Annotated in this window: 38 protein-coding genes and 1 tRNA gene (2 of these 39 running past the window's edge); 19 read left to right on the top strand and 20 right to left on the bottom strand. The window is 40.9% G+C overall.

Features of this window, described 5'->3' with window-relative positions; translation table 11 throughout:
• Positions 1–3 carry the 5' end (the start) of a catalase gene (locus BM130_RS05180; protein WP_010527356.1) on the bottom strand. 1,473 nt of this gene lie to the left of the window's left edge, so 3 of the gene's 1,476 nt are visible here — the first part of the coding sequence; the start codon lies at positions 1–3; its stop codon lies off the left edge, out of view.
• A gap of 352 nt (positions 4–355) precedes the next feature.
• Here BM130_RS05180 and BM130_RS05175 point away from each other — a divergent pair, with 352 nt between their 5' ends.
• Both BM130_RS05175 and BM130_RS05170 read left to right on the top strand, forming a co-directional pair.
• The gene (locus BM130_RS05175; protein ID WP_010527357.1) at positions 356–703 is read left to right on the top strand and encodes an encapsulin-associated ferritin-like protein; all 348 of its coding nucleotides are present in this window, start codon (positions 356–358) and stop codon (positions 701–703) included.
• 11 nt (positions 704–714) lie between these two features.
• Positions 715–1,506, top strand: coding sequence for a family 1 encapsulin nanocompartment shell protein (locus tag BM130_RS05170; RefSeq protein ID WP_010527358.1), 792 nt, complete (start codon positions 715–717; stop codon positions 1,504–1,506).
• 104 nt (positions 1,507–1,610) lie between these two features.
• On the opposite strand, the gene BM130_RS05165 is transcribed toward BM130_RS05170, so the two are convergent.
• Together BM130_RS05165 and BM130_RS05160 are read right to left on the bottom strand one after the other, a co-directional pair.
• Entirely contained in the window at positions 1,611–2,336 is a 726-nt protein-coding gene (locus BM130_RS05165) for a SagB/ThcOx family dehydrogenase (protein WP_010527359.1), read from the bottom strand.
• A gap of 145 nt (positions 2,337–2,481) precedes the next feature.
• Positions 2,482–3,156, bottom strand: coding sequence for a peroxiredoxin (locus BM130_RS05160; RefSeq protein ID WP_010527360.1), 675 nt, complete (start codon positions 3,154–3,156; stop codon positions 2,482–2,484).
• 383 nt (positions 3,157–3,539) lie between these two features.
• Between BM130_RS05160 and zupT the strand changes: the two genes are divergently transcribed.
• From zupT to BM130_RS05145, 3 genes are all read left to right on the top strand, one after another.
• Complete coding sequence (gene zupT, locus BM130_RS05155; protein WP_010527361.1) at positions 3,540–4,355, top strand: zinc transporter ZupT; 816 nt, start codon at positions 3,540–3,542, stop codon at positions 4,353–4,355.
• A gap of 5 nt (positions 4,356–4,360) precedes the next feature.
• A complete protein-coding gene (nth, locus tag BM130_RS05150) occupies positions 4,361–5,005 on the top strand; it encodes an endonuclease III (RefSeq protein WP_010527362.1) in 645 nt (214 codons plus the stop codon).
• Between the two features lie 524 nt (positions 5,006–5,529).
• A tRNA-Thr gene (locus tag BM130_RS05145) sits at positions 5,530–5,603 on the top strand.
• 278 nt (positions 5,604–5,881) lie between these two features.
• On the opposite strand, the gene BM130_RS05140 is transcribed toward BM130_RS05145, so the two are convergent.
• From BM130_RS05140 to miaA, 12 genes are all read right to left on the bottom strand, one after another.
• On the bottom strand, positions 5,882–6,208 hold the full coding sequence (locus tag BM130_RS05140) for a YegP family protein (protein WP_010527363.1): 327 nt from the start codon (positions 6,206–6,208) through the stop codon (positions 5,882–5,884).
• 472 nt (positions 6,209–6,680) lie between these two features.
• Positions 6,681–7,583 carry a nucleotidyltransferase family protein gene (locus BM130_RS05135; protein ID WP_010527364.1) on the bottom strand — a complete coding sequence of 301 codons (903 nt, stop codon included), beginning with the start codon at positions 7,581–7,583 and terminating at the stop codon, positions 6,681–6,683.
• 360 nt (positions 7,584–7,943) lie between these two features.
• Positions 7,944–8,384 (bottom strand): threonyl-tRNA synthetase editing domain-containing protein, encoded by a 441-nt coding sequence (locus tag BM130_RS05130; protein ID WP_010527365.1) that lies wholly within the window; start codon positions 8,382–8,384, stop codon positions 7,944–7,946.
• Between the two features lie 180 nt (positions 8,385–8,564).
• The gene (locus BM130_RS05125; RefSeq protein ID WP_010527366.1) at positions 8,565–9,827 is read right to left on the bottom strand and encodes an adenylosuccinate synthase; all 1,263 of its coding nucleotides are present in this window, start codon (positions 9,825–9,827) and stop codon (positions 8,565–8,567) included.
• A gap of 769 nt (positions 9,828–10,596) precedes the next feature.
• Positions 10,597–11,070 (bottom strand): Fur family transcriptional regulator, encoded by a 474-nt coding sequence (locus BM130_RS05120; protein WP_010527367.1) that lies wholly within the window; start codon positions 11,068–11,070, stop codon positions 10,597–10,599.
• A 147-nt stretch (positions 11,071–11,217) separates the two neighbouring features.
• Positions 11,218–13,452, bottom strand: a complete 2,235-nt coding sequence (locus tag BM130_RS05115; RefSeq protein WP_010527368.1) for a RelA/SpoT family protein — start codon at positions 13,450–13,452, stop codon at positions 11,218–11,220.
• Positions 13,453–13,758: 306 nt separating this feature from the next.
• Positions 13,759–15,036: a M16 family metallopeptidase gene (locus BM130_RS05105; protein ID WP_010527370.1), complete on the bottom strand. Its 1,278-nt coding sequence runs from the start codon at positions 15,034–15,036 to the stop codon at positions 13,759–13,761.
• Between the two features lie 44 nt (positions 15,037–15,080).
• On the bottom strand, positions 15,081–16,316 hold the full coding sequence (locus tag BM130_RS05100; protein ID WP_010527371.1) for a M16 family metallopeptidase: 1,236 nt from the start codon (positions 16,314–16,316) through the stop codon (positions 15,081–15,083).
• Between the two features lie 191 nt (positions 16,317–16,507).
• The gene (locus BM130_RS05095) at positions 16,508–17,470 is read right to left on the bottom strand and encodes an NAD(P)H-dependent flavin oxidoreductase (RefSeq protein WP_044138619.1); all 963 of its coding nucleotides are present in this window, start codon (positions 17,468–17,470) and stop codon (positions 16,508–16,510) included.
• Positions 17,471–17,823: 353 nt separating this feature from the next.
• Positions 17,824–19,458: a dipeptidyl-peptidase 3 family protein gene (locus BM130_RS05090; RefSeq protein ID WP_029626567.1), complete on the bottom strand. Its 1,635-nt coding sequence runs from the start codon at positions 19,456–19,458 to the stop codon at positions 17,824–17,826.
• A gap of 44 nt (positions 19,459–19,502) precedes the next feature.
• Positions 19,503–20,927: an adenylate/guanylate cyclase domain-containing protein gene (locus tag BM130_RS05085; RefSeq protein WP_010527374.1), complete on the bottom strand. Its 1,425-nt coding sequence runs from the start codon at positions 20,925–20,927 to the stop codon at positions 19,503–19,505.
• A 90-nt stretch (positions 20,928–21,017) separates the two neighbouring features.
• A complete protein-coding gene (gene miaA, locus BM130_RS05080) occupies positions 21,018–21,944 on the bottom strand; it encodes a tRNA (adenosine(37)-N6)-dimethylallyltransferase MiaA (RefSeq protein WP_010527375.1) in 927 nt (308 codons plus the stop codon).
• Positions 21,945–22,975: 1,031 nt separating this feature from the next.
• On the opposite strand from miaA, the gene BM130_RS05075 reads away from it, so the two are divergent.
• From BM130_RS05075 to BM130_RS05060, 4 genes are all read left to right on the top strand, one after another.
• Positions 22,976–23,596: a YIP1 family protein gene (locus tag BM130_RS05075; protein WP_237706119.1), complete on the top strand. Its 621-nt coding sequence runs from the start codon at positions 22,976–22,978 to the stop codon at positions 23,594–23,596.
• Position 23,597: 1 nt separating this feature from the next.
• Positions 23,598–24,053 (top strand): SsrA-binding protein SmpB, encoded by a 456-nt coding sequence (smpB, locus tag BM130_RS05070; RefSeq protein ID WP_010527377.1) that lies wholly within the window; start codon positions 23,598–23,600, stop codon positions 24,051–24,053.
• Between the two features lie 299 nt (positions 24,054–24,352).
• Entirely contained in the window at positions 24,353–24,916 is a 564-nt protein-coding gene (locus BM130_RS05065) for an RNA polymerase sigma factor (RefSeq protein ID WP_010527378.1), read from the top strand.
• A 2-nt stretch (positions 24,917–24,918) separates the two neighbouring features.
• Complete coding sequence (locus BM130_RS05060; RefSeq protein ID WP_052298952.1) at positions 24,919–26,310, top strand: outer membrane beta-barrel protein; 1,392 nt, start codon at positions 24,919–24,921, stop codon at positions 26,308–26,310.
• Between the two features lie 142 nt (positions 26,311–26,452).
• Here the strand turns inward: BM130_RS05060 and BM130_RS05055 are convergent, their stop codons facing one another.
• Positions 26,453–28,183, bottom strand: a complete 1,731-nt coding sequence (locus BM130_RS05055; RefSeq protein WP_237706120.1) for an ABC transporter ATP-binding protein — start codon at positions 28,181–28,183, stop codon at positions 26,453–26,455.
• A 214-nt stretch (positions 28,184–28,397) separates the two neighbouring features.
• Positions 28,398–28,865 carry a S24 family peptidase gene (locus BM130_RS05050; RefSeq protein WP_237706121.1) on the bottom strand — a complete coding sequence of 156 codons (468 nt, stop codon included), beginning with the start codon at positions 28,863–28,865 and terminating at the stop codon, positions 28,398–28,400.
• A 233-nt stretch (positions 28,866–29,098) separates the two neighbouring features.
• On the opposite strand from BM130_RS05050, the gene BM130_RS05045 reads away from it, so the two are divergent.
• The 3 genes from BM130_RS05045 to BM130_RS05030 all read left to right on the top strand — a co-directional run bounded on the left by BM130_RS05045 (position 29,099) and on the right by BM130_RS05030 (position 42,342).
• Positions 29,099–31,408: a T9SS type A sorting domain-containing protein gene (locus BM130_RS05045; protein ID WP_010527382.1), complete on the top strand. Its 2,310-nt coding sequence runs from the start codon at positions 29,099–29,101 to the stop codon at positions 31,406–31,408.
• Between the two features lie 607 nt (positions 31,409–32,015).
• Positions 32,016–40,265, top strand: a complete 8,250-nt coding sequence (locus tag BM130_RS05040; protein WP_074964291.1) for a T9SS type A sorting domain-containing protein — start codon at positions 32,016–32,018, stop codon at positions 40,263–40,265.
• Between the two features lie 1,336 nt (positions 40,266–41,601).
• On the top strand, positions 41,602–42,342 hold the full coding sequence (locus BM130_RS05030) for a DUF6261 family protein (RefSeq protein WP_010528528.1): 741 nt from the start codon (positions 41,602–41,604) through the stop codon (positions 42,340–42,342).
• 138 nt (positions 42,343–42,480) lie between these two features.
• Here the strand turns inward: BM130_RS05030 and BM130_RS05025 are convergent, their stop codons facing one another.
• Positions 42,481–42,720 (bottom strand): hypothetical protein, encoded by a 240-nt coding sequence (locus BM130_RS05025; RefSeq protein WP_010528527.1) that lies wholly within the window; start codon positions 42,718–42,720, stop codon positions 42,481–42,483.
• A 524-nt stretch (positions 42,721–43,244) separates the two neighbouring features.
• Between BM130_RS05025 and BM130_RS05015 the strand changes: the two genes are divergently transcribed.
• Positions 43,245–44,438 (top strand): ATP-binding protein, encoded by a 1,194-nt coding sequence (locus tag BM130_RS05015; RefSeq protein ID WP_010528525.1) that lies wholly within the window; start codon positions 43,245–43,247, stop codon positions 44,436–44,438.
• Between the two features lie 4 nt (positions 44,439–44,442).
• Here BM130_RS05015 and BM130_RS05010 read toward each other — a convergent pair whose 3' ends face one another.
• Positions 44,443–46,500 carry an acetate--CoA ligase family protein gene (locus tag BM130_RS05010; RefSeq protein WP_010528524.1) on the bottom strand — a complete coding sequence of 686 codons (2,058 nt, stop codon included), beginning with the start codon at positions 46,498–46,500 and terminating at the stop codon, positions 44,443–44,445.
• A gap of 363 nt (positions 46,501–46,863) precedes the next feature.
• On the opposite strand from BM130_RS05010, the gene hydE reads away from it, so the two are divergent.
• From hydE to pgl, 3 genes are all read left to right on the top strand, one after another.
• Positions 46,864–47,949 (top strand): [FeFe] hydrogenase H-cluster radical SAM maturase HydE, encoded by a 1,086-nt coding sequence (gene hydE / locus BM130_RS05005; RefSeq protein WP_010528523.1) that lies wholly within the window; start codon positions 46,864–46,866, stop codon positions 47,947–47,949.
• A gap of 79 nt (positions 47,950–48,028) precedes the next feature.
• On the top strand, positions 48,029–49,543 hold the full coding sequence (gene zwf / locus BM130_RS05000; protein WP_010528522.1) for a glucose-6-phosphate dehydrogenase: 1,515 nt from the start codon (positions 48,029–48,031) through the stop codon (positions 49,541–49,543).
• Between the two features lie 80 nt (positions 49,544–49,623).
• A complete protein-coding gene (gene pgl, locus BM130_RS04995) occupies positions 49,624–50,334 on the top strand; it encodes a 6-phosphogluconolactonase (RefSeq protein ID WP_029626709.1) in 711 nt (236 codons plus the stop codon).
• Between the two features lie 135 nt (positions 50,335–50,469).
• On the opposite strand, the gene BM130_RS04990 is transcribed toward pgl, so the two are convergent.
• The gene (locus BM130_RS04990; protein ID WP_010528520.1) at positions 50,470–54,936 is read right to left on the bottom strand and encodes a translocation/assembly module TamB domain-containing protein; all 4,467 of its coding nucleotides are present in this window, start codon (positions 54,934–54,936) and stop codon (positions 50,470–50,472) included.
• A 586-nt stretch (positions 54,937–55,522) separates the two neighbouring features.
• Here BM130_RS04990 and BM130_RS04985 point away from each other — a divergent pair.
• From BM130_RS04985 to BM130_RS04975, 3 genes are all read left to right on the top strand, one after another.
• Positions 55,523–55,951 carry a phenylacetate--CoA ligase family protein gene (locus BM130_RS04985; RefSeq protein ID WP_237706166.1) on the top strand — a complete coding sequence of 143 codons (429 nt, stop codon included), beginning with the start codon at positions 55,523–55,525 and terminating at the stop codon, positions 55,949–55,951.
• Between the two features lie 75 nt (positions 55,952–56,026).
• Positions 56,027–57,349: an aminotransferase class I/II-fold pyridoxal phosphate-dependent enzyme gene (locus tag BM130_RS04980; RefSeq protein WP_010528518.1), complete on the top strand. Its 1,323-nt coding sequence runs from the start codon at positions 56,027–56,029 to the stop codon at positions 57,347–57,349.
• A gap of 306 nt (positions 57,350–57,655) precedes the next feature.
• Positions 57,656–57,671, top strand: the start of a protein-coding gene (locus tag BM130_RS04975) for a 4Fe-4S dicluster domain-containing protein (RefSeq protein ID WP_010528517.1). It continues 218 nt past the right edge of the window; only the first 16 of its 234 coding nucleotides appear in the window; it begins with the start codon at positions 57,656–57,658; its stop codon lies off the right edge, out of view.

Here is a 57,671-nt window from a genome sequence, read left to right as displayed (position 1 = left end):
CATAATTTATTATGTTTTGAAAATTGCAATTTGAAAGTTATGGCCTTTTCTATTTAAAATCAATGTAAATAAATGGGTGTTATTTCAATAAAAAGAAAGAGAATATTGGTCAATTTAGAAGTTTTGGATGTTTTGTTGAGACTCGTACTAACTTCTTTTTCAGTAGTATAAAATTTATCTTATTAATTAGTCTGATGGAACTCGCATAACCGTAAGTTTATACATTCTCTTTTGTTACAATCTTACATTGTCATGCTCGTTTCGTCCTTTAATAATTCTTATTTATAGTCAATTTGTTTATATTTGGAAGTCTTATGAGTAAAAATCAAACTTTAACATAATAAAAGTATTAGCTATGTCAAACTATCATGAACCAGCAGAGGAATTGTCACAGGAAGCACGTAATTTTTCCAGGGCTTTAAATAGCCTTAAAGAAGAGATCGAAGCTGTTGACTGGTATCATCAACGGGTAGATCTTACCGAAGATGAATCGCTCAGGAAAATTATGGCTCACAATCGTGACGAAGAGATTGAACATGCCTGTATGACCATTGAATGGCTTCGTCGTAATATGCCGGGTTGGGATGAGGAATTGCGTAATTATCTTTTTACCGAGGGGGATATTACTGAACTGGAAGAAGGAGAGAATAACTCAACCGATTCTTCGGCACATTCACTGGGAATTGGAAAAATTAAAAAATAGGAGAAAATATTATGGATATTTTAAGGAAATCGATGGCTCCCATCTGCGATAAGGCTTGGGAGGAAATCAACAACACGGCAGTAGATCTCTTTTCTTCAGTGTTGTCTGCCCGTAAGTTTGTTGACGTTAATGGCCCCAAAGGGCTGGATTTTGCTGCACTCCCGCTGGGACGTATTAAGGTGCCGGAAGGACAGAACGGAGAGGTACATTACGGCATTCAGCAGGTTCTTCCTCTTATCGAAACAAGGGTTCCTTTTGAGTTAAATATCTGGGAACTCGATAATGTAGCACGTGGTGCGAAACATATTGATCTCGAAAATTTGGAGCAGGCTGCCCGTAAGTTGGCACGTTTTGAAGAAAATGCCATCTACAAAGGCTTTAAAGAAGCCGGTATTCAAGGACTGTTGGATGCTTCGGATTACGACCCTATGACTTTGCCCGAGGCAGATGAAGAATTTCTTCAAACCATTTCGGAGGCGGTGGCCAAATTTAAGAATGCTTCCGTTCAGGGGCCTTATTCGTTGGTGATGAATATGGATTTGTGGCAACGTTTTAGTGCCTCAGGTAAAAGTTATCCATTGTACAAGAGAGTAGAAAACCTGTTGGGGGGAGCCGTTATAGCAGCACCCTTTATTGAAGGAGCATTTTTAGTCTCAGAAAGAGGTGGTGATTTTGAACTGGCCATTGGGGAAGATATCTCCATAGGTTATGAATCGCACAACAACAAAACAGTACAGCTCTATTTTACCGAATCATTTACTTTTCGTGTGATAGACCCCGCGGCCGTGATACCTTTTAAGTAGAAAAAAGAGAATAAAGGCAAACCTTTTTCTTTCTGGAAATAAGAAATTAAACCGGAAATATGATTCCTCGAAGGGAAAATATTTCCGGTTTTTTGTTCTTGGTGTTATTTCTCGTATCCAATAGTATGTCCCAATATCACCTTGTGCAAGGGAGAAAGTTCCAGTGCTTTTTCCAGTGCCGTTTTGTCGATGGAACCCCGTACAACACAGACCAGCCCTTCCGAAACAGAGGCAAGATAAGTGTTTTGTGCAATGAAACCGGTGTTGGCATACGAGGTCATCAATATTTCTGGTGTGATGTCTTCGGGCTTATTAACACCTGCTTTTTTCATGTTGGCCACATAGATAAAGTTGACCGGAGCCTTGGCTACAAAGGCCTGCCTGCCACAATAGGAGCGCAAATCTCCTTTTTTGATTAAATCTAAACGATGTTCCCTGGCATTATAATAGTATGCCCCATCTTTCAACACTACATATAGCTCTATTTCTTGTTTGTTCATGGAGGAGGGAGCAGTACGCTTTCCGTCTTCCGGACGGTTAAAGCCCCATGCGGCCCAGCACAGGTTGGAAAGTTGCTGAAGGGTTACCTCCTTAGAACTAAAGTTGCGACTGCTATGTCGTTGGTTGAGGGCCTGCATCAATGGCATACCTCCCTTTTTGTCGGGAGCAGGCAGTTCGATGGAAGTCTGGGCTTTTGCTCCAAAGAAGGTGGAGACAAATATCAACATAAAGGTTGCGAACATCCCGGAGAATCGGTCATGAACATCTTTACTTTTTTGAGAATGGTTGTTGAAAAAGAGACTCTTAAGATTTAAGTTTCTACGTTTCATGGCGTTCTTTTTTGGGGTTTTTGTGTCTTTTTATCTATCCAAAGATAAAAAGTATGACGGAGAAACCGATAAAAAGAAACCGGGACCTTTAAAAAGCCCCGGTTTTTTTCAAATGGATATTAATATGGTGTCATGATTTATCGACTCAAACTTTAAGCTCTTTCTTTGATAAGTAAAAGTCGATGCGTTCAATGCCTGTTTCTTTGTTTCTGGCATCCATTTCCTCCAGTGTTTTGGGCGGAGGAACAATCACTTTCTCGCCCGGTTTCCAGTCGAGAGGCAGTGCTACTTTATATTTATCGGATACTTGTAATGCTTTAAGAGCTCTCAGTATTTCATCCATGTTACGGCCTACATTTAGTGGGTAATACATGATGAGTCGTATTTTCTTCGCCGGGTCGATGAAAAATACCGCTCTCACGGCTGCTGTTTCCGATTCGTTGGGCTGAAGCATGCCGTAAAGTTTGGCTACCTTCATGTCCAAATCGGCAATGATGGGGAAGTCAAAGTAAACACCGGTCTTTTCTTTAACATTTGCTACCCATCCCAAATGGGCATGGATGCTGTCGATACTCAGACCCAGAAGTTCTGCATTCAACGCTTCAAATTCTTTTTTGCGTAAAGCAAAGCCACTCATCTCAGTGGTACATACCGGAGTGAAATCGGCAGGGTGGGAAAACATAACCACCCATTTGTCTTTGGCAAATTCAGAAAATTTTATCGGGCCTTTTGTAGTTGAAGCAGTGAAATCAGGGGCCTGATCACCAATGCGGGGCATTGGGTAAACTTCTTGTTGTTGTAATTGTTCTTGATTGTTCATGATATATTAGTTTTTATGGTTTTTTGAATAATTATAAAACAAATTTAAATGGTTGAGGTGTTAAAGTCAAATCGATAATTTTAATAACTAATAGATGATGTTTATAAATAGATTTTTGTCCCAGACAGAGCGCAATGTTTAACGTGGTCTTTTGTCACACTGGGGAATATCATAGAGGAGGTTATTGCTTAATTTTTGTAGTTTTGTTCAACCTGTATGGTCGCAGGTGTTTTTTATGGCGAGTAGTGCCTTGTGCAGCAATATTAAATCACTTTTATAAAGATTATAGAGAGAAGGTGCACGGGATGGATGGCTGGTGCACCCGAAGGCATACTTCCGTCGATGATAAGAAACAAAAACTATTATATTTTAGAGTGTAAATTATGGAAGAAAACAACATTCTTTTGGCCTTTGGACTGACATTATTTGCGGGTTTGTCCACCGGGATAGGGAGTGGAATGGCCTTTTTTGCCAAAAGGACCAATACTCGTTTTTTGTCGGTGAGCCTTGGTTTTTCTGCAGGGGTGATGATTTATGTTTCGTTTGTTGAAATTTTTGCCAAAGCACAGGAATCCTTAACAGGTTTTATGGGTATAGAAAAAGGTACCTGGGTGACGGTGCTTTCTTTTTTTGGTGGAATTGTCCTTATTGCCCTAATCGACCGTTTCATTCCTAAGGCTGAAAACCCGCACGAGGTGGAGTTGGTGGAACACATGACCGAGCTGGAAAGAAAGCGTCATACCGATAAGCGGCTCATGCGCATGGGGGGCTTTACTGCCTTAGCCATAGCCATTCACAATTTTCCTGAAGGGTTGGCCACTTTTACAGCTGCCATGAATGATCCCAATTTGGGGATTGCCATTGCCGTTGCCATAGCTATTCACAATATTCCGGAAGGAATAGCCGTGTCGGTACCTGTTTTTTATGCCACCGGGAATAAACGAAAAGCTTTTGTCTTAAGCTTCTTGTCCGGTTTGGCCGAACCAATAGGTGCGTTGCTCGGTTATCTGATTTTAATGCCTATCATGAGTCCGTTGATTTTTGGGATATTGTTTGCCGGGGTGGCCGGAATCATGGTGTTTATCAGCATTGATGAATTGCTTCCTGCAGCCAGGGAATATGGCGAACATCACTTGTCGGTCTATGGCCTCATTGCGGGAATGGCGGTCATGGCCGTTAGTCTGTTAATGTTTATTTAATTTTTATGACTCGTAAAGAAAGATTTAAAAACATTATAGCATGGTTTCAGGAAAATATGCCTGTAGCCGAAACCGAACTTCACTATTCCAATCCTTTCGAGCTTTTAGTGGCTGTTATTTTATCGGCTCAGTGTACCGATAAGAGGGTAAACATGATTACGCCCAAGGTTTTTGAAAGATGGCCTACGCAGAATGAGTTGGCCGAAGCAGCACCGGAGGAAGTTTTTGAAGTTATCAAAAGTTGCAGCTATCCCAATAATAAGAGTAAACATTTGGTGGGAATGGCTAAAATGCTCAGAGATGAGTTTAACGGCGTGGTACCGGATGACGTGAAGGAGCTGCAAAAGCTTCCCGGCGTAGGGCGTAAAACGGCCAATGTTATTGCTTCAGTGGTTTACCAAAAGCCGGCTCTTGCCGTGGATACTCATGTTTTTCGGGTGTCTGCCCGCCTCGGGTTGACGGTCAATGCCAAAACACCGCTTGAAACCGAAAAACAGCTTGTGAAATATCTTCCTCAGGATTTGATTCCCATAGCTCATCATTGGCTGATTTTGCACGGACGATACGTTTGCCTGGCACGCAAACCCAAATGTCGACAATGCGGACTTAAAGAATGGTGTAAATATTATGGAAAAATGGAAAAAGAGTAAATCTGTCTAAATATAATTCCGAAATAAAATGGCTTTTTTGTGCCCAAGGAGGTTACTAACTTAAATAAACCGTACGAATAAATCGGTCAGGGGTTGTTAATCAAGCGAGAAAGCATCACATCGGAGCATGCGATTGAGTCGCATCGGAGCATGTGATTGAATCACATCGAAGCATGTGATTGAATCACATCGAAGCATGTGATTGCGTCGCATCGGAGCATGTGATTGAGTCGCATCGGAGCATGTGATTGAGTCGCATCGGAGCATGTGATTGAGTCACATCGAAGCATGTGATTGAATCACATCGAAGCATGAGGTTTTCTTGTAGTTAATTTGACGGATTTATCAGTCAGGAATGAGACCCAAAAGAAGTTATCCTTTCTGATTTGAGCGTCTCTTATTCTTATGAAAATAAATAAATTATTAACCGGGTACACCTTGTGAAATCTTAATTCAAATTTTATCTTCAAAAATATCGAGAAAAAGATTAAATTTGCACCGCATTTTTACAAGAGAGTAAAATTGCCGATGTAGCTCAGTTGGTTAGAGCGGTTGTTTCGTAAACAACAGGTCGGCGGTTCAACTCCGCCCATCGGCTCCCGCTGAAAACCAGTAAAATCAAAGGCTCTGAAGGATTTCAGGGCCTTTTTTGTTTTTCTGTAAAACCGATTCTTTAATTTTTCTTCACTCAAGGTAGCTTTATTTTGTTGACACAGGCATAGAATGAAAAATGTCTTTTCAGGGGGTATTGAAGGCTTGGAGTTTAAAAAATAAATGGAGTTTGATTATAAGGAAGAAATTGGTAGTAATAATAAAATCACGAATAAAGAATATCCGTGATTTTTGATTTAAAAGGCAATGATTTCAATGTTTAAATTAAAATCCTATGACCATTGCTTCAGGTCCGTTTTTTTTGACCGACCGAATTCCGTTTTCCATAGCACTGTTGGATGAATAAAATTCACTTTTACCAATGATTTGGCCATTAGTTGCTTTAAGAACAAAATAAGGCTTTTGATTATTGGTTACTTTCCTTTCATACCTTGCGTCGATATTGGAATTCTCTTTTACTGAGTTTATTCCATTCTGACAGCCTGCTTTAGAAGTGTAAGTTTCACTTGTTAGAATAATCTCACCATTGTCCGCTTTTAAGTTGAACATTAATTGTCCGTTTTTGGCTGTTGATACTACATATTTACCCATAACATTATAAGTTTTGTTTATAAACGAAACAATTTAAGGGTAAAAAGCTGGAATGTCAATGTTTTAGCAGGTTATTTGTGCCTTTCATTTTTTATGTGGAAAACGTATTAGTTGGTTTTAGCAGGGAATCATCCATATATGTGGAAGAAATATTTTCTTGGATAGTTCAGAACATATGTTTCAATTGCACCTATACATCTTTGCTATGGCCTTTAGTGGGAATTGAATGGGGTATGCAAGGATTTAATAATCTGTAATAAATAGGGAAATATGAAGGTGTCTAAAACCAAAACACACTTTGTATATATGGGAAAGTAATTTCCGGTAATATTTTTGATTTCAAAGTGTTTTTATGTTTTTGATGTTTCTCGCTGATAGAATGGATAATTTAGACACCTTCATGAAACCGAATATTATAACACATGTTTTTTATACTGCCTGCGGGTCAGAGTGAAGAGCCGGTAGCAGCATTTTAAATATCCCAAAGGTTTTGTGGATATACTTTTTGATATATCAATTGTTGAAGGCTGTTTTGAACCTTGGGTTTATCTTCTTTATAAGTAATTCCAAACCATTGGGCATTGGTGTTGATTACTTTTGTGGTTGCTTGTCCGGATTTAATTACTTCGTCGGCACAAGTGTTGAAGTAATATTCTGATTTTAATTCATGGCCTTTTTGTGCCATAAACTTCTCAAAACCGTTTTGCAAGTGCTCGAAAAATGAAGGCTTGAAAATCCAAAAATTCATGGATACGGGTTCATCACCGGAAAGCTGTGTTTTTTGGTCGCCTTCATAATAGTATATGTTTCCGTTTTCTTTTCCGATTTTTGTGCGTTCTGTAATGTTTGTCAGATACCCGTTGTTGTCGGTGTCGCAAACGCCTCTGGATACGGTTCCGAAGTCAGAAAGCGTATTTTTCAACGCATAACCAAGCATGGCATATTGGTTTTCGCCGGGATTATTTTTTATGAAATCAACGGCAGAGGTGTAAGCTTCACGGCCATAAAAATCATCTGCGTTGATGATGGCAAACGGTTCATGAATGACATCTTTTGCCATCAACATGGCATGACCGGTACCCCAGGGTTTTTCACGTCCTTCAGGAACGCTAAACCCTTCCGGAAGATTGCCTAATTCTTGAAATACATATTCGGTTTTAATTTTTCCTTTGAGCCGACTTTCAAATCGTTCTTTAAAAGGTTTTTCGAAAGAGGATCGGATAACAAAAACTACTTTTCCGAATCCGGCACGTATGGCGTCATAAACCGAGTAATCGATAATAGACTCTCCGCCGGGGCCCAGTTCGTCCATTTGTTTTAGTCCTCCATATCGGCTTCCCATTCCTGCGGCTAAAATTAATAGTGTTGGTTTCATAAGTAATAATCTTAGTCTTTTGTTATTTGATATTGCTGGATTTGTGATTTTGGGATAGAGGTGTGACCCTCTTTTTTTATGCAGTAAATTTATTTTATATTTAACAGATATTCAATAGTTTAATTTATCAATTCCTCAGGTTAAAATTAGATGTATGAAACGAGCATGGCGGCTTTTTACCACAAAAGGACATGTATAAATTTGACTAAGCCATGCGAGTTCCATCCGGCCAATAACTTAGATAAATTTTATACGGATGAAACGAGCATGGCGGCTGTTGCCACAAAAGGACTTGTATAATTATTAAGCCATGTGAGTTCCATTCGGCCAATGAGTTAAATAAATTATATACGAATGAAATTATAAATCACCCCATACTCTTGCCATTGAAAATCCGGGCGCTTCCATGTTAATATCCAGGAAAAAACCAAATGGGGTTATCGAAGCTTCATAATCGCCGTTTTGAAGTCTGGTACAGGCAGCTTTCAATAAATCGGCAGTAAATTTTAAAGAGGCTTTTGATGAGGATAAATGAGCAAACGAATGAAGAAGAATAGAGTGGGTATTGTTTTTCCTTGCTACCCATTTTAAATGGTTGGCAAGCTTTTTTTCCCGACTTTTTACCCCTTTTTCTTCGTCTTCTTTCTCGACCTGAATAAAGGCTGTTATACAATTGCTATATTCACCTTGATGATTTATCTCTTTTATGTCAGGATAAAATATGTTCAGTTCTTCGTTACTCAGGTTTTGTTCTGCCGTTTTATAAGCAAACTTTTTGGTATAGAAAACGAGAACCTTCATTAGTATTAAGTTTATCTAAATTATTTATCAGACAGAACTTGAAATTTGTTTTTAGTGATTAGTCAAAAGTCATTAAAGTAACCAATACTAACGACTGATCACTAATCACTAAAAACTTATCCTGCCTTCGCCTTTGTATACATGTTCTTTTTGTGACAAACTTTTCCGGTCAGGCTAGATTTAATCAATATGGATGGTTTGTTCTCTATCCGGACCAACAGAAACTATAGAAACAGGCACTTCTAAATGGTCTTCAATAAAGCTAATGTAATTTTTAAGCTCTGATGGGAAATCTTTTTGCGACTTAATGGCAGTTAGATCGCAATTCCACCCGGGTAATTCTTCGTAAACGGGTTCTAAATTTTCAGGTAATTCAAAAGGAAAGGTATTAGTAATCTTTTCCCCAATTTTGTATGCGGTAGCGACTTTGATGGTTTTAAAGCAGCTAAGCACATCGCTTTTCATCATGATAAGGCGGGTGACTCCATTAATCATTACACTATATTTGAGGGCCACCAAGTCCAGCCATCCACAGCGACGCGGTCTTCCGGTTGTGCTGCCAAATTCATGGCCGTTCTGCCGCATCAATTCTCCGTCCCGGTCAAAAAGTTCAGTGGGGAAGGGGCCGGCTCCCACCCGCGTACAATAGGCTTTAAAAATACCATAAACTTCACCGATGGAACGAGGAGGAACCCCAAGGCCAATGCAGGCACCTGCGCATATTGTGTTTGAAGAAGTAACAAACGGATAAGACCCAAAGTCTATATCCAGAAGGGTTCCCTGCGCACCCTCAGCCAATATTGACTTTCCGTTTTTGATATAATTGTTTATTTCATATTCGCTGTCTATTAAAGTAAATTGTTTCAGGGTTTCGATACCCTCTTTTAAACCCCTCTCATATTCCTCAAGGTTATACTCGAAGCCATACATATGAATCATTTTAATATGCTTTTCTTTGAGGGATTCATATTTTCGGTCGAAGTCAGATAAAATATCGCCAACACGGATGCCGTTTCGTCCGGTCTTGTCCATATAAGTAGGGCCAATGCCTTTGAGTGTTGAGCCAATTTTGGTTTTTCCTTTAGATGCTTCTGACGCAGCATCCAGAATTCGGTGGGTTGGTAATATCAAATGTGCTTTTTTGGAAATGAAAAGTTTTTGGGTTAAATCAATTCCTTGCTCTTTTAAGGCATCGATTTCTTTTTTGAAAATGATGGGATCCAAAACAACTCCATTTCCGATGATATTGACCTTGTTTCCCTGAAATATCCCGGAAGGAATGTTATGAAGAATAAATTTTTTGCCATCAAATTCAAGCGTATGACCGGCATTGGGTCCACCTTGAAAGCGAGTAATAACGTCATATTTGGGAGTCAGTACATCTACCACTTTGCCTTTCCCTTCATCTCCCCATTGTAATCCTAAAAGTACATCAACTTTCATCCGTATAAATTTTATTTAAATTATTGGCTGGATGGAACTCGCATGGCTTAACAAATATTATACATGCTCTTTTGCGGCAGCAAGCCGCCATGCTCGTTTCATTCGTATAAAATTTACTTATATAATTAGTTTAAAGTCTATTATGGCCAACCCACACCCCTTAATCCCCTAAAGGGGAAATTTCCCAACCCGCTATCATAAAATCGATAAATTTCACTTCTGCCTTCTGCCTGTGCACTTCTGCCTTAAAGTTTTATACATGTTCTTATTGCGACAAGCTTTCCTGGTCATGCTCGTTTCATCCGTATAAATTTTACTTACTTTATTGATATATTGTTTCTTAAAAGTGGTCATTTGTGTTTAGTCATTAGTCACTAGTCCATTAGCACAAATGACTGTTGACTTATGATTATAAACTCCTTCTGCCTTTGTATTAAAGTTGCCTGAAAGCCGTAACATTCGGGCAATAAAAATCGGAAGGTCAACGGTTGCGGTTGACTTTCCGATGCGTAAAAATAATTAAATTAAACGGTAAAACCTGAATTAATTTAAACTAATTGATTAGACATCGAAATTAAAGAAATATTGCAAATTCGTAGCTATAGCCAAAACTTGAACCTGCAAATAGCATTAAACGAGATAATAATTTATTTGGAATACTTTCTAAAGCAGACAATCCCAAAATACATATTGGATGCTGTTTTTTGAAAACTTTCCGAAGTAATATGTGTCCTCAAAAATATTATAGCAAAAAATATTGGATATAAAGTTACTGTTTGTCCTGATCTTTATTTAATTTTTTCTGACAATCATTGCACAGACCATAGATATAAAGTGAATGTTGAGAAACGGAAAATGAAAGATTTTTGGAAGCATTATTGAGAACAATTTGAATGCTTGGATCGCAAAATTCCATCACCTTTCCGCAATTAGTACAAATCAAATGGTCATGCTGCTTTGATTCAAAAGCTTTTTCAAATTGAGCTATGTTTTTGCCAAATTGATGCTTAATAACCAGCTTACAATTTAACAATAAGTCAATTGTATTATATAATGTTGCCCTACTTACCCGGTAGTTTTTATTTTTCATGGATATGTAAAGCGACTCTATATCGAAATGGCCGTCGTGGGAATAAATCTCATCCAATATTGCATATCTTTCGGGGGTTTTTCGGTGCCCATTTTGACGCAAATATTCGGTAAAAATTTGCCGGACCGTTTCTTTATTTGAAGGTTTATTCATAACCTAAGCCTATAAATATATTACAAAATGAACCATTTATACGCAAAGATAAAAATTTTATTTAGAATAAAACCAAATTAATAAGGCTATCTCCCTGAGAAAATATTACGAAATGAGGGCGGTAAAGCAGTCGGCCAACATGTGAAATCACCAATTGGTATGAATTCTTTCCTGACGGGTAACATTATACACTCCTTTTATTTTCATTAGATTATAAATCAGGTTGTTTAAGTCTTCTGTGTTGTAAATGTATAAATAAATTGTTCCTTCAAAGATGCCATCATGACTTTCAACATGGATGGATCTCATATTAACTGTTTGATCTTCGGAAATGACTTTGGTGATTTTGCTTACTATTCCAATTTGATCGATGCCAGATAAATTAATTATGGCAAGGAACGAAAGAATTTTATGAGATTCCCACTGTGCAGAGACAATACGATTACCCTGGCTGGACATGAGACGAATGGCTACAGGACATTTTCGGCTGTGAAGAATAAGTTTATCATTTTCGTCGAGGTACCCTACCACATCATCGCCGGGGATAGGATTGCAACAGGGGGCTATGGTATATTCTTCTTTTTCCATATCATCAGATACTACCATTTGTGTTTTTTTGCCGTCTTTCCCGACTATTTTTTTCCTTGTTAAGTTTTTATCCTTGTTTTTGCCAAAAGAAAGTCGCCAGTAGCGTACCCATTTGTTAGCTGTTTTGTCACTTAATATTTTGTGCAGATTATCGAGTTTTATAGTTCCTTTGCCAATCCTAAAGTAGAGTTCTTCCTTCCCTGCCAAATTGTAGTAATTTAAAAGCTTTTTTAGAATTTTGGCGTTAATGGTCAATTTTTTTTCATTAAGTGCTTCTTCAAGTTTTTTCTCCCCTTTTTGGATAATTACTTTTCGTTCTTTTTTAAAAGCGTCTTTGATTCTTGTTTTGGCTTTGGCTGTTGTTACAAAGTTTATCCATTCATATTTGGGGGTTTGCTTTTCGGATGTAAGAATTTCAACCTGGTCTCCGCTTTTCAGTTCATAGCTAAGGGGTACTAGTTTGTAATTTACTTTTGCGCCTATGCATTTGTACCCAAGGTCAGTATGTATTTCAAAAGCTAGATCGAGGGCAGTTGCTCCTTTGGGCATGACCTTGACTTCCCCTTTGGGGGTGAAAATCATGATTTCCTGACTAAAGAGGTTTAATTTGAAGTCGTCAAGAAATTCCAACGAGTCCGATTCCGGGTTGTTTAATACTTCCCTGATTCTCTGCAGCCAATTGTCCAGTTCCGACTCTTTATCGTTTGTCCCCTTGTATTTCCAGTGAGCAGCAAAGCCTTTTTCGGCAATTTCGTCCATGCGCTCGGTCCTGATTTGTATTTCAATCCATTTCCCTTCTGGTCCCATAACGGTGGCATGGAGAGCTTCATAACCATTAGCTTTAGGTGTACTTACCCAGTCGCGTAGTCTGTCGGGTTTTGGTTTATAAATGTCGGTTATCAAAGAATAGATAGTCCAGCATTGCGCTTTTTCAGGTATTTCGGGTTTGGGTTTAAAAACGATCCGTATAGCCAATAAATCGTAAACTTCTTCAAAGGGAATTTGTTTTTTTTGCATTTTCTGCCAAATCGAGTATATCGATTTGGGTCGCCCTTTTATGTCGAATTCGTAACCCTCATTTGAAAGTCTTTCAATAATAGGAAGAGAAAATTGAGTTATCAGACTTTTGGTTCGGACTTGGTAATCTTCAAGTTTTGCAGATATTTCCTGGAAAATTTTGGGGTGTTCATATTTGAAGGCAAGATCTTCCAGTTCTGATTTAATAGAATATAATCCTAATCGATGTGCCAGAGGTGCATAGAGGTAAAGGGTTTCACCCGCAATTTTTAATCTTTTGTGCTCCGGCATTGAGTCGAGCGTCCGCATATTGTGGAGTCGATCGGCCAATTTAATCAGTATCACCCGAATGTCCTCCACCATTGTCAGCAATAGTTTTCGGAAGTTTTCAGCCTGTTTCGACCGGGTTTGGTCTACAACACCTTCCAGTTTGGTCAGTCCGTCAACTATTCCGGCTACTTTCTCGCCAAATATACTTTCAATGTCATCAATGGTGTACTCGCTATCTTCAACCACATCATGAAGAAGTGCTGCCGCAACTCCTTTTGATCCAAGTCCAATTTCTTCGGCTACAATACGTGCTACCGATAATGGATGAAAAATATAGAGTTCGCCCGATTTTCTCCTTACACCTTTGTGTGCTTCGTTTGCCAGATCAAATGCTTTTTGAACGAGCTTAAGCCCTTCAGCTGTCCTACAACGCGGACAAACTTTTAATAGCTCCTCGAATTGCTTTTTTATCTGCTGTTCTTCTGATATGTGAACCGTTTCATTCATAGTTTGACTATCTCCCCGATGGACTAAATTAGTTAATAAAATGGGAATTGAATCATTTTTGAATCGAGTTTTTTTAGATCGGGCTAAAGCCAGGGTGTTGTATTACAACAAAATCCTATATATTAGGTTCTTTTTATTGTTTGAAATTTGCTTAACCGGTTGGCAATGTATAATTTATATGCATAAAAAATTTGCATTATTAAAGCTGAAACAAATCTTCTTGCTCATGATTGTTTCATTCTTCTTAATGCATATTCATTTTATTATTTTTATTGTTGCCCGCAAAGCATTGTAACAGTTTGTTTTTTATACTCCAGCAACTATAACCCAGAATTCTTCAGGATTAAGATATTTTTGTGCAAGCTCTCGTATATGGAAAGCTGTTACATCACGCAAGTAATTAACCATATGGCGGTAAAAACTGAAATCCAAATTATATTCTTTTAAATTTCGATAGATATCTGCAGTAGAGAAGGGCCCGTCAAAATTTCGCAGTAATTCTCCCATCATATAATTTTTTACCATAGTCAATTCTTTTTCAGAAATTAATTCATTCTGAAGTTTTCTGAATTCGTCAAATACCGTTTCTATGGCTTCTTCACGTTTTGACCCTGTTACTTCACTACTAATTATCCATGCTCCGCTGTATTTTAAGGGCATGATAAAAGAGCTGATGCCGTAGGTGAGTCCCTTTTCTTCTCTTAATGAGGTCATTAAACGGGACCCAAAGTGTCCTCCCAATATGGTATTCAGTACCTGCAGTGGGATAAAATCACTATGATGATTATTGAAAAGAGGTCTGCCAATTCGAATGGCTGACTGCATCGCATTTTCCTTTTTTATTATTCTTTCTTTTTCGGGTGAAGGCGACGGAGCGGGTATTGAAGGGTAATTCATTTTTGGGACATCTGTTTTTTCACCCCAAAAACGGTTAAGCAAATCAATTATGTTATCGCCGGGTTGACCAGCTACATAAATTTTGGCTAACTCAGGTTTATAATACTTTTCGTGAAATGTTTTTATTCGATTGAGGTCGATTTGATCGAAATGTTCATGGCGCAATTGGCGACCATATGGATGGTCAGCGCCAAATATGGTTTCGCTGAAAAGACGACTTGCTATGGTTTTGACTTTCTCACCCTCTATTGCAAATTCTTCATATCTCTTACGCAGATAAATGTCAAATTCATGTTGGGGAAAGGTGGGAAGAGTTATTATTTCATGGACAAGCTCCAACATTTGAGGAAGATGGCTTGTTAGACACAAAAGTGATACAACGGTATTGTGATGTGCCGTTTGAGTATGGATATATGCTCCATGAAAATCAATTATTTCGGATATTTGTTGCGAAGTTTTTTGGGCGGTTCCTTCTTGTAATAGATTTGCAGTGGTGGATGCAATTAAAGGGAAAGGTGCATGGACAGCTCCAGCAGGATATTCTATGTCAATTTTGGTAACATCCTGACTTCCGGCCCTGATGACGGATACCGGTACGCCATTTTCCAGTTGGGAAAATTCTACCGGTAAAACATCTATTTTTTCAATGGTTTTATATTCGGGCCTTATTTTAAAGTTGATTGGCATAAAACGATTTATTAATGATTAATTTTTTGCGTAAAATTTTTGATTTACAACGGAAGATAATATAAGGTAGAACAATTTTCCGGCCTGAAAATTTTAGTGGCAGTTTCTTTAATGTCCCGGGGCGAAACCGCCTGGTAATTATCCGGTTCTCTATTGAGTTCATCAATAGCACCCATCAACTCATATAGTGCTAAATTAATGGCTTTGTTGAGAAAACTAATCTCATCAAAAACTAAATTGGATATTACTTTGTTTTTGACTTTTTGTAGTTCATAGTCGGAAGGCACTGTTTGGGTAAGCTTGTTTAACTCTGTTCGGATGCTTTGTTCTGCTTTTTTTATTTCTACTCCCGGCATGAGTCGACCCGTGACGGTAAAAAGCCCCGGATCACGATCCCCACTAATATAGGCGTTTACTTCCGAAAAGATTCGCTGGTCCTTGACAAGTGATTGGAATAATCTTGAAGATGGGCCATTGGATAAAATGTCAGATAAAAGGTCATTGGCATAAAAATCGGGATCGGTTCGCCGGCCATTGTGAAAAACCATATGAATTAATGGTGCCGGTACATTTCGTTTTACTTCCAGATATCGAGGTTCTGTTTGAGGCGGTTCCTGTGGTAAATTTCTGGGGGCAATAGCTCTTGATGGAATGTCACCAAACCATTTTTCAGCCAGGCGGAACACTTCATCAGGTTCTATATTGCCTGCTACAGAAAGTACTGCATTGTTGGGAGCATAATGTTTGAAGAAAAATGATTTAACCTCATCCAGAGTGGCTTGTTCGATGTGCGATATTTCTTTCCCTATAGTGGGCCATCTGTATGGATGCACTTTGTAAGCCAGGTCACGAATTAAGATTGGGATATCGCCATAGGGTTGGTTCAGATAGCGTTGTTTAAATTCTTCGATAACGACTTTGCGTTGAACTTCCAAACTTTTTTCCGAAAAATCGAGTTCATACATCCTGTCGGCTTCAAGCCAAAAAGCTGTTTCAATATTTACCGATGGTACGGTTACGTAATAATTGGTATAATCGTTGCTGGTCCAGGCATTATTTTCACCGCCGACGTGTTGAACAGGTTCATCGTACGATGGTATGTTTTTAGTACCGCCAAACATTAAATGTTCAAACAAATGAGCAAAGCCTGTTCGGTTCGGATCTTCGTCTCGTGCCCCTACATCATATAACACATTTACCGCTACCATTGGGGTGGTTCGGTCTTGGTGGACAATTATTCGAAGGCCGTTTTTAAGGGTGTGTTTTTCAAAATTTATCATTTATTACTTTTTCTCAATTTTTGTTACTAAGGTTAACAACCAGTATTTCCCTTCGGTTGGGGCAGGTCTCTCTTAAAGTTTATCCTTGGTCTGATTTTTTTATATGACCATAAGTTTATGCCTGTCCTTATGTGTTGACAGCCCCAAATTGGTAATGCTCTTTTCAGCCGTTTATTTTAGATATTATACGGTTATTTGATTAATAGCCGTTCTTTGGCTAATTGGTATTCATCCAGTAATTGTTTCATTATTTCTTCTACAGGTTTAATTTTATCTATTAATGCAGCAATTTGACCAATTTCCAATTCTCCTTCCTCCAAATCACCTTCAAAAATTCCTTTTTTTGCTCGTCCACGTCCCAAAAGTTCTTTAAGTTCTTCGACTGAGGCACCACGTCGTTGAGCTTCCTCAACTTTTTGATAAAAAGAGTTTTTCAGCAATCTAACAGGTGCCAGTTGTTTTAAAGTAAGCATTGTGTCGCCTTCTTTTGCTTTTACAGCGTATTCTTTAAAGGCAGGATGAGCTGATGATTCTTCTGCTAAGGCAAATAATGAACCGATTTGCACACCATCGGCGCCTAAAGCCTGGGCGGCAAGGATTTGTTGTCCGCTGCCGATACCTCCTGCTGCCAATAAAGGTAATTTGGTGGCTTTTCTCACTAAAGGAATTAACGTAAATGTGGTTGTTTCTTCCCGTCCTTCGTGCCCTCCTGCTTCAAAACCTTCGGCCACAATAGCATCCACGCCGGCATCTTCGCACTTTTTTGCTAATCGAGAGTTAGCAATCACATGTGCAACAATTATTCCATGATTTTTAAGAAACGGCGTCCATTTGGCCGGGCTGCCGGCCGAAGTAAAAACTATTTTTACACCCTCTTCAACGATGACATTCATCAACTTATCGATATCGGGATACAAAAGAGGAACATTTACCCCCCAGGGTTTATTGGTGGCTTGTTTCATTTTACGAATGTGCTCACGAAGTATTTCCGGGTACATACTTCCGGCACCCAACAAGCCTAATCCGCCATTGTTGCTAACGGCCGAAGCCAGTTTCCATCCACTGCACCATACCATTCCGCCCTGGATAATCGGGTAGTCAATGTCGAAGAGTTGGGTGATGGGATTGTGGGTAAATAGCTTTTTAATATCCATAAATTTTGCGTTATATTTTTTATAAAGTTCCAAATTATTATTGGTTGAAACGGGCATGACCAACAAAGGTGGTCACAACAAGAGCATGTTTAAAAAGTGCTCAGGCAGATGGATAAAGAAGTTTTTAATGATTAGTGGACAGTCATTAGTGTTGGTTTCACCAGGGACTATTGAATAACCACTAAAAACTAATTTTAAGTTCCATCCAACCAATAGCTTGTATTAAATTTATATTGCAATCTGTTTCTGCAATGAAAATAGCCTTGAAATATTTTGTAGGGTTTATAAAAAACCTGTTGACTTTGTTGAAGCAAAGATCAACAGGTTGGGAATGCGTTTGGTCGTTTTATCTTTTACAAGCCAATTACCTTGGGGCCTTGTTCAAAAACAATGTCCACCGGTATGTTGGCGTCATTGATACGGTCCAAATCTTTTTTCAACTGAGGGGTTATTACACCTAATTCATCGAGCATGCGTTTAGCTTTTTCATAATCTCCTTCGCCCTGTAAAACAAGAATTTCTTTAGAAAGTTGTTGCATGGCTTCTTTCATCTTTTCAAAATCAACCTTGTACGTACCATCCTGAGGATTTCTTGTAAAAGCCTTTTTTTCCAGGAAATAGTTGAAGCGAATCATATTGGCTTTCCCATGAGCACTGGCCGCACCAAAGCGAACCGAACGAAATATGCTGGCCATAAAAGTAACATAATTGGTTCTTAGATCTTTATTGTCCAGCTCACCCATCTCGGTAAGATGTGTAATAATATAAAGTCCAAGAATGTCGGCTTTGCCTTCTTCAATGGCCGAAGCGGTTTCTTTAAGTGCTTCACGTACGGTTCCTTTCCCGTTGATGGTTGTCTTGATTCCCAGTCCGTGTGCTACTTCATGGAACATGGTGTTTTCGAAAAAAGCATTAAAATCAATATATTGACGTTGATCGGGATCAATAAGTAACTGGCTGATGGGGACAAGTATTTGGTCAAATTTGGCACGCATGCTGTTTTTTAGCTGGAGTTTGCGGCTGCCTTTTTTTATTTGCACATCGGGGTCGTTGGGAAGGTTGATGGCAATAGTTTTGCTTCCCGCATTACAATCGCCGGCATAATATATCACATCATAAGCATTAAGGTCGGAGTCACTCCCCGGCATTTCGGTTTTGTATTTATCATCTACGGGTAGATCTTTTTGTAGTTGTGGTAAAAATTGGGCAAAGTGATTGAGACGGGCCGACCAAACGGTATCCTTAATTAATAAGTAGGCTTCGAAGGCTGCTTTGGCCCCCATTAATCCATCTTCATAAGTCTCAATAGGCCCTACTACAAAATCAATCAAATTATCTTTCATTTCCATCCATGCCAGGTCACTTTTATAATAATCATTGGTAAGAAGTGCTTTGGCTCTTTCTTTTAAGTAGCGTTTAAAACCTTCGCTTTCGGCCAGTTCCGAAGCTTCTAAAAGTAATTCTGAGGCTTTGGTTAATTCCTTTTTCCATTTTTGACTATAAGGAATCACCACTAATTTCCCTTGGTCGTTTCGTTCAATAACAGTGTATAGGCTGCCCTTATTATGGTTGGACAGTTGTTGAAATTCCTTTTTAGTCATGTCCTCTGGATAGAATCGTGCTCCTGCGGGTTTGGGACCAATACCTTTTATGAATGGTTCATTATTATTCAATCGGTCCCATGGTCCGTAATTGATTTTTACGTAGCGTTTTAAATCATTGTCTTTTATGTTGTTCAATAAAATATTTTTATCTCCCCATGCCTGTTGCCAGAACAATTCATCCATGATGTTGGCTACCTCGAATAATAGTGACAGCATTTCTTTTTGAGCTGAGGATAGTCCGGATATATCGGTTTTTAACTGTACCGTCTGGTAAGCATCAACTCTTTGTTTAAGATTCGGAATAGCGGGTTCAAGCCTATTCTGGCGCGATTGACAGCCAAGCATTGTTACTATAACAATAAAAAGCGCGCTGAGATTTTTCATGGTCATGTGCTTTTAATATTTTGGGCTGTCAAAAGTAGCAAAAATTAATAATTAGTTTTAACCACCTCGTTTTTCAACAATAACCTGAGGCGTTCAATTTGTTGTTGTTTATTTACTTCTCTTAATTTTTTTGCCGTTTGTGTATAATATTGATGTTGCATTATGAAATCGAGTTGCATTTGCAACCATTCATTCCAGGAGCCTATCATCTGTCTTTCTTTAAGCTCTTTGTATAGATTGTTGGAAACCGGAATGAAGTCGGCTCGGCCTAAATAATCAAGGTCTGAGTCACAGATTACCTCTTCCAGTTTATCTTTAGGCGTTGGAGGAAATTTTGTAGCCAGAATTAAGCGTTCAACAACATCTAATTGACTTTTAGAAAAATTGTACCGAGGCAATATTTGACGAGCCAAAAGTACACTTTGATATTCGTGGGTTCGGTAATCAACGATATGTCCTGCATCATGAAATAAAGCGGCGGTCTTAAGAATCAGAATTTCTTCTTCTTTAAGGCCTTCAGCCCATCCAATCAACTCCACTTCGGTAATCACATCTATGGTGTGTTTGATATTGTGATAATATAAATTGTTTGGTAGGTTTTTTTCCAGTAGATTCAGAACTTCTTCCTGAATATCCATAAATTGTATTTGCCGGTAACGAAGGTCAAACATTTTGTTGCTGGCAAATATATTATCTTTCTGGTGAAGCTTCTCTTGCAACCCGTTGACCTGATAAATTTTCATGGGGCCTTTAAATTTTACGGGAATGGTTCCGGCAGGAGTGAGGTTAAAAAATTCTTTTACCAGCTCATAGGTCATCTCCGATATGTTGATTTTACCGGCGGGACAACTTTCACCTAACCGACAGACAATATTGATGTTTTCTCCCGAAATAGAATACGGGGAATAGGCACGTTTTTCATCAAAAGCCAAAATCGGACCGGTATGTATACCCATTTTTACTTTCCATATCGGTTTGTGGGCTTGCCGTTCATATAGCTTTTGAATTTCTGCTTTCATGTGACAAGCAGCTAAAGTAATATCGATAGGATTAGTACGGTTTTCGCGGTTTAACCCTGCTGCATATATGATATTATCACCAAAACTTTTGATTTTGGTTAAACTAAATTTATCGGCTACCTCTTTAATTAAAACATTGATTTCATCCAAAATGTCGATGAGTTCGGATTGGTTCGACATTTGGGGAAGTTCTTCAAAACCTCTGATAGAAATGTATAATAAAGAGACCGTATTTAACCGTTCAACTCTCTTTCCCCTTTTTTTGAAGGACTTTTCCTGAGCTTTGAGCAAACCGGGTTCGGAGTAACGGTCAAGAAGCTGATTATATTTTTTGTTTTGTTCCTTTATTATAGAATATTGCCCCATCAGATCAGTTAAGCGATTATTTAACTCCTGATTCCGTTTGGCAAGTTCTTGTATCCTTTGTATGTAATGACTAATGGTCGGCATGATGTTATTCTATACGAATAACATGAAAAATTGTGCTATTTGTTTGACTAAAATATTGATTTTTGGGATTTATGGCTTTGGAATTGTCGATTAGGAATAAATTAATTTGCATATCAGTGCAGCATTTGAATCGGCATCATTGGTGCCATCTAACCAATGTATTTTATGGCCTTTACGTTCCATCCCCCTGAACCAGGTCATTTGTCTTTTGGCAAACTGATGGATGGCGATATTCAAACGTTCAAACATTTCATCGTAGCTCATTTGGCCCGTGACATATAGGGTTACGTATTTGTATTCCAAACCGTAATATATCAGGTCTTCCGAAGATAGGCCCGCATCTAATAGCCCTTTTACTTCTTCTATCAGCCCTTGATTTAATCTTGCTTTCAATCGTTGGGTGATTTTTTGACGTCTTAATTCACGGTCGATGGCAATACCCACAATCAATGGCTTTACTTCGGGAAGCTTTACTTCTATTTCGGGATGATTCTGGTAATAAGTCTCTATTTCTATACTTCGAATGGCTCTTTTTTTGGTGTCGGTGTCGGTCGTATTATGAAGTTTTTTAAACTGTTTCAGAATATTCGAAAGTTCTTCCAGTGATTTATCTTTTAAGGCTTCTCTTAATTGCGGATTAGGTGGAACATGAACCATTTTGTATTGGTCCAGTACGGCCTGGATATATAATCCTGTACCTCCACACATTATCGGAAATTTGCCACGCGAACAAACGTCTTCAAAAACCTTGAAAAAATCGGTTTGATATTCATATACGTTGTATTTATATCCCGGTTTTCGGATATCTATAAGATGAAAAGGTATCTTTTCCCCGTTTACAATATAGTCGTCATAATCTTTCCCTGTGCCGAGGTCCATTTTTTCATAAACTTGTCGACTATCGGCACTAATGATTTCTCCGTTGATACGATATGCCAAATGTGCGGCCAATTGCGTTTTACCACTTGCCGTGGGACCGGTAATAACTATTAAATTGTAGGGTGATTGTTTTTGCATTTTCTTTTTTTGGTTTCATTTATTTGGGTTACAACTAATTTTGTTTAATTTGTCCTTCTAATTTCCCTGAAAGAAAATAACCTCTGTCCGAAATTGTGAAATTAAAGAAAGTGTCTTCTGACTTATCTCTTTTGTGGTCTGTCCCTGTTTTTTTATAGAAAAGCCCTTTTGCCCACCTCAATTATAGCAAAAGTATACATATCTTGTGATATACATGTTACTTTCGCACTGATTGTAAATTTTAATTTACCTAACAGACCGAGTATGACTATCTTTACCTCGAAAGATGAATGAAGTAATTCGGATGAATCGAATATGACCAAGGAAATTTGGGGCAGAAGTGTACAGGCAGAAGCGAAAAATTTATCAAATTCGTGATTGCCGGAGAATTTTCCTGTAGCGGATTAAGGAGTGAGTGTTGGCCTTAATGAGCTTTTAACTAATGATATTGGTTGATTTTACATGAAACCCAAAGATTGTCAACAAGCACTCATGTTAGCTATGGGAGCTTCCCATTTCAATATTTAGGCTTGAAAGCTTGATAATATTTTATAATTTTGCTTTTAAATACTGTGTGTTTTTGGTTTGTATTTTATTGTATTATAGTGTTTTGTTGTTTTGCGTGTGGTTGGACAATGAGCATGGCGGATTTTGCCACAAAAGAACATGTATAAAAGACAAAGGCAGAAGTGCACAGGCAGAAGGCAGAAGAAGTGATTAGTCATTAGTCAACAAGTGGTTAGTGTTAAATAACCAGTGACTAACGGCTAACTACTAATGACTACTTTTAAGAACCAATATATCAATGAGGTAAGTAAAATTTATACGGATGAAACGAGCATGGCGACTTTTTCCACAAAAGGACATGTATAAATTTAGTTAAGCCATGCGAGTTCCATCCAATCAATAACCTAGATAATTTTTATGCGGATGAAACGAGCATGGCGACTTTTTCCACAAAAGGACATGTATAAATTTAGTTAAGCCATGCGAGTTCCATCCAACCAATAACTTAGATAATTTTTATGCGGATGAAAAGTGCAGATTCTATTCAAGGGAGTATTATGGAGGCAAAAGAACCAATAACCACTGCCCGGATGTATCGGCAGTTGGGACTAAGAATTCGCAATCTAATCGTCCATCCGGCCCGAGAATGGCAGAACATCCATAACCAGCAAGCTTCTTTTAATGATATGATGAGCACTTTTGCTCTGCCGCTTATTGGCATGGTTGCCTTAGCAACGTTTATTTCTCATCTTATCAATCAGCAAGCGTTTATTATAGAATTGGCATTGAAGCGGGTAGGGGTTGAGTTTGCTGCTCTTTTTGGGGGCCTCTTCGTTGCCTGGTTTTTTATTTTCAGGGTAATGAAATATTTTCATTTTGTGTCGTCGCGCGATGTCGCCGCCAGGTTAGCCATTTATAGTTCTTCCGCTTTGTATTTGGTTTTATTGATTACGGCTTTAATTCCTGAGGTTTTTTTTCTTCAGATTTTTATGTTTTACGCTTTTTTTCTAATATGGACCGGCGTTGGAAATCTTGAAGGGCCTACTCCCATTCAAAAGAACTGGTTTACTTTGGTGGCCGGGCTGGCTGTTTTGGGATTCCCTTTTTTAATCAGAACTATTTTATTGAATTTGATAACCATTTGATATGGCCACAAATAAAGTGAATATACGCAATAAGAGGGCTTTCTTCGATTATGAAATTATCGATAAGTTTGTTGCCGGAATACAGTTAACCGGTACAGAAATTAAGTCGATTAGAAACGGTCGTGCCGGTTTGGTAGATTCTTTCTGTTACTTTAAAAAGGGTGAATTGTGGGTTAAGGGAATGAATATTGCCGAATATTTTTATGGTACTTTTAATAACCATGCGCCTGATAGGGAACGCAAACTTCTTTTGACGAAAAAAGAACTTCTTAAACTTGAACGAAAAACCAAAGAGTCGGGTCTCACTATTGTTCCGCTGAGAATGTTTCTCAATGAGCGTGGCTATGCTAAACTTGAAATTGCGCTGGCTCAAGGGAAGAAGAAGCATGATAAGCGCGAAACCATCAAAGAAAGGGACACTAAACGGGAACTGGAACGTATCCGCAAAAATTTTTGATTTTCTTCACGCAACCTTCTTCATTTTTCTCGTCTGTTATTACATCAATGTGTTGTTAGATTTTTTTGTATTTAATTCGATTAGTAAAGTTTTAGAATTGAATCATTAGGTTAATGTTGGGTTGAAGTTCGAAGTTAATATTAGGAATATCTAAAAATCTAACAACCTGTATTATATCTAAATATCTCAAATCTAAACAACTAAAATCTATATTTTATCCCTACCCTTACCCCAATGTATTGTGAATTAATTTTTTGAGGTGTATCTTGTGATAGTGATATTAACAGGAACGGTATTCAGTGTCGGCATTCGAAAATATAAATCATATAATTACCAGATGTCAAAAAGGGGATAGGAGTGCTCAAAAGGCGCTTTATGAGCTTTATGCGCCCAAAATGTTTGGTGTTTGTTTGCGTTATTCAGGCAACAGGCAGGCAGCTGAAGATTTCTTACAGGATGGTTTCATTCGTGTATTCGAAAAAATTGGAGATTTCCGCTTCGAAGGCTCTTTCGAGGGGTGGATGCGGCGTATTATGGTGAATCTGATTATTGAATCATTTCGAAAAAAAAAGATTAGCACCGAGATTACCAATGAATTTCCGGACATTGAAGACCAGGAGAAATCTTTTTCGGAAGAAGGTAAGGGTTATTCGCTTGATGAACTCCTGGCGCTTATTCAACAATTGCCTGAAAGGTACCGGCTTGTATTCAATATGTATGTGATTGATGAGATGACCCATGAAGAGATTGCTCAAAAGCTTAATATTTCAATAGGTACGAGTAAATCCAACCTTGCCCGTGCACGAAAATGGCTGCAAAAAAAAATTCGTGAGGACCGAAAATTGGAGACAATAATATTATGATGATGTCGGTTAAAGATAACGATTCGTTGTTCAGAGAACTGAAAGATTTGGAAGTTAAGCCTTCTCCTTTAATATGGGAGAAGATTGAGCATCGGCTTGATGAAAAAAAGAAAAGGAGATTAATACCTATATTTTTGAGAGTCGGTGTGGCTGCTTCTCTTGCGCTTATGTTTGGCTTATGGTGGATTGGAAGTCACGATATTATGCGTTTAAATAAGAATAATATTGGCACTGCTTCCACTAATGATTCCACGAATTCTGTTGACAACGTTTTTATTTCAGATGGCGCAAACAGGCAAAGCTCCAAAACAGAATCGGACAGTTCGTCTCTTTTGTTTCATCCCACCGATGAAAAAATATTGCTTGTAAAAGACTACCCAACCCAAAATAATAGTGAAACTTCCGATCAGATGCCTTCTGTTTTGACTTCTTCAACGGAAGTGTTCTCAAAGGCAGGTGACGAATCAACCCGGCATTTGTTACCTGCCAATTTTAAAATGGCCTCTCTTTCTATTCGGAATATTAATGATATTAGCCCTGTAGCTGTTCCTCATAAATTATATGTCTACTCACCACTGGAAACGGCGAGCCATGACCAGCCAATTAGTAGTATTGAAAAGAAAAATACACATGTTATGATTGGTGGTGAGTTTTCGCCCACTTATTCTTTCAGAACCGTTTCCGGATTGCCTTCAGGTAATAGAGAAAACGGTCTCAATACGGCCAGTGGAGGGCTTTCTTTGGCATTGGCCGTAGGTAATCGTTGGCAAATCGAAACAGGGGTCAGATATGCTTCCATGGGCCAGGAGGTTATTGCTAAAGCGACATCCGAACCGGTTTATACACTCGCTGAAACATCGCTTTTTTCAGAGAATAGTACTACTAGTATTACCCAAATTAACCTTGATAATTCTTTAGGAAAGGTTAGTTATAGTTTATCGCCTGTTGAAACTAGTGGCTTGTCAGGATTTAAAAAAGCAGAAAATGAGTTTATTGATTTAACATCCACTACTGCTGAACGGACCGAAAATGTTATTTTAGAACAGAATTTGGGATACATGCAGATTCCGGTAACGGTTCGTTATCAGTTGTTCCCTGATAAAAAAGTTGGTGTTTCCGTTGCCGGGGGAGTTAGTACAAACTTGTTGGTAAACAATAGGGCTTTCTTGCAACGTTTGGGTGAGAAACAAAGAATTGGTGAAACCGAAGGGTTAAATGATATGGGATTTAGCACTCATGTTGGAGTGGCTTTTTCCGTTCCTTTAATTAAAGGTTTGCGATTTCGGTTGGAGCCCCGTATGGATTATTTTATTTCCGATATCAGGAAAGATGCCCCCGGGTCTTACAGACCATATTCCATGGGTGTTTTTTCAGGCTTGTTCTATACCTGGTAATTTTAAAGATGCAAGTAAATACAGTGAAAACTTATTTATTGTGCTTAATGAAATGCACCCGGTATAACTATTTATTTAAACGCTATTGTTGAGGAAAAGACTGCAATGGCTTTTTTGTTTTTCTGTAAAAGTCCCAAACGGATTACAAATCATCTCTGCTGAGTGATTGCACCATTGAGTAAAAAACGCCTTGTTTTTTCATTAAGGCATGATAAGTACCTTCCTCTGCTACTTGTTGTCCATCAAGAACAACTATTCGGTTCGCCATTTTAATGGTGGATAGCCGGTGGCTAATGATAAGAGCCGTGCGGTTTTCGGTAATGCCTTTGATGTATTGAAGTAACCTCGCTTCGGAGAATGCATCCAATGAACTGGTAGGCTCATCCAGGATTACGATTTGCGCTGATGTGTTAAAAAAAGAGCGGGCCAGTGCCAGACGTTGCCATTGACCGGGACTCAGCTGTTCACTCCCCTCAAACAGAGTGCCTAATGTCGTCTCATAACCCCGGTCAAAACCTTCTATAATTTTATGAATGCCTGCTTCCTGTGCCGCTTCTTTTATCTTCTGGTCGTCAGGATTACGCCGTATATTGCCAAACCATATATTTTCACGGGCAGTGACGTTATATAACATAAAATCCTGATAGATTACACTTATATTGTCAGTGCGCCCTCTCCGGCTGATTTTCTCCAAGGGAATTCCGTCAATATGAATCGACCCTTCTGTTGGCCGGTAAAGCCCGCAAAGTAGTTTTACCAGAGTTGTTTTTCCCGCACCGTTGACACCTACCAGTGCCACCGTCTCGCCTGCCCGAATTTCAAAAGATACATTTCGCAATATCCATCTGTTATTTGAAGGATAATGAAATCCTACATTTTCCAGTTTTATCCCCTCTTTCATTCTGGCGGGGAATGGTAAATTTGCTCCTTGACGTTTCTCTTGTTCTGTTTCGGGCAAATGAAGGAATTCAAATAAATTGTTCAGGAATAATGAATCTTCATACAACCCTGTGATTCGACCCAAAAATTCCTGTAAATAGGCATAACCTCGCTGCAAAGCCATAAAATAAAGAACCACATCTCCGATGGATATTTGTCCCATAAAAGCACGATACGCTATAAGCCCGTATAATGAAAAGACTGCGAGAGCCGACAATATTTGAACCACTATTTCTTGAAAAGTTTTTTTTCGCAGCATGCTGTACTGGCTCTGCCGCCAGTCGTTTTTCAGCTCATGATATCGTTTGCGGAAAAGAGTTGACAGATCAAAGGTTCTCAGCTCTTTGGCAAACTCACGTGACGTCAGCAACCGGTTGTAGTAATTAACTCTTCTTTCTTTGTCGGTGTTATTGCGCCGAAACCGGAACAATTCTTTAGCATATCGTATGCGGATGATTGCTGTTGGAAGGGTAACTAACAGTAAGACAATAGATACAGACCAATGTACCATTAGAAGTATGCCACCCATTAACATCAAGGTTATCAGGTTTTGTAAAAATCCTATTAAACCGTAAAAAATGCGGGACGGACGGAACGATGCCTCATGCAACGCCCTAAAAAATACATTTTGATATTTGGGGTGCTCAAAAAATCCGTATTCTATTCGGGTGGTTTTGTTGTGAATTAAACGGTCGAAGTAGTCGGATATGACAAACGACTGACGCTCACGTACCAGAGCTCCTAGCGAGGCCGTCAAGGCATTGGTGAGAAAAACCACAGCAGCTATAATTAGTAAGCCCATAAGGTGTTGTAACGCTCCCTTAACGCCGGGTCCGGCTGCTACCACCTGAATCTCATCTACCAATAATTTAATAAGGTAGAGTAAGAGAAGCGGAAGAAGACCTCTTACAAGTAGCAGAAGTCCGTTGAGCAACGTCCATCCGGGTGAACTCCTCCAGATATACCGTAATATGGTTGCTATTTGACGATAGTGTTTGATTGTTCCTCTTTTTTGAGATGACTAATTTAATGCAATTTCCTTAATCGGCTTAATCAATTTTATTAGATTTATAGATGTTAGTTGGTAAGATATAAGAATTGTACTTCCCGGTTAATTCATCACATCAGCATATTAACACATCAGCACATTAACACATCAATCCTTTCAATCCCCTCAATCCCCATACCGCCGCCCGGCCTGCATACCAAAACAGACGACCCGTTACCGGCGCCAGCCATACCATCCAACGATCAAAAAAAGTGTTGATACTTCGTGCCAAAGGTGAGCGACTCTTAACAACTTTGGTTACTATTCCTTTGACCTGTTGGAACGGAATGGGAGCATCATTGCGGGGCAAACCGTCTCCTCTTGTAATCAGGTATCTATGTGCTTCATCTTTTACCATCAATCGATGAGCTATCCATTGTCCCGCTCTTTCAAACACGACTACTTGCCCCGGCTTTATCTGTTCAAAGGTTGTCCGGCAGATATGTACACTGTCACCCGGGAAAAGTATGGGGAACATACTCATCCCATGCAGGGTAACCTGAACGGTTTTCCCGTCGTCCAGCATTTGACCCATCAACTGATGATATTGATTTAATTCCCGTGTCACAAGGCAGGTTTTGGTGCTAAGATCGGAATTTTCTTTCGGTTTTTAACAAATGGAGTTTTTTTATAGCTGTTTTTGGGATTTCCTCCGAGGCAATTATCGAATTATTTTGACTATTCATCATAAATAGTCGGACATTCCTCAAAGGTTTTTACACCGGAAACTTTTCACCTGTATACTTGCAGCGCGAAATAAGAAAGAGGGGAAGAATTTTGTACATGGTTAAAGATTTTTAAATGAGGAAATTTTACTTGATTTTATTGGGATGGTTTATGGGCGTGAGTGCTTTTGCCGGCTGGAATTACATTAGTAAGAATGTGACCGGAAATTTTGAAGATAGCGAAATATGGGAGGAAACCATACCGCCGGTGGATGGCAATGTGGACCGGAAAATGACCATCAATGGTACCATTACCCGTAACGGGGATTTAAATCCTGTAACGGTGGAGGTGAATGACTCTTTTCTCGTTGCGGGAAATTATGCCAACAATCGATGGAGCGGACTGATACTAAATAACGGCGCCTACGTGGAAATTTTCGGAGACCTCTCCGGTTCGGCAGGTATTTCAGTAGCTAAAGATGCTACCCTGATTGTCCACGGAAATTTATCTTCTACGGGATCATCGCTTAAGGTGAATGGCGATGTTATTGTAATAGGCGATTTTTATACCTCATCAAACACGCAGGTTCAGAATAATGGAAATCTGATTGTGGGTGGTGATTTTACTCATAATGGGGGAGGGCTAAAAGCTAAAGAAGATGATATTTATATCCTGAATCCCGATGCACAAATTACCGGGCCCTCTTGGAGCCTTGTCGAAAAAGGAGAGTACGGAACCCTTACTGATTTTCTGGAGGATGAACAGGGGAGTGACCTGGCCGATCTGGTGGAAAGCATTGGACTTATTACTTCCGGATTACAGTGGCTGGGGACTTACAGCAGCGAATGGAATAATGCAAATAACTGGGAAAACCAAGAGGTGCCTGATGCAGCGTCTAAAGTGATTATCACGAATTCCGGCATTGCACCGGTCATCGACGGCGATGTTACCCTTGAAAAGCTCACTCTGAATACTTCTGCTACCCTTACAGTGAACCCCGGTTCCTTTCTCGAAATTACCGGTGATGTTAACAATAAGGGAACCATCATTCTCAAATCCACCAACGATAGTCTGGCATCGCTGATGTTGCCTGAAACCATGACCAAATCGGGGCTGGTGAATGTCAATCTATCACTCGAAGCCAATGGCAAATGGTATTTAACTGCGCCGCTGAAGGATCAAGATGCGGGAAAACCTCTGGTTGAGTGGTTCTATCCCGATAATGATGCCGATAATGATTGGGTATATATCCTTCGCGACCCTGATGGTGATGGTAGAGATAATTGGATACGGGTAGATGAGGACGGAGTAAATGGTTATAGGTACCTTCAAGATATGGAGAATGTCGCCGCCTGGTATAAACAGGAGAAGGTGCTTGATTATTCGGGCAACGTTTATGCGTCGGAGGTGCAGAAAACATTCAACGGCAAAGGTTATTATATGATCGGAAATCCCTATTTGTCCGCCATTGACTGGGATAATCCAACCGGATGGGTGAGGGATGGCATTTCTGCTACCATGTGGAGTTTCTTCGATCATAATGGTGAAAGGCTTCTACAGACTTATAATAATAGTACTGGTGTATACACCATCTTCCCGAAAGGATATGATGAAAGTACACTGAGTCATATACCACCATATCAATCAGTATGGATTAAGGCAGAGAAAGCCATTGCCAGCTTAACGGTTAAACCGTCGGCGCGCGTTAGTCAAAGTGAAGTCCCTCTGAAAAGTATTGCCCAACACATTTCTTATAATTTGATTCGTATTGAAGCCGATAACGGGTATTTGCTCGATGGTGCGGTAATTTATTTTAATGATGATTTCTTGGTAGATGCAGGACCCGAAGATTCAGAAAAACAGTTTAACAGTTCAGCGAGTACGCCCGAGGTATACACTCGAATCAACGATATGGCTTATGCCATTAACGGATTGCCTGAATTGGACACCGATACGCTGGAAATACCTTTGAGCGTACGCAACCGCATCGATAGTGAAGTGACCCTGAAATTTTATTTGGAACAATTTGCCGATGGCTATGAGCTTTATCTCTTAGATGGAGAAACAGGGGCCATAACTAATCTTCGACAACAAAATAATTATGTCTATACCCCTGTAGAAATGGGTGATGTCCATGACCGCTTTGTGTTGTGCCTTGTAAAAGTAAAAGAAGTGGCCACCGCCGTAAAGGATATCGTGGAAGAGTCTCAACAATTTGATATAAATATTATTAATCAACGCGACTACGCTTTACTGCAGATCAGTCCCGACCTGTTGCAAAATGCCGAAGCTAATATTCAGGTGTTGGACCTTAGCGGTCATCTGGTGAAGACCATTCAAACCCGTGCCACAGAAACTCATATAGACTTACCCAATAAAAGTGGAGTTTACATGCTGCGCGTCTCTGCAGGTGGTGTGGTTAAAACCGAAAAAGTAGCAAGGTAAAACCGCCTTGCCATGCTCGTTTCATCCGTATAAAATTTACTTACTTCATTGAAATATTGGCTCTTAAAAGTAGTTATTAGTGGTTAGTCGTTAGTCACTAGTTATTTAACACTAACCACTTGTTGACTAATGTCCCGTCCTGATTTTTAAAGACAGATATACCGGCGAATATAGAATTGCTGATCGTTCCAATAGCCGGTCATCCCTGCCGTTGTCGAAGAAGTAAAATATTTTATGTTACAAATATTGGTGATTTTTTACTTTAGAAGGTGATTTTTCGGTTTCGAATAATTTAATATTTTCAAAACATACATTTATCCTCCCAATGTTCTATTGCTACTTCCCCATTGTCAATATAATTGCGGCTTTGAAGATGTATTATTCTGTAAAAGCTTTATTCATTGACTTTTGGTATGATGATATTTCTTCCTTGTTCCGCCGTTTTTCCCAAAATGAATTGTAGGAATGCTTAATCTACAATTAAGCTTAATTCGTCAATAACTGTTTCTCTTTCCTCAAAGCTTATTAACAATAACTTTTTTTCGACGGTATAAACATTAAGTTTGTGGTGTTTTGCAACCTTGTCACAGGCATAAAAGTTAGGTATATGAAGCAATTTTACTTCGTTTGTTTACTGTTTATTTTAGGATGGACAGCTCAGGCACAGCAAACCTGGTATGCCATCAATTCAGGTGACTGGAACAATCCGGAAAACTGGACCTTAGACCCCGCCGCTGCTGTATATGTGACCGCTGATGAGGGCTATCCCTTGAGTGGTGACAATGCCGTCATCAAGAGCGGGAAGACAATCACCATGCCCACTGACGATGATTCATTTATCGCCAATTGCAATGTCTTAACAGTGGATGGCCGTCTCGACCTAAAAAATACTTCGGGACACCTCTTTACCGAAATTCGCGGCTCCGGGCGTATCATAATGGAAAGCGATAACTTTCCTGCCGGTGATGCTTCTCATTTTATTAACGAAGGAAAAGGTACAGTAGTTTTTAAAGGTGAAAACTATAACATTTCTTCCAATACCTTTTATAATGTAGAAATTGACCTCGCAAATACCGGTTCCGTTATTACGCTGGCCGGAAATCTGACGGTTAATGGTGACTTTTCCGTCCTGAAAGGCTCTTTCTGCTTCGGAAACAATTCTACTTCCCGTTCTCTTACCGTTAAAGGGGATGTCATTGTCAGTAGCGGAGCATCCATGACGGTGTATACCACCAATGCTGCCCATTACCTTTATGTCTGGGGAAATATCATTAATAATGGAACCATCCGTCTTACAAATCTTTCCAATCCCGATTATGACAGTACGCCCACCAATGGCTATGTGATTCTGACAGTAAAAGGTGAATCCAACAATACTCTGCAGGCCAACAATACCACTTTTCTGCAGCGACTCATCATCGACAAGGGGGATGACCCCACCTGGCGGTTTACCGTCAATCCCTCGCAACGGCAATATTTCCGACTGTTTGGACAAAACAATAACGACACTGAAGATAAAGCCCTATACATAAAAAACGGTACCCTCGAATTGACCGGTGCCACTTATATTCATTCGTTAACCGAAGGAACCAATGATTTTTATGTTCCCCAATCGGGTGGTTTGTGGATCAACGGCAGTGCCGTGGAGGTCAATACTACTGCCGATGATGCCAATGCCGACGGCCTCTTCACAGCCGACGGAGTCAACACTGCCGCCAACGAAATCCAGTCCTTATCGGTGCTCGGGAAATTTCGTATCACCGACGGAACGCTCAACACCCGCACCCACGGCTTTGTGGTCTGGGACACCGGCAACGCCCTGGTGCTCATCGAAGGGGGAACCATCTATACCCCCGGATTCCGCAGCGCAGGCGATAATACCGGCAAGTGGACCTACAACCAGTCGGGCGGTAGCGTCTATATGTACGGCGACATTGGCAGCGACCTATCAGGCAGCGGCGCAGCTACCTTTAGCGTGAAAGGGGAAAACAACGTCTTTATCATGACCGGCGGTACCATGGAAATACAGGATGCCGCCACCTCTGCAAACCGCGCCATAGAAATAGAATCGGGCGAAGGAAAATACAGCGTCACCGGCGGTACCATACGAATCAACCAAACCGGTAGTGCCTCAGAAAATTTCAATATATCTTCTACCGCACCATTCTATAACCTTGAAATAACCGGGCAAAGCAATACCGCCACTGCCATCCTCAACAGCGAACTAACCATCCTTAACGACCTGACCATCGGAACTAACGGAACGCTCAATGTGTCCGACAATAATTATGCACTGAAGGTTGGGGGAGACCTTACTCTGCAACAAAATACTTCCAATATTGAATTAGGAAATAGTGTGACAACATTTTTCGGTGAAGGAGTGTCACAAATCAATAATTATTCCGGAGGTGATTTGATATTTGGAAACCTTACCGTTTCCAAATCCAGTGTGACCGATGAGGTTGTTCTGAATGCCGGAAATGCGAAAGTGAATGGCTTATTGTTCGTGGAAAAGGGAAATCTCAATTTAGATGATAATATCTTGTCTGTTTACGGTAATATTTCACTGAAAAAGGGAAATGTCCTGACTTCCGACGGAAAGTTGGTGTTGGCCGGCTCTTCTCTGCAGACCATTTATTCTGACTACGGCCATGAATATGGCTTTGGTAATGTGGAATTGAATAACACTTCCATCAGCAGGCCTCAGATAGAATTGTTAAGTAATATTACCATATCTACTCTTCATTTTGCTGCCGGTCAGTTGGTACATACCGGTGCCTATAATTTGAAAATTACCCAATCTTTAACCAAAGCCTCTGGTGTGAGTTGGGGCGCCAATGCTGCCATGTTCCGGACCAATGGCCTGAGTTCCGACGGGGGATTAACCCTGCCCGTCCGCTTTTCCGGAAATAAATCCGATGAACTGATTCAAACTTTCCCGGTGGGCGTTCTGGATAACGACAATACCCGTTACACACCGGCTATGGTTTATGCCAAAGGAAACAATCTGAATGTGGATGGCTTTATCACCATCAATCCTGTCAATGATTACCATCCTGCCTTTTCAGGAGAGGGCTCAGAATATGCATTGAATTATTATTGGTGTGCGGAAACGGATGAATTAGATGGGGAGGAAAATAATTTGCGTTATGATTTTGTCTTGGATGAAGTGATTGATGTTCCATATTTTCAAAGTATTATAATTAGATATGACCCCGAAGGTATTGTAATTACTAAAGGGGATTATGATACATTTGGAGTAAATGTACTTCAAGATGATGAAAGAACTTTAGCATTTCCCTATAGTGCTAATCTTTCAGAGGATTTTACCTATGCGGTTTATGATGCATATTATTTGTTTTTTAAAGTTATCGAGGAGCCCCGTACTTTTTACAGCCGCAAAAGCGGTAATTGGAACGAAAGAGATACCTGGTCCTTTGACGGGCATAACGGTAGAAGTGTAAGACGTAGGGATTTCCCTCCCGGCCCTGAAGACATCGTCATCATTGGCGACAACGATTCGGTATACATCACCGGTAATGGGGCTGAGGCAGCACAGATAACCATCGAAAATGGTTCGGTACTCGATATAGGCAGTACCGTCAACCATAATTTCTCTGAAATTAAAGGGTCGGGTAAGTTCCGGATTTCATCAGGAAATGTTCCGGATGCCAACTTTGGTGAATTTGTGACCAACGATACCGCCATTTTTGAGTATTATGGAGATGATAATTATACGCTTTCCAATCAGCTGGACCAATATCCCAATCTGGTGATTTCCGGTTCAGGAACTAAAACCGTGGCCAATGTTGATATTAAGGCAAAAGGTCTTTTGGTGGATGATGCCCCGTTGATTATGAGCTCAGAGCCGAATGGAGACGTAGTGGTGGAAAAGAATGTTGTTATTAATACAGGAAATATTCAGTTTGGCAACAGTGGAACCGCAAGAGCCATGACCATAAAGGGCAATTTGACCTTTACCGGTGCCGGAAGTATACTTGTTGATGAAGCAGGAACCGATGAACTCGAACATAATCTCACAATTTTCGGGGATATAATCCAGAATGACGGAGTTGTCGATTTGTATAATGATAATAACAACGTTAACACTGTAACAGTCACTTTTGCCGGCGACGGTTCTTCTCTCTTTTCCAAAACCGGGGATGAGAATACTCGTTTGGGTTATGTGGTGGTCGATAAAGCGGAGACCGACTCGGTTACTTTTGCGGGAGAATTTACTCTCAATGCCCCCAATGATGAAGTTCGAAAACCATTGACCCTTAACTCGGGAATTGTAAGTCTCGACCATCCCAACATCAACCTCGAGCTCAGCGCCGGTGGCGGATTGTTTAAAATACCTTCTACTGCAGAGCTGGTTGTTAATCAGGGACAAGTCTCTTTGGGCGGAAATGATGCCGATGAGGGAGGTCTGTGGCTCGACGGTAAGCTGACCATCAACGATGGCGGGGTGTCACGTTTCGACCAGGGTACCAACAACTTCATTGAATATACGGCTTCCGGTCGTTCCGAAATAGAGGTGAACGGCAGTGGTGAACTTCATGTGGGCTCTCAGATTCGCCGATCACCCAATACCGAAGCCGGCATCCTCTCATTTTCTGTTAACAGCAGTGAGGCAGTGGTAGAAGTGGGCATCAACGGCTGGGGTGAATCGTCCCGTGCCGTCTTTGAAATCCTTAATCCCGGAAGTTCCTTTAGCATGGCCGATGGGGCAACTCTGACCATCCACAATAGTAAAGCCCCGGGTTTGGCCGACCTCTATTTCGACCCCGAAACCATCTCTTTGGGGGATGGTAGTACCATAAATATCGTTGAAGGGTCCGAGACAGGCACTTTTGATATCTACGCCAATCAGCCGGTGGAGAACCTCAGCCTTACAGGTGCTGTGGAGGTCCGTCTGCAAACCTTGCCACTGGTGTTGAAGGGCGACCTGAACATCGGCGAATCTGCCACCTTTAATGCCAACGGGCTGGACCTGACCATCCGGGGCAATATGATTAACCAGGGCTCTTTTGTCCCCAATGAAAATACTACTTACTTTAGTGGAACCCAAAATCAGTCCATCCGGGGTAATACCACCTTTTATAACCTGGTAAAAAATGGTGGAAATCTTACACTGCAAATTGCTGAAAATACAGAAATAGTTGTCGAAAATGACCTGACGCTCTCTTCGGGTTCTGTTCATACCGGTGAAAATGAGCTTATGGTTAAAGGCGATGTGACCATCGCCGATGCCGCTTCAGTACAAAGTGGTGACTCAGGCAACGGGATGGTCTTGAATGGTTCTGCATCCCAACAGCTATCCGGTGGCGGCGCTATTGCCCGACTTATGATTGATAATCCTTCGGGTGTGGTGATACCTACCCAGTCGGCTGCGACCACCATTACCGATGTGCTGAAGCTCAATAATGGTATTCTGGATATAGGCCGTAATTTGCTGGTGTTGGGTGAGGATGCTCATTTTGCCGGCGATGATACCGATAACTTTTCGGCAACCAATATGGTGCAAACCAACCTGTCGTTTACCGATGCCGGAATTATGAAATATCTGCCTGCCGGGGCTATGGGAGAATTTACTTTCCCCTTAGGTTCATCGGGTAAGTACACGCCGGTGGTGATGAATGTTACGGCCAATGGCCGGGCCGGCGGTTACATCCGTGTGAAAGCTGCAAATGAACCTCACATTACCATCCCTGCCGAAGACCTGGATAATGTGTTGCAATACAACTGGACTTTGGATGCTGAAGGAATTGAAGGCTTCTCAGCCACAGTGGCCATGCACGGCCATCCCGATGATGTGCCCGGCACCAATGCCGAAGATTATATTACAGCGCGCATACTGGATGAACAGGCCGGCATCTGGAATAAGTTTTCAACAGATGATTTCGATGAGGAAAACACCATCCTCTATTTCCGATTTGATGGTACTAACGATGCCGGTATCGACGGTGATTATACCGCCGGAACCGACGATGCTATCCCCGATAAAGTACAGACTTTTGTGACTATTAATAACGGTTACTGGGATGAGCCATCCACCTGGAGCGTCGTAGGCGGAGGAGAAGTGCCCGACGGTGGTCCTAAAGGAGCCATCGTAAACATTAAGCATCAGGTAGAGATGCGTACTAACGGACATGAAGCCTACATAACCAACCTAACCCAAACAGGTGCTCTGGGGGTGGGCTCTACCCTTAATCATCGGTTGGGTAAGGTTAACGGTACCGGACGTATCATCCTGGAGTCAGGCTCTGTGCCCGCCGGTGATTATACTGAATTTTTGTCGGCTGAAGGTGGTACCCTCGAATTTGCCGGAACCAGTAATTACTCTGTCCTTTCCGAGATGCCACAAGTCAATAATCTGGTATTTAGTGGTGAAGGTCAACGTATCCTTCCCAATATAGACCTCAAAGTTCTTGGTGACCTGACCATCGACGGCGGTACGGTAATTAATGAAGAGAACAGGTTGTTGACACTTTATGGTGATTTGTCGCGCAACGATGGCATCTTCGATATGCGGCAGGGGGATGTTAAGCTGAAGGGTGACAAAGCACAGACAATCAATGGTGACTTTACCGGTAGCAGCGACTTTTATAACCTTACTGTAGACAATCTGTCCGGTATTACCTTAAATGGCCCGGTAGAAGTTACAAATGTACTGACTTTTGTTAATGGTATAATCAATACCGCCGACGATGCTTTACTTACAGTCCTCAATGCCGGTAATTCGGCAGTGGCGGGGGCTTCCAACTTGCGGTATGTTAACGGACCCATGCAAAAGCACATCAATGCCGGAACTACCTTCGACTTCCCCGTGGGTGACGATTACCGGTACGGAAATATCGGTGTGCGTCCTCAATCTACCGGAGTGTGGACCGTCCAATATTTTGACCATGCCGCATCTGAAGATGGTTACTCCGACGATGGTGTCACATTTGTGAGCCATAGTGAATACTGGCGCGTTGAGGCCAATAGTGCTGATAATGCCAGGGTGGTATTAAGATGGGATGGAGAAAGTGGTATCAATCCCGACGATTCTAACTTTATGGTTATTAGCTATGAAGATGAGCAATGGAATGAGGTTGATTATTCCGATAAATGGGGAGATATAAATGGTGGTAAGGTGATAACCGTATCGGTCGAACATAATACCCGCCGACTTTTTACTTTTGGATTAAAAAGTATTGAGGATTTTACCTGGATTGGCAGTAACGGTACCGACTGGTTCGACGGTGCCAACTGGGAGGGCGGCGTTGTCCCGTCGGTGGCAAATCCGGTATTGATTAAATCCGGTATGTCTGCCAATAACCCGGTAATACCTGAAGACCAAAGTGCCTGGTGCAGTAGCCTGACCATCGATGCAGGAAAAACTCTGACACTAAAACCCGGTTCCTCTCTCGATATTACTGAAGATGTCATTAATAACGGTACCATTGTCATCGAGTCGACCAACGACAATCTGGCCTCATTGATGCTGCCTGAAACCATGAACCAATCGGGGCTGGTGAATGTCAAACTAACCCTCGAAGCCAATGGCAAATGGTATTTGAGTGCACCACTGAAAGATCCCACCGCCGGAAAACCCCTGGTCGAGTGGTTCTATCCCGATAATGATGCCACCAATGACTGGGTTTACATCCTTCGTGACCCCAACGGAGATGGTAAGGATACATGGGAACGTGTAAATGAAAACGGCGTTAATGGTGATCCTTTGTTGAATGATATGGAAAATGTGGCTGCCTGGTATAAACAGGAAAAAGTGCTCGACTATTCGGGTTACGTCTATGAGTCGGAAGTTCAGAAAACTTTCAATGGTAAAGGCTATTACATGATTGGTAACCCCTATCTGACGGCTATCGACTGGGATAATGCTGAGGGATGGGAACGCGACGGAATCTCTAATACCATGTGGAGTTTTATTGATGTGAATGGCGGACGCGTGCTTCAAACCTATAATAGTGGTACCGGTGTTTATACCATTTTCCCGGAAGGATATGATGAAAGTACATTGAGTCATATTCCGCCTTATCAGTCGGTATGGGTGAAGACTGAAAAGACCAATGCCCGCTTAACGGTTAAACCGTCGGCGCGTGTAAGCAAAAGTGAGGCACCTCTGAAGAGTATTGCCCCAAATACTTCTTACAACCTTATTCGTATTGAAGCCGGTAACGGATATTTAATTGATGGTGCCGTAATCTATTTTAATGATGATTTCTCGGTAGATGCAGGGCCCGAAGATTCTGAAAAACAGTTTAACAGTTCTACAAGTACGCCCGAAATATATACCCGCATCAATGATGTTGCTTATGCTATCAACGGATTGCCTGAATTGGATGCCGATTCTCTGGATATTCCATTAAGTGTGCGCAACCGCATCGAAGGAGAGGTGACTCTTAAGTTTTATTTGGAACGATTTGCTGATGGCTATGAGCTTTATCTGATAGATGGTGAAACCGGTGTCCGGACAAATCTTCGACAACAAAATAAATATGTATATACGCCTGCAGATATGGGTGATGACCATGACCGCTTTGTATTGCGTTTTGTTAAGGTTAATGAGGTGCCCACATCTGTAGAAGAACCTGGAGAGAATACATCGGCCACCATCCGTATCGTGGGGCGTCAGACCGACGCTTTGGTAAAAATTAGCCGGGAGTTGCTGCAAACAGCACAAGCCACCATCGATGTGCTTGACCTAAATGGCAGACTCATAAAAAGTGTAAAGACCAACCTTACCGAAACAGAAATTGACCTTCCGGAAAATAGTGGCATATACTTGATTCGTGTGGAAGCTGGAGGTACGGTTAAAAGTGAAAAGATTATGAGGGTATTAAATCAATAGCAACAGATAAAATGATTTACGTTGATATAGATTGAAATAAATGGATATAAATTGTAAAAATAGATAAGGTTGATATAGGCAAATTTCTAAGGTCTAACCATCTTAAATCTATTAATCTAATATCTAATTATCTAATATCTGACAATCTATCAAAAATCCCTGTGAAGTTCGAAAGCTTTGTCCCGAAACGTCGGGACGGAGCTTTCGTGTTTAAAAAACGCTTTGTCTGCCGAAACCTTGCTGCAGCGATGCAATGGCCTTCGGGAGTTGCCGAAACCTTGCTGCAGCGATGCAATGGCCTCCAGAGTGATTTGAAACCTTGCTGCAGCGATGCAATGGCCTCCAGAGTGATTTGAAACCTCGCTGCAGCGTTGTAATGGCCTCCAGAGTGATTTGAAACCTTGCTGCAGCGTTGTAATGGCCTCCAGAGTGATTTGAAACCTCGCTGCAGCGATGCAATGGCCTCCAGAGTGATTTGAAACCTCGCTGCAGCGATGCAATGGCCTCCAGAGTGATTTGAAACCTCGCTGCAGCGATGCAATGGCCTCCAGAGTGATTTGAAACCTCGCTGCAGCGATGCAATGGCCTCCAGAGTGATTTGAAACCTCGCTGCAGCGATGCAATGGCCTCCAGAGTAATTTGAAACCTTGCTGCAGCGATGCAATAGCCTCCAGAGTGATTTGAAACCTCGCTGCAGCGATGCAATGGCCTCCAGAGTGATTTGAAACCTCGCTGCAGCGTTGCAATGGCTTCCAGAGTGATTTGAAACCTCGCTGCAGCGATGCAATGGCCTCCAGAGTGATTTGAAATCTTGCTGCAGCGATGCAATTGCTTCCAGAGTGATTTGAAACCTCGCTGCAGCGTTGCAATGGCTTCCAGAATGATTTGAAACCTTGCTGCAGCGATGCAATGGCTTCCAGAGTGATTTGAAACCTCGCTGCAGCGATGCAATGGCCTCCAGAGTAATTTGAAACCTTGCTGCAGTGATGCAATAGCCTCCAGAGTGATTTGAAACCTCGCTGCAGCGATGCAATGGCTTCCAGAGTGATTTGAAACCTTGCTGCAGCGATGCAATTGCTTCCAGAGTGATTTGAAACCTTGCTGCAGCGATGCAATGGCCTCCAGAGTGATTTGAAACCTTGCTGCAGCGATGCAATGGCCTCCAGAACGATTTGAAATCTTGCAACAGAGATGTAAGGGTTTGGTGTTTAAGTGATTGGCACGTTTGTGGTTTATTGTTAAAAAAAACAAGAAAGGACTTGAAAAAATGTTTGTTTTTCTATAAATTAACGGGTGATTCTGGAATTTTAGTCGTTAAACTTAAAATTTTGGAACCATGTTTTTAGCAGCTTTAATTCATAACTTCAGGAACAGTGAGTTTGTTCAGTTTATTAAGAACATACTGAACATTGTGAGCAGTCACGACCCCGAAGTGCTGAATGTTAAGAATGTTTATGATGAACTGTCGGCCCTGGGTACTCAAATTTCCGAGTTGTACCGACCCGAAACCGGGAGCGACATTACTCAGGAAATCCAGGAGCTGGATGAACGGCGCGACCGCGCCTTTACCGGTATTTACCAGTTTATTGACGCCTTCTCATACCATTATGACCCCGATAAAAAAGCTGCTGCTCAGCGCCTGTACGATGCTATTCTATTGTTTGGAGGCGGTATAGCTCGTCTTAACTATCAGGCCGAAACCAGTACCATCGACGGGATTCTTAACAAATTTCGGACGGAAGCCGATTTGGCTGAAGCGGTAACCAAGCTTGAGGGTTTGTCCGATTGGCTGAACGAACTGGAAGAGGCTAACAAACTCTTTGATGAAGCTTACTTGAGAAGAGTGAAGGAAGAGGCCGCCAAACCCGAAGTTAAAATGGCTGACCTGAGGAAGGAAATTATAGGTGTTTATCGTGCTTTGCTGCAGCACCTGGAGGCCAATGCCATAGTTTCGGGCAGTGAGGTTTACAACCAGGTGGCCAAAGAAATTAATGAGGTAATTGAAAAGTATAACCGCGTAGTGGAATCACGCACTTCTTCCACTTCCGGTACCGAAGAAGAGGTGGAACAACAATAAAATCACACATGACAGAACGGGGTCAACAATGAAGAAGGCCGGGTGTTCTTGCCCGGCCTCTCTGTTTATTACGTATGTTAACAAAATCTCTTAGATATTCGTGCCATTAAAAAGATATTCTTCCTATCACCGGTTCAATTATTCATATTCGGGTGTGCCCCCACCAAACGGATTCTCAGATTCGGGGAAGATAGAATTTGTTTCCTTATTGCTTTGCACCTTTTCGGTCCCCGAGGTTGAATAAAGGGAGCTACCCCAAGGTTCAATCATGCTGGCATACATCAAAATAATATCTCTGTCCAGTGTTACCTCTTCCAAAACCGGGGCTTGGTAGGTTTTTTTGTTTCTTATGGTCTTTATGTCAATCCCTTTTCTCATTCAGTTGCGTTTCTTTTTGATTGTTATTGTTTTGGGTTCAGAGGCTTTTTTGTATTCAATTTAAGGATTGTAGTTAAGGGATTAATTGCCAAAGCAATAACTTCTCTTCTTTCTTTATACTTCTATTGAAGGCGCGAAGATTGCAAAAAATGAGGAAAAACCTGCAGGGAATAGACCAATTTAAGGTTTTTTTTGATGAAGGTAGGTTATTGGAAGACGGAATTGTAATGGGTTGGTTAACATTGAGTAACGCTATGAGTTGCTCTGTTGTGGGAATTGTTGTGAGATGCTAAAACCGAATATCACTATTTGAAACAATAATTATGAGGATATTGCCACATAAAAGGCCATTGTCGCCTTCCGGTGTTAATGTTTTAATCGATTTATGCTTTTCGGTAAAAGTCGCCGGTATTAAAATTTTATTTTGTGGAATATATTGAACAAAAAATGCTTTAAAATGTGGAATGGATTCCACAAAAAAGGTATATATTTGTGGAATGTAATCCTCAAATAATATTCATCGAATGGAACGTATTTATGATAATTATAATCGTCTGTTACGTAATGTACGTACTCATTTTAAGCGTTTTATATGGAATGAAATAGATTGGAGTGACCGTCTTATTGCTTTAATGGGGGCACGAGGTGTGGGAAAAACCACGCTTATGCTTCAATATTTGAAAGAGCATTATCGCGGTAATGGAAATGCATTGTATGTAAGCCTTGATGATATCTATTTTTCGAATCATCGCCTGGTGGATTTTGCAAAGACATTTTACAATCACAATGGGAAGGTTCTTTTTCTGGATGAGGTGCATAAATACCCGACATGGGCTATTGAAATAAAAAACCTGTATGACAGTTACCCGGATATGAAGATTGTTTTTTCAGGTTCTTCAATCTTGGATATCTACAAAGGCAAGTGGGATTTGAGCCGGCGAGTGTCAGCCTACCATATTCCTGAAATGTCACTACGCGAATTCATCCAATTTGAATATGGAATATCGTTGGAAAGTGTTTCTCTGGAAGATATTTTAAAAGACCATGTCATTATATGCCGAGACATTGTTGAAAAGGTTAAACCTTTGGCGATGTTGAATGATTATTGGCATTATGGCTGTTATCCATTTTATAAGGAAAGCAAAACCAAATATTTGGAAAGGTTACGGCAGGTAGTCAATACTGTTTTGGAATCTGATATTCCCATAACTCAGGGAATTGAATATAGAAATGTCATTAAATTAAAATCATTGATTGAGATAATAAGTTCTACCGTCCCATTTGTTCCCAATATGGCCAATTTGGCTTCTTTGGTTGAATTGGACCGTAAAACATTGTATCATTATCTGGAAGTGTTACAAAGGGCAGGATTAATACTATTGTTGAAATCGGCTAAAAAAGGGTTGGCCAGAATGCAAAAACCCGAAAAAATTTTCCCGGGAAATGTCAATATTTTAACGGCCCTGGCGGGTCAAAAGCCTGAAAAAGGAGCCCTCCGGGAAACGTTTTTATTTCAGCAATTAAAACAAAAATATCGCGTGAATTATTCGGATGTTGGTGATTTTTGTGTCAATGAAAAATATCTTTTTGAAGTAGGTGGCAAGACCAAAAGGTTTGACCAGATTAAGGATATTCCTTCTTCTTATCTGATTTGTGATGATATTGAAATTGGTTACGGTAATCGCATACCTTTATGGCTGATGGGTATGTTGTATTAATTCTTTATTTCTCAATTCTCATTCTGGCATCCACTACTCTGATTTCATTGCTGTTGCCAATTAACGGATTGAGGTCCATCTCTTTTATTTCAGTGGCGAAGCGCAGCAGTGTGGAGAGGCGTACAATGATTTCCACAAACTGATCTTCGTTGATGCCTTCTTGGCCTCGGATGCCACGTATGATGGGATAGCTCTTCAGACTGCGCACCATGGAGCGGGCTTCGTTGAAGGTGAGGGGTGCCAGTCCGCTGGAATGGTCGCCCAGTGCTTCCACAAAAATGCCACCCAATCCGCACAAAATGACATGACCAAAGGTGGGTTCGTATTTGGCGCCGATGAAAAGCTCGGTGCCTGTCTGCATCTTTTGTATCAACACCGATTTTACTCCTTTTATTTTGCGCATCCGTTTATATTCGGCAATGAGGTGCTCGTCCGATTTAATGTTAAGTATAACACCGCCAACATCCGACTTGTGTACGGGCCCTACAACCTTTAGTGCCACAGGATATTCAAACTGTCGGGCCAGCGCGAGTAATTCTTTCCGGGAAGTGGCAACACCTTCCTGTACCACAGGAATACCGGCAGCTTGCAAAAGGTCGTTGATGGTGCCGGGGTCCAGAAATCCTTCCGGGGCTGCCTTTATGATGGTACGTATTTCTTCCAGGTCAATACCTTCCTTGAAAATTTCCTCATCAGCCGGCAGGGGTGTCTGATGGATGGTTGTCAAAGCTCTGCCCAGCATCACTTCATCAGGGAAATTGATATGTCCGTGAGAGAGGAAAAATTCTACTTCTTCACGTGCACTGCTAATAGAAGGAAGAATGGGGAAGACCGGTTTACGGCATTGTTTCATTTTTTCATGAATGGTCTGATAGGCATCGAAGACGCGCGAGAGGCCCGTACTGCCGAAGATGACAATCATACCGTGAATATTATCCATTTTCTGGTCGCAATATTCGATGACCTGTCCCAGCTGTTCAGCCGTTCCGGTGGCCAAAATATCGATAGGGTTGGAGGCGGAAGCTCCGGGGTTCAGAAGACTCAGCAGATGGTCGCGGTCCTTCCCTTCGATGGGCGGTATGGCCAGTCCGCCCTGCGACAAGGCATCGGTGAGCATGACGCCTGCACCCCCGGCATGGGTGATAATGGCCAGGTTTTTGCCTTCCAGCCTGGGATAATTAAAGACCGAAGCAACGGTGGTGAGCTCTTCACGTCCGAAGCACCGGACGATGCCAGCCTTGCGGAAGAGGGCCTCTACCGCCGAGTCGGCACTGGCCATAGCACCGGTATGCGATGCGGTGGCACGCTTTCCTGCCTCGGTTATACCCGACTTAATGGCGGCGATACGGCATCCTTTTCGAACCAGTGAAGAAGCGTGTTTGAGCAATTTGTCGGGATTTTGGATGTGTTCTACGTAAATTAGCTTAATGTCGGAACTTCTGCCCGGTACATAGGTATGGTCCCAGTGTTCCAATACCTCTTCTATGCCCAGTTGTGCGCTGTTTCCTACACTGATGAGCGATGCAAAAGTGAGTCCTTTGGGCAGGGCCGATTCCAGAATAAAGACGGCAGTAGAACCCGACCCTGAAACAAAGTCGCAACCCTTAGGGTCAAGACGCGGAACAGGTGACGTGAAGATGCCGCTGTAGGTGGGCGTTAAAACCCCGATGCAGTTGGGGCCTATCAGTGTGCCATCAACTTTATTGATGGCTTTAGTTAATGCCTCTTCCAGCTTTTTACCTTCGGGGCCGTCTTCGCTGAAGCCTGCTGATATAACAATAAAAGCGCGAGTGCCCTTTTGCGTCAATTCTTCTGTTACCGAAACGCATAGTTGCGCAGGGATGGCCAATATGGCCAGGTCGGGGATTTGTGGTAAATCGGCCACCGATTTATAGGATGCAATACCTTGCACAGTGTCGTGACGCGGATTAATAACGTAGAGATTTCCCTGGTATCCTCCTTCCAGAATGTTTTTTAAAAGTTTTCCTCCGGGCTTTGTAATGTCTTCAGAGGCTCCTACCACAACAATACTTTTCGGCTTCAGCAGGCTTTCATTAATCATATCTGACGTTAATTTTATGTGTATTCAAAATTACTTTTATTATAAGAATTATGCTTTGAGTTTTGTCAGGAAAAATAGGCTGCCTCTATTGATTATAGAAAAAAATGATTTTTATCCATGGTTTAAAAGGCTATGCATATCGAAGGATGGTAAAATAATTCTTATTATTTTCGAAAATTCAATTGAAATGGGATGAAACTTTAGTTTGTTAGTGAATTAGTCGTCAGTAATTAGTGGTTAGTGATTAGTCATCAGTCATTAGTCAATAGTCATTAGTGTTGATTATTAGTTACTAACGACTAACCACTAATCACTAACGACTAATGACTAACCACTAACCACTATTAAGTAAATTTTATGCTAATGAGGAAAGATATCCGCGAAATAGCAGAGACGGGAAGTTGGAGTGAGGAAATACTCTCGCAGTTGTTGTCGTTACGGGGCGAGGCTCAAAAGGAGTTGCTCCTGCTGGGAGGTGAGTATCTTCAAAAATATCGGGGCAAAGAGGTCTATTATCGTGGATTGGTTGAGTTTTCGAATATATGTACCAAAGATTGCTATTACTGTGGTATTCGAAAGAGTAATGGGAACGTTGAGCGATATGACCTGTCCGATGATGCCATTGTTGAAGCGGCAAGGTTTGCCTGCCGGAACCGGTACGGGTCGATGGTGTTGCAATCGGGAGAGCGTGATGACCCGCACTTTGTGGAACGTATTGATACTCTTTTGCAAACCATAAAGAAGGAAACCGATGGTAAGGTGGGTATCACTCTTTCATTGGGAGAACAAACGGAAGAAACCTATCGTCGCTGGTTTAAAAGTGGTGCACATCGTTATTTGTTGCGCATTGAGACATCGGATGAATCGCTTTATCGACAGCTGCATCCCGATAATGACAAACATCGGTTTCACAAGAGATTGGATTGTCTTAAAACGATTCAGAAGGTTGGCTACCAGACCGGTACAGGCGTGATGATTGGTTTACCCGGGCAAACCCTGAACCATTTGGCAAAGGATTTGCTTTTTATGAAGGACTTTGATATTGATATGGTGGGGATGGGACCCTATATTGAGCACGAAGAGACCCCGCTTTACCAAAGAAGGGGAGAGTTATGGAGTCCGGAGGAACGGTTTCTGACCTCGCTCAATATGGTAGCTTTGTTGAGGTTAATGATGCCGGATATTAACATTGCGGCGACCACCGCCATGCAGGCCATTGACCCCGTAGGAAGGGAAAAAGCCATTCAGGCCGGTGCCAATGTCATTATGCCCAACATTACCCCGTCGAACCACAGAAAGGATTATTTGTTGTATCAAAATAAACCCTGTATCGACGAGGGGGCAGACGATTGTTCCAATTGCTTGTCTGTACGTCTTGAAATGATTGGTCATAAACCGGGATTTGATCAATGGGGCGATTCACCTCATTTTTTTAGCCGACAACGTTAGTGGTGAAAGGCTTTCCTTCTCTTCCCGTATTGGAAAAAACGTTAGAAAAAATTAAGAATAAAATATAAAGAATGTTATCATGAAAAAACCGGACAACCATATATTGGTGATTTTCGGAGCGTCGGGTGATTTAACGCATCGCAAGTTGGTTCCCGCCCTGGCTGATTTGCATAAACAAGATTTATTACCGGAAAAATTTGCGGTGTTGGGTTTGGGGCGTACACCTCTTACCAACGAGCAGTTTCGTGAAAAAATGAGCACCGGTATTCAGGAGTTCTCATCGAAAAAAGGCGACGTGCCCAACGGGTTTTTAAAGAGACTCTACTACTATTCTTTCAATACCAAGGAGGGCGCAGAATATAAGGGCTTTAAGGATTACCTCCTGGCATTGGATAAGGAAATTGGTAGCGGAGGAAACTTTATCTTTTATTTGGCGACACCGCCGAGCATGTACCCTCTGATACCGCGTTTTTTGTCGGAGCAGGGCCTGAGTCGTGATGATAAAGGGTTTAGGCGTCTCATCGTTGAGAAACCTTTTGGACATGATTTGGCCAGTGCCAGGCAACTAAACCGAGAACTTTTGAACTATTTCAAAGAGGAACAAATATATCGGATCGACCATTACCTGGGAAAAGAAACGGTTCAAAATCTTTTGGTAACACGTTTTTCCAACGGCATATATGAGCCTTTGTGGAACCGGAATTATATCCATCATGTAGAAGTGACCTCTACCGAAGATATTGGAGTAGGCAATCGTGGTGGATATTACGAGGAGTCGGGCGCCTTGCGTGATATGGTGCAAAATCATCTGTTATTGCTTACCAGCCTTGTGGCAATGGAACCCCCGGCACTGATTAATGCCGAAAGTATCAGAAATGAAATTGTTAAGGTTTTACAGTCGCTGCGGCCTATTCCAAAAGAAGAGGTGCCTCGTTATGTTATTCGTGGCCAATATATAGAATCGGAGGTGAAGGGGCAGCACGTTAAAGGCTACCGCCAGGAGAAAGGTGTTGACCCCAAATCGCGGGTGGAAACCTTTGTGGCTATGAAATTTTACATCGATAACTGGCGATGGGCGGGCGTCCCATTCTATATCCGCACGGGAAAAATGTTGCCTACCCGGGTAACCGAAATAGTGATCCATTTTCAACCGACACCTCACCACTTGTTTGCCGATGACCCGGCCATTATACGGCAACAGAACCAGTTGGTTATCCGCATCCAGCCGGATGAAGGCCTTTTGTTGAAATTTGGTATGAAAGTTCCGGGCGCAGGCTTCCGGGTTCAGGATGTAAATATGGATTTTCATTATTCAGATCTTTCCGATACTTATTTGCCTTCGGCCTACGAACGTTTGTTGCTCGACTGTATGCTGGGCGATCCTACGCTTTATTCGCGCGGTGATGCTGTAGAGGCAGCATGGAATTTTATCGATCCCATTCTGCAGGCGTGGAAAGAGGAACCTTGTATTAAAGTACACGGTTATCCGGCAGGAACGTGGGGTCCGGAAGAAGCGGATGAGTTGATTGAAGGTGATATGACCTGGCGATATCCTTGCAAAAATTTGTCGGACGGTAATTATTGCGAACTTTAAGGAAAAAGAAAACATCAGTGTGTCTTGCAACAGTTGTGGGCATGTTGGGAGGATTATCAGAAAGTACCAAAACCAAAATTATGGAAACTAAAATTTTTTATACCAAAGATCAGCTTTCACGTTATTTTGGCGATTTTTTAGCCGAACTGACCGGGAAACAAGAAGTGGTTTATATCGCATTATCGGGTGGGAGTACTCCTGAAAATATTTTTGACGTATTGTCTCAGGAATATAAAGATTCTATTCGTTGGGATCGCTTAAGATTTTTTTGGGGCGATGAAAGGTGCGTACCGCCGGATCATGCCGAAAGTAACTATCGGATGACCCGGGAACATCTTTTTAATCATGTTCCGGTTTCAGAGGAGCAAATATTCAGGATAAAAGGTGAATTGACACCGGAGGAAGCACTTAAGGATTATCGTCGTGTACTGGAGGAAACATTACCGCAAAAGAATGGTTTTCCTCAGTTTGACGTAATGGTGCTCGGGATGGGGGATGACGGACATACCGCTTCCATCTTTCCTCATGAGATATCGCTTTGGGATTCCCCAAACTGGTGTGAGATTGGAACTCATCCCAAAACCGGGCAGAAAAGGATTACCCTTACCGGTAAAGTGATCAATAATTCACGCCAAATAATTTTTTTAGTGACGGGAAAAAACAAAGCACCTAAAGTTGATGAGATCCTTCATCAAAAAGGAAATTATTTAGACTATCCCGCAGCGAGAGTGGATCCCCGGAAGAGTCTGTGGCTCCTTGACCAGCAGGCTGCTCAAAGGTCAGATGATTGAAGCCGGATGCCGGAATACAGGGGTCAGAGACCGGAAGCCGGAAGACAGAGACTGAAAATTGGAAACCGGAAAATTGAAAATCAAAACCAAACCTTAATCCCGAAACACAATATTTTTTTCTAACAACATTATATATCATTTGCTCTCTGTCTCCCGGCTTTTTTCTTCGTCTTCTTTTCGTCCGGTTATGGCTTTCCAGTATTTATGCAGCAGGTCAGTAAACTTATCGAACTCTTCTTTAAAAGATATCCCAATACCTTGAGTTGTAGGAGAAGTTTCATAGATAATATCATCATTTGAACGGGTATAGGCTTTAGCACGGATCGTTCCCATCGGATTTAGTTTTACATCCATGTCGAAGTCACCCACCATTTTACTGGTGTTGGTTTGATATTTCCCATATCCCACATTTCCGTTAATGGTTACCCGGTTGTTAAACATCTGAGTAGAGAGTGCTACTTCAATTTCTTCACTTGTAAGGTTGTCCTCTGGTCGGTAACTAACTCCCACATCAACATCCCTGCTAATATTAGACAGCCATCTGCTAAGTTGGTTAGACAACATTTCGGTGGTTGTAACCAATGCTGCATTATTGGTTTGGGAACTATATGAGCTTTCCATCCTAAGATAATCAGGGGTATAAAAGCGATTAAGCACCAGGAGTGAGAGTACTTGCCGGTTCATTTCATCTTCGGATGATATAAAGTCGAGAATATAGTTTTCTCGGCTTTCGCTTAAGGTAGGAGCTTCAATACCAAATTTTATTCCCGGTCTTTGCAGCGGGCCTGAAAGCATAAGGTTGCAATGTATAGGAATACGTCGATAAAGATCCTGGTTTTCATCGGACCCGGTTTCAGCCATCGGTCCTACCAGATCGGATAAGGGAGCTTTAAGTTTATATACCGCTGTTAGATCAATACGAGCTTCGTAAGGATCACCTTGCCAGGTTACTGTACCCCCTTGATTGATGATGAATTTTTTATTGACCAGGTTCTGAAGCGAGAAGAGATATTCACCCTCTTCGATCACATATTCACCAAAAAAGTTAAGGTTACCTTGTCTGTCGATGAGGATTTGTATGTTTCCGTTGCCGGTGGTGCTAAGCAGGTCACCCGCTGCCGAGTCGAAAATGATTTCAATTTTTGCTGCAGGGGTTACTTCAATTTCCATGTTAAGTTCAAACCCGGATAAATCGGCTACGTATTTGGTGTCGTTTTGCTCCCGTTTATTTTGTTGTGAAAGATTGTCTTTTGCAGAAATAAAGCGGATAAAATTGCTTTGCTCAGCTTCTTCGGTATCGGCCATAGGAATGAAAAAGCGGGTGTTGTTGAGGGTGGTGCCGCTAATTGAAATATCTACATTTCCTGAGGTGCCGGTGACTAACATTTTACCATTGGCAAAAACGGTTCCATAATAATAAGGGTTATCTTTTGCCTTGGTATCTAAAACCAATTGATTATTAATGTCGAGTTGGAGATTGTAAACCAGATTGGAAAAGGTTGAATGATAAATAGACCCCCTGAAATATCCTGTATTTCCAAATTTATCACGCACGGCCATATTTCTGAAACGTATTTCATTGGGATAAAACCATACCGAGTCGCTTATGGTATAGGATGTTTGCAGAAGATCAACATCGAATTGTCCTTCATTGACCTTGACCTGTCCGGTTAACATAGGTTTGGTGACCAGACCGGTTAAACTAAGATTTCCGGTGGCTGTGCCCGAAAAGTTTTGAAGAATCTTTCCAATAAAGGTTTCCAGAAATGAAATGTTAAGGCTATCCACATGAAGATCCATTTCAATATTGTTATTTTGGGGGTAAATACGTCCTTCCCCAGCAAGAGGCTTTGATCTTCCATCAATGAGCGAAGTATTTACAATTACCGCCTTCAAGTCCTGGTCCCACTGAGAAGTAAGGGTAAAGAAGCCGGTAGTATCGCCGTCGAAACTGAAATTGTCGATGGAAAAATTTGCTCTCCAGAGCGGATCCCGGAAATAGTTCTTAACATCTATGTTACCGTTAATTGTTCCGCCAAAATAATGGCCACCCTCTTCTTTTTTTGATTGAAAGAGCTGGAAAATGTCAATATTGTTCATTTCGAGGCGAAGACCATCTATTGCCTTTCGGTGAAGAAACCCGTTTAGAGCCAGGCGTTGATCATTGTGTTTAATTTCCAGGTTATGAACACTGATGGAATTGGGGGTATAAATCATTTTGGCTTCCTGGAAATTCCACAGAGAATCTTTCAGAATGATGGTAGAGGGCTTCAAATGAGTTGTAAAATAAAGGTCGCTGTTTCTTTCTCTTCCAAAAGCGGTGGTGGTATAAATGGCACCACTGTTGGTTACCGTATCCCAGTTGTTCCAAAAGATATTCATGTTCAGGGTATCTCCCTCGGCCATTTGGTGAATGGAAAAGTTGTAAAGGTTTAGTTTGTCATTCCAGTTAATTTGTTTGGCGCGTGTTACTATCTGCAACTCTTTGTCTTTCCCAGAAATGGCATAGAACTCAATGTCATCGGCGATAATGTTCTTAAATGTAAGGGCACCGAATGAAGCATGGACATCGAAAATATCTTTGCCAAAGTCTACCTCACCACTGATATGTCCTGTACGAGCAAACGAGAGATTAGGATAAAAGAGCTTGATGGCTTTGTCGAAACCGTTGAAAGTTACATTAAATTTGAATTTGTTAACTGAATCCGTTTGTTTGCGGATATCAGTGAAGAGGGAAGGAAGAAACTCGGAAATCAATTTGGAAAAAGATTGCCTGATATTTGAAAAATGATATTCACCGGTTAATTCACCTTCGATAAAATCGGATTGAAGAGATAGTCGTTTTACGCTATCCTCTTTATAGGCGCTAAGTGTCAAAGAGTCGATTTCAAGAGATGTATGTGGTGTATAAATCAAACCTTCAGAAATGGTCACTTTCCCTGCAAGGTCGTCAACGTTATGGCCTTCAAAGTTGGCGTCTAAGGTAAGTGTAATGATACCGTCCTTCATGTTAGGAAGGATATTTAAACGGTCGGGCATTATGTTATCGAGCCATGCGGTGAAATGAAACTTGGGGATGGTGGATGAAAGATCTATTTCACCATTGAAGTTCAGATTGCCGTTTGGGTCTGTTACTACAACGGCCCCGTCAAAGCGTTGGTGTGTTAATATGCCGTTAATGTCTATGTTCTGATACCAGTACCGGTTCCATTCCAATTTTTGAATTTTCCCATTGACATGGGCGGCGTAGTCGGTTTTATTTTTCCAGGCACCGTTAACATCCACATTCATGGAAAGATTTCCGAATTGATCATGGTTTCCAATTATTTCACCAATTTTAAAGTCATTGGTTTTAAGCGCACCGTTGAATGATATCGAACCATCGTTCTGAAATTTCAGTCCAATATCTGTGCTGATATCTCCTAATGCGGTATTGAAATTTCCATAAGCTACCAGATCATTGATAAAACCGGTGAGGTTTCCGGAGTATTGTATCGTACCAAGAGCCGGCAGTTTTCGACCTTTAAGCTTGTCGGAAAGGCCGGCAATTCGGAAAATATCCACCAGTGAGGATTCAAGGTTCTGTATGTCCATGAAAAGAAATGTTTCCTGGTAGTTGGAAAGGTCGCTAATGTCGAAAGATAGGTCGATTTTTGTTTCACGACCAAGAAACAGAGAGATGTTCCGACCTTTAAGATTTTGTCCGGAACCAAAAATTCTTCCCGAAAACCCGATAGCCGTTTCAATTTGAGGGAAATCCCGAAAATAGAGGCCTAATTCAGCCGGTGAGAGATATATTTTATTGATTTCAGCCAAAAAACGGTTATTGCTTTCGGCAATGTTTTTTTCAGGATTTACAGGAATTTCAAATCGAGTGATATCAATTTCGGATAATGGTGTTTTAATAAACAGGTCATTGATGGAAATTACGTCTGGCCGGATTTTGCCCTGGGCACCCCCGCTTTGAATGTCCAGACCTGATTTCTCGTGCAGTGAGAGGTTATTAAGTCGGAAATTGAGGGAATCTGAAACCCCTGAGGTCCGTTCCAAATCGATGTTAACCTTATTAAAAAAAAGGGTGTCGGCATAAAGGTTGGGTGTTTTTAAAATAGAATGGGAGAAAGATATTTGGCCGTCATTAATACGTATTCCTCTGACCGAGTAGTTCCAAAGGGAAGTGTCGGGCCTATTGGTGCCAATTGAGTCGATGAGAAAAAGGAAATTTAATTTTTTATTGTTTTCAAAAATGTTGATTTTAGGATGATTCAATGTTACCCTACCGATAAAGAAGTGTTTTCTGAAAAAAGAAAAATAATCAATTTCGGCATGAACACCTGGCGAAAAAAGCAATGTGTCATTGTTTTGGTCCCGAATCAGAAAATTATCCAGCCGTATTCCGGAAAAGGGTAATGCCTGAACTCTTTCGATAGATATTTCCGTGTTCCAATCATAACTTAAACGCTGGGTAATACTTGCAACAATTCTCGTCTGTACACCCGGGAGCATAAAAACGATACCCCCTATTAATGGGAGTCCTATAATTATCCCGAGTATGACCAGTAATATTTTATTGTAATTTTTGTTCAATGTTGCCAACAGCATTTAAAATGAAATAACGGCGTGTTATTACTCCTATTGTCAGGCAATACAAATCTACCTGCATTAAGAACACTTTTGATTCCTAATGACCTTATCAGGGAATGAGTAAAGGGTATAAAGTTAAATCTGTTTAGCCTGAAAGACGTATTTTTTTCTCTCCGTAGCAAAAATAGTGCAAAGAGTTCAGGTTTACCAACAAAAAACGCAAGTTGAAAATATAAAATGAATAAAAATGGCTTGCCACAATTAGAATATGTATGAAAAGAACGGAGGCTGTGGTGCACAGACAGAAAAAGTTGCTGGTGGTTAGTCATTTGTTCCTGGAGTAACCTGCACTAAATAACATTTGACTAACCACTATATAAAACTGGTTTTAAGTTGCCCTCGTCCAAATATTTAGAGGAAATTTATATGAGTGCAATTGTGAGTTTTATTCTAAAAACGGATGTTCGGAAAAAGGCTAAAAGTTTATTGAAAAATTTGTTTTAAAAATTGATAGAATTGTTAATAATTTGTAAATTTCCGTAAATTTTGAAAAAAGTATAAAATGTATGGTTATTAAACAACTGTCTGTTTTACTATAGACGTTTTGCCTGTTGTACGTTATAGAACCAGAGACCTCACACGGCTTCATTATGATACCTGTCGCTGTGGAAGAACATTGGTTCGCATGGAGAAATGTGCCGGCCGCAGCGATGATTTGCTGATTATCCGAGGGGTAAATCTTTTCCCGTCGCAAATAGAAAGCGTTTTATTGGAAATGGACGAAACCACTCCTAATTATTTGCTTGTGGTTGACAGGGTGGATAATCCGGATACTTTGGAGTTGCACGTGGAAGTGGAAGACCGGTTTTATAATGATAAGATCGGTGAATTACAAAGTGTGGGCAAAAAGATTAAAAATCAGATAGAAAGTGCAATAGGACTTTCTATAAATATTAAATTGGTTGAGCCCAAGTCAATAGCAAGGAGCGAGGGAAAAGCAAAAAGGGTGGTTGACAAACGAAAAATGAAATAGAGAAAAGGGGGAAACAGGCATTGGGCATTAAATAATGAACTGAATTTTTTCCAATCCAATAAAAAATTAAAAATAATGTCTACCAGGAATCCTTTTCCAATATCCAAAGAGGTAATAAGGCATTTGTTTGAAGAGTTAGGGATAAACAGCCTTGCTTTAGCAACTATCCGTCAGATAGTTCAGTTGGTAAACCGTTTGGAAGAAATGTATGATGTTCGGTTTATAAGGACTGAGATGGGGGTACCCGGTTTACCAACACCGGACATTGGTGTTGGTTCCGAAAAGGAGGCATTGGATAAGGGTGTAACATCGCTTTATCCACCCATCGAAGGAATAAAAACTTTAAAACAAGAGCTGTCGCGTTTTGCCAAATTGTTTATGAATATTGAAGTCAGTCCCGACAATTGTATTCCTACCGTGGGGTCCATGCAGTCGTCGTTTGTTACTTTTATGGTAGCTAACCGATGTAAGCCGAACCAGGATACTACATTGTTTATTGATCCCGGTTTCCCGGTACATAAACGACAATTAGCGATTCAGGGGATGAAACACCAAAGTTTTGATATTTATGGCTTCCGTGGTGAAAAGCTAAGAGAAAAACTACAATCCTATCTTGAGCAGGGAAATATTGGTACCATACTTTATTCTAACCCTAATAATCCGGCATGGATATGTTTAACCGAAAAAGAGTTGCAGATAATAGGTGAAATGGCCGAAAAATACGATGTGATTGTGATGGAAGATTTGGCATATTTCGGAATGGATTTTCGAAAAAATTACGGATTCCCCGGCGTTCCACCCTACCAGCCTACTGTTGCTCATTATACCGATAATTATGTGTTGTTGTTTTCCGGTTCTAAGATATTTAGTTATGCCGGCCAACGAATTGGAAGTTTATTAATATCAGATAAGTTATTTTATCGAAAATATAATGGCCTTACTCGTTTTTTTAATACCGATAAGTTTGGAATAGCCATATTACAAGATGCACTTTATGCTACTACCGCCGGAACAGCCCATTCAGCACAGTGGGGCCTGGCAGCTCTGCTGAAAGCCATGAATGACGGACGCTTTGATTTTGTATCTTATATCAGGGAATATGGGGATCGTGCCAATATAATGAAACAACTGTTTCTTGAGAACGGTTTTAGTCTGGTTTATTCGCTGGATGAAGATCAACCTTTGGCCGATGGGTTTTATTTTACTGTAAGTTATCCGGGGTTAACGGGAGAAGCCTTGCTTTTTGAACTTCTAAGATTTGGCATAAGTGCTATTACTTTAGATACTACGGGTAGCAGCCGAAAAGAAGGCCTTAGAATATGTGTTTCTTTTACCGGTATGGAGCGTATGAAAGAGTTAGACCAACGTTTAAAACTTTTTGCTCAACATCATATTTGACAAGGGTCAAAGACCTTTTTATGTTTGCTGATAACATTTGTTAAAAGATAGTTTTTGAAAGAGTTGTGAAATGATTTTTTCTTCTATCCTGATTTTGTACTTCATATCTTTTGAGTTGAAAAACGAGGCATTATCCAAAATATAGAATGCATATAAATAATTATCTTAACTAATTGATTTTTTTCAATGTTACAAATTGTAATTCCATTTATTCGCTTTGTTTATAGGAAATAATGATATGTGTCATGAGGAAAAATTGTAATTTTTGATTAAATTCGAAAGAGTAAAAAATCAAATCGATTTGTTATGGCAAAAATGATAG

Origin of the sequence: Thermophagus xiamenensis (genome assembly GCF_900112795.1) — a bacterium.
Classification (GTDB): Bacteria; Bacteroidota; Bacteroidia; order Bacteroidales; family Marinilabiliaceae; genus Thermophagus; species Thermophagus xiamenensis.
This window is presented reverse-complemented; position numbering and strand designations above follow the sequence as displayed.

Coding starts and splice junctions, on each gene's coding strand:
- BM130_RS05175 (WP_010527357.1), top strand. CDS start 356: ATGTCAAACTATCATGAACCAGCAGAGGAATTGTCACAGGAAGCACGT.
- BM130_RS05170 (WP_010527358.1), top strand. CDS start 715: ATGGATATTTTAAGGAAATCGATGGCTCCCATCTGCGATAAGGCTTGG.
- BM130_RS05165 (WP_010527359.1), bottom strand. CDS start 2,336: ATGAAACGTAGAAACTTAAATCTTAAGAGTCTCTTTTTCAACAACCAT.
- BM130_RS05160 (WP_010527360.1), bottom strand. CDS start 3,156: ATGAACAATCAAGAACAATTACAACAACAAGAAGTTTACCCAATGCCC.
- zupT (WP_010527361.1), top strand. CDS start 3,540: ATGGAAGAAAACAACATTCTTTTGGCCTTTGGACTGACATTATTTGCG.
- nth (WP_010527362.1), top strand. CDS start 4,361: ATGACTCGTAAAGAAAGATTTAAAAACATTATAGCATGGTTTCAGGAA.
- BM130_RS05140 (WP_010527363.1), bottom strand. CDS start 6,208: ATGGGTAAATATGTAGTATCAACAGCCAAAAACGGACAATTAATGTTC.
- BM130_RS05135 (WP_010527364.1), bottom strand. CDS start 7,583: ATGAAACCAACACTATTAATTTTAGCCGCAGGAATGGGAAGCCGATAT.
- BM130_RS05130 (WP_010527365.1), bottom strand. CDS start 8,384: ATGAAGGTTCTCGTTTTCTATACCAAAAAGTTTGCTTATAAAACGGCA.
- BM130_RS05125 (WP_010527366.1), bottom strand. CDS start 9,827: ATGAAAGTTGATGTACTTTTAGGATTACAATGGGGAGATGAAGGGAAA.
- BM130_RS05120 (WP_010527367.1), bottom strand. CDS start 11,070: ATGAATAAACCTTCAAATAAAGAAACGGTCCGGCAAATTTTTACCGAA.
- BM130_RS05115 (WP_010527368.1), bottom strand. CDS start 13,452: ATGAATGAAACGGTTCACATATCAGAAGAACAGCAGATAAAAAAGCAA.
- BM130_RS05105 (WP_010527370.1), bottom strand. CDS start 15,036: ATGCCAATCAACTTTAAAATAAGGCCCGAATATAAAACCATTGAAAAA.
- BM130_RS05100 (WP_010527371.1), bottom strand. CDS start 16,316: ATGATAAATTTTGAAAAACACACCCTTAAAAACGGCCTTCGAATAATT.
- BM130_RS05095 (WP_044138619.1), bottom strand. CDS start 17,470: ATGGATATTAAAAAGCTATTTACCCACAATCCCATCACCCAACTCTTC.
- BM130_RS05090 (WP_029626567.1), bottom strand. CDS start 19,458: ATGAAAAATCTCAGCGCGCTTTTTATTGTTATAGTAACAATGCTTGGC.
- BM130_RS05085 (WP_010527374.1), bottom strand. CDS start 20,927: ATGCCGACCATTAGTCATTACATACAAAGGATACAAGAACTTGCCAAA.
- miaA (WP_010527375.1), bottom strand. CDS start 21,944: ATGCAAAAACAATCACCCTACAATTTAATAGTTATTACCGGTCCCACG.
- BM130_RS05075 (WP_237706119.1), top strand. CDS start 22,976: ATGAAAAGTGCAGATTCTATTCAAGGGAGTATTATGGAGGCAAAAGAA.
- smpB (WP_010527377.1), top strand. CDS start 23,598: ATGGCCACAAATAAAGTGAATATACGCAATAAGAGGGCTTTCTTCGAT.
- BM130_RS05060 (WP_052298952.1), top strand. CDS start 24,919: ATGTCGGTTAAAGATAACGATTCGTTGTTCAGAGAACTGAAAGATTTG.
- BM130_RS05045 (WP_010527382.1), top strand. CDS start 29,099: ATGAGGAAATTTTACTTGATTTTATTGGGATGGTTTATGGGCGTGAGT.
- BM130_RS05040 (WP_074964291.1), top strand. CDS start 32,016: ATGAAGCAATTTTACTTCGTTTGTTTACTGTTTATTTTAGGATGGACA.
- BM130_RS05030 (WP_010528528.1), top strand. CDS start 41,602: ATGTTTTTAGCAGCTTTAATTCATAACTTCAGGAACAGTGAGTTTGTT.
- BM130_RS05025 (WP_010528527.1), bottom strand. CDS start 42,720: ATGAGAAAAGGGATTGACATAAAGACCATAAGAAACAAAAAAACCTAC.
- BM130_RS05015 (WP_010528525.1), top strand. CDS start 43,245: ATGGAACGTATTTATGATAATTATAATCGTCTGTTACGTAATGTACGT.
- BM130_RS05010 (WP_010528524.1), bottom strand. CDS start 46,500: ATGATTAATGAAAGCCTGCTGAAGCCGAAAAGTATTGTTGTGGTAGGA.
- hydE (WP_010528523.1), top strand. CDS start 46,864: ATGAGGAAAGATATCCGCGAAATAGCAGAGACGGGAAGTTGGAGTGAG.
- zwf (WP_010528522.1), top strand. CDS start 48,029: ATGAAAAAACCGGACAACCATATATTGGTGATTTTCGGAGCGTCGGGT.
- pgl (WP_029626709.1), top strand. CDS start 49,624: ATGGAAACTAAAATTTTTTATACCAAAGATCAGCTTTCACGTTATTTT.
- BM130_RS04990 (WP_010528520.1), bottom strand. CDS start 54,936: ATGCTGTTGGCAACATTGAACAAAAATTACAATAAAATATTACTGGTC.
- BM130_RS04980 (WP_010528518.1), top strand. CDS start 56,027: ATGTCTACCAGGAATCCTTTTCCAATATCCAAAGAGGTAATAAGGCAT.